Source organism: Aquimarina rubra, from assembly GCF_042684305.1.
Classification (GTDB): Bacteria; Bacteroidota; Bacteroidia; order Flavobacteriales; family Flavobacteriaceae; genus Aquimarina; species Aquimarina rubra.
In genome coordinates this window covers 2,071,006-2,128,676 of record NZ_JBHULE010000019.1, presented here as the reverse complement: position 1 = coordinate 2,128,676, position 57,671 = coordinate 2,071,006, and the positions used below count along the sequence as shown (strand labels likewise).

The 57,671-nt window shown below is 34.9% G+C and carries 55 protein-coding genes and 1 tRNA gene (1 of these 56 running past the window's edge); 30 read left to right on the top strand and 26 right to left on the bottom strand.

Annotation, left to right across the window (positions count from 1 at the left end):
* The 9 genes from ACFSR1_RS17975 to ACFSR1_RS17935 form a co-directional block, all read left to right on the top strand.
* A protein-coding gene (locus ACFSR1_RS17975; protein ID WP_378294398.1) for a helicase HerA-like domain-containing protein crosses the window boundary here: on the top strand, positions 1-1,199 show its 3' portion. 337 nt of this gene lie to the left of the window's left edge; 1,199 of the gene's 1,536 nt are visible here — the last part of the coding sequence; its start codon lies off the left edge, out of view; it ends in the stop codon at positions 1,197-1,199.
* Positions 1,200-1,243: 44 nt separating this feature from the next.
* Positions 1,244-1,810, top strand: a complete 567-nt coding sequence (locus ACFSR1_RS17970; RefSeq protein ID WP_378294397.1) for a hypothetical protein — start codon at positions 1,244-1,246, stop codon at positions 1,808-1,810.
* Between the two features lie 17 nt (positions 1,811-1,827).
* A complete protein-coding gene (locus ACFSR1_RS17965; RefSeq protein ID WP_378294396.1) occupies positions 1,828-2,196 on the top strand; it encodes a cupin domain-containing protein in 369 nt (122 codons plus the stop codon).
* Positions 2,193-3,032 (top strand): alpha/beta hydrolase, encoded by an 840-nt coding sequence (locus ACFSR1_RS17960; protein ID WP_378294395.1) that lies wholly within the window; start codon positions 2,193-2,195, stop codon positions 3,030-3,032. Before ACFSR1_RS17965 ends, ACFSR1_RS17960 begins: the two co-directional genes overlap by 4 nt.
* A gap of 22 nt (positions 3,033-3,054) precedes the next feature.
* Positions 3,055-3,924: a 23S rRNA pseudouridine(2604) synthase RluF gene (gene rluF / locus ACFSR1_RS17955; protein WP_378294394.1), complete on the top strand. Its 870-nt coding sequence runs from the start codon at positions 3,055-3,057 to the stop codon at positions 3,922-3,924.
* Positions 3,925-4,018: 94 nt separating this feature from the next.
* Positions 4,019-4,975, top strand: coding sequence for a YybH family protein (locus tag ACFSR1_RS17950; RefSeq protein ID WP_378294393.1), 957 nt, complete (start codon positions 4,019-4,021; stop codon positions 4,973-4,975).
* Positions 4,976-5,020: 45 nt separating this feature from the next.
* Positions 5,021-5,446 carry a VOC family protein gene (locus tag ACFSR1_RS17945; protein ID WP_378294392.1) on the top strand — a complete coding sequence of 142 codons (426 nt, stop codon included), beginning with the start codon at positions 5,021-5,023 and terminating at the stop codon, positions 5,444-5,446.
* 153 nt (positions 5,447-5,599) lie between these two features.
* Positions 5,600-6,538 (top strand): sterol desaturase family protein, encoded by a 939-nt coding sequence (locus ACFSR1_RS17940; RefSeq protein WP_378294391.1) that lies wholly within the window; start codon positions 5,600-5,602, stop codon positions 6,536-6,538.
* Between the two features lie 28 nt (positions 6,539-6,566).
* The gene (locus ACFSR1_RS17935; protein ID WP_378294390.1) at positions 6,567-7,931 is read left to right on the top strand and encodes an aldehyde dehydrogenase; all 1,365 of its coding nucleotides are present in this window, start codon (positions 6,567-6,569) and stop codon (positions 7,929-7,931) included.
* Between the two features lie 6 nt (positions 7,932-7,937).
* Here the strand turns inward: ACFSR1_RS17935 and ACFSR1_RS17930 are convergent, their stop codons facing one another.
* The 5 genes from ACFSR1_RS17930 to ACFSR1_RS17910 all read right to left on the bottom strand — a co-directional run bounded on the left by ACFSR1_RS17930 (position 7,938) and on the right by ACFSR1_RS17910 (position 14,291).
* The gene (locus tag ACFSR1_RS17930; RefSeq protein WP_378294389.1) at positions 7,938-10,595 is read right to left on the bottom strand and encodes a hypothetical protein; all 2,658 of its coding nucleotides are present in this window, start codon (positions 10,593-10,595) and stop codon (positions 7,938-7,940) included.
* 37 nt (positions 10,596-10,632) lie between these two features.
* Positions 10,633-11,475: a GLPGLI family protein gene (locus ACFSR1_RS17925; protein ID WP_378294388.1), complete on the bottom strand. Its 843-nt coding sequence runs from the start codon at positions 11,473-11,475 to the stop codon at positions 10,633-10,635.
* Between the two features lie 65 nt (positions 11,476-11,540).
* A complete protein-coding gene (locus ACFSR1_RS17920; RefSeq protein ID WP_378294387.1) occupies positions 11,541-11,753 on the bottom strand; it encodes a hypothetical protein in 213 nt (70 codons plus the stop codon).
* A 213-nt stretch (positions 11,754-11,966) separates the two neighbouring features.
* Positions 11,967-13,340, bottom strand: a complete 1,374-nt coding sequence (locus ACFSR1_RS17915) for an FAD-dependent oxidoreductase (protein ID WP_378294386.1) — start codon at positions 13,338-13,340, stop codon at positions 11,967-11,969.
* Positions 13,341-13,490: 150 nt separating this feature from the next.
* Entirely contained in the window at positions 13,491-14,291 is an 801-nt protein-coding gene (locus ACFSR1_RS17910) for a class I SAM-dependent methyltransferase (RefSeq protein ID WP_378294385.1), read from the bottom strand.
* A gap of 190 nt (positions 14,292-14,481) precedes the next feature.
* On the opposite strand from ACFSR1_RS17910, the gene ACFSR1_RS17905 reads away from it, so the two are divergent.
* The 10 genes from ACFSR1_RS17905 (at position 14,482) to ACFSR1_RS17860 (ending at position 22,305) form a co-directional block, all read left to right on the top strand.
* On the top strand, positions 14,482-15,870 hold the full coding sequence (locus ACFSR1_RS17905; protein WP_378294384.1) for an ATP-binding protein: 1,389 nt from the start codon (positions 14,482-14,484) through the stop codon (positions 15,868-15,870).
* 7 nt (positions 15,871-15,877) lie between these two features.
* Positions 15,878-16,714, top strand: coding sequence for an aldo/keto reductase (locus tag ACFSR1_RS17900; protein ID WP_378294383.1), 837 nt, complete (start codon positions 15,878-15,880; stop codon positions 16,712-16,714).
* A 20-nt stretch (positions 16,715-16,734) separates the two neighbouring features.
* Complete coding sequence (locus ACFSR1_RS17895) at positions 16,735-18,399, top strand: FAD-dependent oxidoreductase (RefSeq protein WP_378294382.1); 1,665 nt, start codon at positions 16,735-16,737, stop codon at positions 18,397-18,399.
* Position 18,400: 1 nt separating this feature from the next.
* Positions 18,401-18,697, top strand: coding sequence for a UBP-type zinc finger domain-containing protein (locus tag ACFSR1_RS17890; protein WP_378294381.1), 297 nt, complete (start codon positions 18,401-18,403; stop codon positions 18,695-18,697).
* 394 nt (positions 18,698-19,091) lie between these two features.
* A complete protein-coding gene (locus ACFSR1_RS17885) occupies positions 19,092-19,565 on the top strand; it encodes a hypothetical protein (RefSeq protein ID WP_378294380.1) in 474 nt (157 codons plus the stop codon).
* A gap of 28 nt (positions 19,566-19,593) precedes the next feature.
* Positions 19,594-19,965 (top strand): DoxX family membrane protein, encoded by a 372-nt coding sequence (locus tag ACFSR1_RS17880; protein WP_378294379.1) that lies wholly within the window; start codon positions 19,594-19,596, stop codon positions 19,963-19,965.
* A 151-nt stretch (positions 19,966-20,116) separates the two neighbouring features.
* Positions 20,117-20,278 (top strand): hypothetical protein, encoded by a 162-nt coding sequence (locus tag ACFSR1_RS17875; RefSeq protein ID WP_378294378.1) that lies wholly within the window; start codon positions 20,117-20,119, stop codon positions 20,276-20,278.
* A gap of 153 nt (positions 20,279-20,431) precedes the next feature.
* Positions 20,432-20,980 carry a carboxymuconolactone decarboxylase family protein gene (locus tag ACFSR1_RS17870; protein ID WP_378294377.1) on the top strand — a complete coding sequence of 183 codons (549 nt, stop codon included), beginning with the start codon at positions 20,432-20,434 and terminating at the stop codon, positions 20,978-20,980.
* 121 nt (positions 20,981-21,101) lie between these two features.
* Positions 21,102-21,470, top strand: a complete 369-nt coding sequence (locus tag ACFSR1_RS17865; RefSeq protein WP_378294376.1) for a cupredoxin domain-containing protein — start codon at positions 21,102-21,104, stop codon at positions 21,468-21,470.
* 118 nt (positions 21,471-21,588) lie between these two features.
* Positions 21,589-22,305, top strand: coding sequence for a hypothetical protein (locus tag ACFSR1_RS17860; protein WP_378294375.1), 717 nt, complete (start codon positions 21,589-21,591; stop codon positions 22,303-22,305).
* A gap of 16 nt (positions 22,306-22,321) precedes the next feature.
* Here the strand turns inward: ACFSR1_RS17860 and ACFSR1_RS17855 are convergent, their stop codons facing one another.
* A complete protein-coding gene (locus ACFSR1_RS17855; RefSeq protein WP_378294374.1) occupies positions 22,322-23,485 on the bottom strand; it encodes an MFS transporter in 1,164 nt (387 codons plus the stop codon).
* A 138-nt stretch (positions 23,486-23,623) separates the two neighbouring features.
* Between ACFSR1_RS17855 and ACFSR1_RS17850 the strand changes: the two genes are divergently transcribed.
* Complete coding sequence (locus ACFSR1_RS17850) at positions 23,624-24,472, top strand: AraC family transcriptional regulator (RefSeq protein ID WP_378294373.1); 849 nt, start codon at positions 23,624-23,626, stop codon at positions 24,470-24,472.
* Between the two features lie 4 nt (positions 24,473-24,476).
* Here the strand turns inward: ACFSR1_RS17850 and kynU are convergent, their stop codons facing one another.
* The gene (gene kynU, locus ACFSR1_RS17845) at positions 24,477-25,763 is read right to left on the bottom strand and encodes a kynureninase (RefSeq protein ID WP_378294372.1); all 1,287 of its coding nucleotides are present in this window, start codon (positions 25,761-25,763) and stop codon (positions 24,477-24,479) included.
* 201 nt (positions 25,764-25,964) lie between these two features.
* Here kynU and ACFSR1_RS17840 point away from each other — a divergent pair, with 201 nt between their 5' ends.
* Both ACFSR1_RS17840 and ACFSR1_RS17835 read left to right on the top strand, forming a co-directional pair.
* A complete protein-coding gene (locus tag ACFSR1_RS17840; RefSeq protein WP_378294371.1) occupies positions 25,965-26,114 on the top strand; it encodes a hypothetical protein in 150 nt (49 codons plus the stop codon).
* A 269-nt stretch (positions 26,115-26,383) separates the two neighbouring features.
* Positions 26,384-27,025, top strand: a complete 642-nt coding sequence (locus ACFSR1_RS17835; RefSeq protein ID WP_378294370.1) for an O-methyltransferase — start codon at positions 26,384-26,386, stop codon at positions 27,023-27,025.
* Between the two features lie 73 nt (positions 27,026-27,098).
* Here ACFSR1_RS17835 and ACFSR1_RS17830 read toward each other — a convergent pair whose 3' ends face one another.
* The 6 genes from ACFSR1_RS17830 to ACFSR1_RS17805 all read right to left on the bottom strand — a co-directional run bounded on the left by ACFSR1_RS17830 (position 27,099) and on the right by ACFSR1_RS17805 (position 33,961).
* A complete protein-coding gene (locus ACFSR1_RS17830) occupies positions 27,099-28,592 on the bottom strand; it encodes a S8 family peptidase (RefSeq protein ID WP_378294369.1) in 1,494 nt (497 codons plus the stop codon).
* Between the two features lie 333 nt (positions 28,593-28,925).
* Positions 28,926-29,219 (bottom strand): Sec-independent protein translocase subunit TatA/TatB, encoded by a 294-nt coding sequence (locus ACFSR1_RS17825; protein ID WP_378294368.1) that lies wholly within the window; start codon positions 29,217-29,219, stop codon positions 28,926-28,928.
* A 90-nt stretch (positions 29,220-29,309) separates the two neighbouring features.
* Positions 29,310-31,616, bottom strand: a complete 2,307-nt coding sequence (locus tag ACFSR1_RS17820; protein WP_378294367.1) for a M1 family metallopeptidase — start codon at positions 31,614-31,616, stop codon at positions 29,310-29,312.
* 61 nt (positions 31,617-31,677) lie between these two features.
* On the bottom strand, positions 31,678-32,184 hold the full coding sequence (locus tag ACFSR1_RS17815) for a DUF6702 family protein (RefSeq protein ID WP_378294366.1): 507 nt from the start codon (positions 32,182-32,184) through the stop codon (positions 31,678-31,680).
* Positions 32,185-32,271: 87 nt separating this feature from the next.
* Positions 32,272-33,030 carry a hypothetical protein gene (locus tag ACFSR1_RS17810; RefSeq protein ID WP_378294365.1) on the bottom strand — a complete coding sequence of 253 codons (759 nt, stop codon included), beginning with the start codon at positions 33,028-33,030 and terminating at the stop codon, positions 32,272-32,274.
* Positions 33,031-33,172: 142 nt separating this feature from the next.
* Entirely contained in the window at positions 33,173-33,961 is a 789-nt protein-coding gene (locus ACFSR1_RS17805; RefSeq protein WP_378294364.1) for a carboxypeptidase-like regulatory domain-containing protein, read from the bottom strand.
* Positions 33,962-34,070: 109 nt separating this feature from the next.
* On the opposite strand from ACFSR1_RS17805, the gene pepE reads away from it, so the two are divergent.
* From pepE to ACFSR1_RS17785, 4 genes are all read left to right on the top strand, one after another.
* Positions 34,071-34,778: a dipeptidase PepE gene (pepE, locus tag ACFSR1_RS17800; RefSeq protein WP_378294363.1), complete on the top strand. Its 708-nt coding sequence runs from the start codon at positions 34,071-34,073 to the stop codon at positions 34,776-34,778.
* Positions 34,779-34,785: 7 nt separating this feature from the next.
* Entirely contained in the window at positions 34,786-35,700 is a 915-nt protein-coding gene (locus tag ACFSR1_RS17795) for a glutaminase (RefSeq protein ID WP_378294362.1), read from the top strand.
* Positions 35,701-35,764: 64 nt separating this feature from the next.
* Complete coding sequence (locus tag ACFSR1_RS17790; protein WP_378294361.1) at positions 35,765-38,098, top strand: tetratricopeptide repeat protein; 2,334 nt, start codon at positions 35,765-35,767, stop codon at positions 38,096-38,098.
* Positions 38,099-38,104: 6 nt separating this feature from the next.
* On the top strand, positions 38,105-38,524 hold the full coding sequence (locus tag ACFSR1_RS17785; RefSeq protein ID WP_378294360.1) for a tetratricopeptide repeat protein: 420 nt from the start codon (positions 38,105-38,107) through the stop codon (positions 38,522-38,524).
* Here ACFSR1_RS17785 and ACFSR1_RS17780 read toward each other — a convergent pair.
* The 13 genes from ACFSR1_RS17780 to ACFSR1_RS17720 all read right to left on the bottom strand — a co-directional run bounded on the left by ACFSR1_RS17780 (position 38,521) and on the right by ACFSR1_RS17720 (position 50,849).
* Positions 38,521-40,758: a hypothetical protein gene (locus ACFSR1_RS17780; protein WP_378294359.1), complete on the bottom strand. Its 2,238-nt coding sequence runs from the start codon at positions 40,756-40,758 to the stop codon at positions 38,521-38,523. The two genes, ACFSR1_RS17785 and ACFSR1_RS17780, sit on opposite strands and share 4 nt — an antisense overlap.
* Positions 40,758-41,894, bottom strand: coding sequence for a dTDP-4-amino-4,6-dideoxygalactose transaminase (rffA, locus tag ACFSR1_RS17775; RefSeq protein ID WP_378183130.1), 1,137 nt, complete (start codon positions 41,892-41,894; stop codon positions 40,758-40,760). Before rffA ends, ACFSR1_RS17780 begins: the two co-directional genes overlap by 1 nt.
* A 7-nt stretch (positions 41,895-41,901) precedes the next feature.
* Positions 41,902-43,650, bottom strand: a complete 1,749-nt coding sequence (locus ACFSR1_RS17770; protein WP_378294358.1) for a hypothetical protein — start codon at positions 43,648-43,650, stop codon at positions 41,902-41,904.
* Between the two features lie 13 nt (positions 43,651-43,663).
* Positions 43,664-44,299: an acetyltransferase gene (locus ACFSR1_RS17765; RefSeq protein WP_378294357.1), complete on the bottom strand. Its 636-nt coding sequence runs from the start codon at positions 44,297-44,299 to the stop codon at positions 43,664-43,666.
* Complete coding sequence (locus tag ACFSR1_RS17760; RefSeq protein ID WP_378294356.1) at positions 44,292-44,939, bottom strand: HAD family hydrolase; 648 nt, start codon at positions 44,937-44,939, stop codon at positions 44,292-44,294. Before ACFSR1_RS17760 ends, ACFSR1_RS17765 begins: the two co-directional genes overlap by 8 nt.
* 1 nt (position 44,940) lies before the next feature.
* On the bottom strand, positions 44,941-45,924 hold the full coding sequence (locus ACFSR1_RS17755; protein ID WP_378294355.1) for an ATP-grasp domain-containing protein: 984 nt from the start codon (positions 45,922-45,924) through the stop codon (positions 44,941-44,943).
* The gene (locus ACFSR1_RS17750; RefSeq protein WP_378294354.1) at positions 45,903-46,751 is read right to left on the bottom strand and encodes an NAD-dependent epimerase/dehydratase family protein; all 849 of its coding nucleotides are present in this window, start codon (positions 46,749-46,751) and stop codon (positions 45,903-45,905) included. The genes ACFSR1_RS17755 and ACFSR1_RS17750 overlap by 22 nt, the downstream gene beginning before the upstream one ends.
* Before the next feature lie 6 nt (positions 46,752-46,757).
* Complete coding sequence (locus tag ACFSR1_RS17745) at positions 46,758-47,690, bottom strand: glycosyltransferase family 2 protein (protein WP_378183112.1); 933 nt, start codon at positions 47,688-47,690, stop codon at positions 46,758-46,760.
* 108 nt (positions 47,691-47,798) lie between these two features.
* Positions 47,799-48,641 carry a GNAT family N-acetyltransferase gene (locus tag ACFSR1_RS17740; protein WP_378183109.1) on the bottom strand — a complete coding sequence of 281 codons (843 nt, stop codon included), beginning with the start codon at positions 48,639-48,641 and terminating at the stop codon, positions 47,799-47,801.
* A gap of 86 nt (positions 48,642-48,727) precedes the next feature.
* Positions 48,728-49,564, bottom strand: coding sequence for a polysaccharide deacetylase family protein (locus ACFSR1_RS17735; RefSeq protein ID WP_378294353.1), 837 nt, complete (start codon positions 49,562-49,564; stop codon positions 48,728-48,730).
* An 11-nt stretch (positions 49,565-49,575) separates the two neighbouring features.
* Positions 49,576-49,917 (bottom strand): DUF2304 domain-containing protein, encoded by a 342-nt coding sequence (locus ACFSR1_RS17730; protein WP_378294352.1) that lies wholly within the window; start codon positions 49,915-49,917, stop codon positions 49,576-49,578.
* 37 nt (positions 49,918-49,954) lie between these two features.
* Positions 49,955-50,668: a glycosyltransferase family 2 protein gene (locus ACFSR1_RS17725; protein ID WP_378294351.1), complete on the bottom strand. Its 714-nt coding sequence runs from the start codon at positions 50,666-50,668 to the stop codon at positions 49,955-49,957.
* A gap of 108 nt (positions 50,669-50,776) precedes the next feature.
* Positions 50,777-50,849, bottom strand: a tRNA-Gly gene (locus ACFSR1_RS17720).
* Positions 50,850-51,738: 889 nt separating this feature from the next.
* On the opposite strand from ACFSR1_RS17720, the gene ACFSR1_RS17715 reads away from it, so the two are divergent.
* Genes ACFSR1_RS17715 through ACFSR1_RS17700 form a run of 4 tightly spaced genes read left to right on the top strand, consistent with a single transcriptional unit; the run spans position 51,739 to position 57,630 of the window.
* On the top strand, positions 51,739-52,053 hold the full coding sequence (locus ACFSR1_RS17715) for a hypothetical protein (protein WP_378294350.1): 315 nt from the start codon (positions 51,739-51,741) through the stop codon (positions 52,051-52,053).
* Positions 52,054-52,098: 45 nt separating this feature from the next.
* Positions 52,099-53,967: a hypothetical protein gene (locus tag ACFSR1_RS17710; protein ID WP_378294349.1), complete on the top strand. Its 1,869-nt coding sequence runs from the start codon at positions 52,099-52,101 to the stop codon at positions 53,965-53,967.
* A gap of 48 nt (positions 53,968-54,015) precedes the next feature.
* Positions 54,016-57,387: a hypothetical protein gene (locus tag ACFSR1_RS17705; protein ID WP_378294348.1), complete on the top strand. Its 3,372-nt coding sequence runs from the start codon at positions 54,016-54,018 to the stop codon at positions 57,385-57,387.
* A gap of 3 nt (positions 57,388-57,390) precedes the next feature.
* Positions 57,391-57,630, top strand: coding sequence for a hypothetical protein (locus ACFSR1_RS17700; RefSeq protein ID WP_378294347.1), 240 nt, complete (start codon positions 57,391-57,393; stop codon positions 57,628-57,630).
* Positions 57,631-57,671 lie beyond the last annotated feature (41 nt).

Genomic DNA, 57,671 nt, shown 5'->3' with positions numbered 1-57,671 from the left:
CAAAAGATTTTCCTGTAGAAGTTCTTTCTTTATCAGAACAAGATGGAGTTCGTTTGAGAGCCACTGTTAGTGAATTTGGTCCGGTTTTATTTTCCAGAATATTAGATGTTACCGAAACACAAGCAGGTATTATTGCTATTATATTTAAATACTGTGATGATAACAAACTCCCTTTATTAGATTTAAAAGATCTGAAAAAAGTACTACAGTTTGCCACACGCGAAGGAAAAGAAGAACTAGAAAAAGATTATGGCAGAATATCTACGGCATCTACGGGAGCAATACTGCGCAAAATAGTGGAGCTAGAACAGCAAGGTGCAGATTTATTTTTTGGAGAAAGATCGTTTGATGTTCAGGATTTATGTAGAGTAGATGATGATGGTAGAGGATATATTAATATCATCCGATTAACTGACATTCAGGATAAACCAAAACTATTCTCTACATTTATGCTTAGTCTTCTGGCAGAAGTCTATAGTACATTTCCAGAACAAGGAGATAGTGGCAGACCTGAACTGATTATTTTCTTAGATGAAGCACATTTGATATTTAAGCAAGCTTCTAATGCCTTGATGGATCAAATAGAAAGCATTGTAAAACTAATACGTTCTAAAGGTGTAGGATTATACTTTGTTACTCAAAATCCTACTGATGTGCCTGATGGTGTATTAGGTCAATTAGGACTCAAAGTTCAGCATGCACTAAGAGCATTTACAGCAAAAGATCGTAAGGCTATTAAACTTACCGCAGAAAACTATCCGATTTCTGAGTATTATGATACTAAAGAAGTACTAACCTCGTTAGGAATTGGAGAAGCTTTGGTATCTGCTCTTGATGAAAAAGGTCGACCAACTCCGCTTGCTGCAACTATGCTAAGAGCACCGATGAGCAGAATGGATATTCTTTCAGAAAGTGAATTAAAAGATTTATTAAAGAAATCTAAGCTTTCCAAAAAATATAATGAAGATATTGATAGGGAAAGTGCTTATGAGATTCTTAATGAAAAAATAGAAAAAGCGGAAGCAGAAGAAGCTAAAGCTGCTGCCAAAAAGGAGCGAGAAAAACTGGATCGAAAATCATCAAGTTCACGTTCTGGAAGCAGAAGGTCCAGCACAACAGAAAAAGCTGTTATCAAGGTACTCACCAGTGCTACTTTTATCAGGGGAGCATTAGGAGTATTGAATAAATTATTGCGCTAAACACACAAGAATCTTTGTTTAATCTTGGGAATAATTAACTAGTTATGTTTAAAAAAATTAGCTCTATTTTACTTATCTGTTTAAGTATAGTAAGTTGTCAGAAAGATAAAAAACAAGATCCTTTCGAGATTTCTTATAATAGAATTGGAAACTTAACGAATACTGTCAAAGTAAATCAACTAGATTCAATTTATGCAAATGATTCTATTGTAAAACTTTCCAAAACAAATCAATTCGTAAATATGTCCAATGCAATTGAGGTCTATGAAAAAGGTGGTGCAAAACTACTAAGCTTAGAACCTAAAGTAGAAAATGATCCGACATCGGTGATTGAAAGCGTTCAGATTATTGATCCTAGATTTAAAACTGTTTCTGGATTATCTGTTGACGGAGTTTTTAAGGATATCAAAGACAATTACAACATCTCCAAGATTAATAATATGTTAAGTGCTGCAGTTATCTTTGTGGATAGTATACAAGCCTCCATAACGATTGACAAAAAAGAATTACCAAGTGAACTAAAATTCAATACTGATACAAAAATTGAAGCTTCACAAATACCGGATTCTGCAAAAATTAAGCATTTAATCATCAATTGGGATGACAATTAAACTGTGACAATTGTCTTATGCGTAAAAAATATCAAATTCAGAAATCACCTTTTGTAGTACCGACAACAGATGGAAAATTAATCGAAGAACATTTCGGAAAAGCAACCGATGGTAATTCTGAAATTAGCATTGCTCATATGATCGCTCCACCGGGTTGGAGCGAACCTTTTCAAACACCTGAATTTGATGAATACACCTATATAATTAAAGGAAAAAAACAATTTATTATTGAAGGTGAAAAGGTAATTCTAGAATCCGGACAATCTATTAAAATAGAAAAAAACACCAGAATCCAGTATTCTAATCCCTTCGAATCAGCTTGTGAGTATTTAGCAATATGTCTCCCGGCCTTTTCGATAGAATCTGTGCATAGAGAAGAGTCATGAAGGAGACCTTAAAAAAGTACATACCGATTTTGATCGGAAAACAACTTTTATTTCTGTTTTTTTTCAATAAAAAAAAGGCATTACATAAGGCTTTTATTTTGTTCTGCACACCGCTTAAAGGAAAAGTATTACCAGATCAGGAATATTTTCTGGAAGAGGCAGAAGATGAAGTGATTTCTGTAAACGGAAGCTACCTACAAACCTATCGATGGGCTAATATGGGAGAAACCATTTTGATGGTACACGGCTGGGAAAGCAATAGTCATCGATGGAAAACACTCATAGAAAAACTACATCAACAAAACTATAATATCATTGCGTTTGATGCTCCTGCTCACGGTAATTCTTCCGGAAAAAGACTCAATGTGCCCTTATACGCTGAATGCCTTCAAAAAATGGTAGAATTATACAGGCCTAATTATATTATAGGTCATTCGGTTGGAGGGATGACCACCATATTCCATCAATTTAAGTTTCCAAACCCTGAAATAGCAAAGTTAATAGTCCTTGCCCCTCCAACCGAGTTATCTGTAATTATGGAAAATTATCAAAAAACCCTTAAACTATCTGATAAGTTCATGATAGCCTTAAGTGAGTATTTTAAGGATCAATTCGGTTTTCATTTTGAAGAATTTTCAGTGGCTGAATTTGCTAAAAGCTTAACACATCCCGGATTATTAATTCATGATAAACATGATGACATTGCTCCGTATTCTGGAGCAGAGAAAATTCATAAAAACTGGTCTGATGTAAAATTTGTTACCACCGAAGATTTTGGACATTCTTTATTTTTTGACGAAGTGGATGATATGATCATTCATTTTTTGAAAGAATAAATTTTATGATCACCTTTGCATAGTGGAAAACTCTAATCTTACAAGACTCAATAAATTCCTTAGTGAAGTTGGATACTGCTCTCGCCGTGAAGCAGATAAATTAATTGACCAAGGTCGTGTTACTATAAACAACAAAGTTCCAGAAATGGGAACAAAAGTGGCTCCCGGAGATGAAGTGCGGATAGATGGAGAATTAATAAGCAAACCCAAAGAAAAGCATGTATACCTTGCTTTTCATAAACCCGTAGGTATCGTTTGTACCACAGCGCAAAACGAAAAGGATAATATTATTGACTTCATCAATTACCCAAAACGTATTTTCCCTGTCGGTCGTTTGGATAAACCAAGTGAAGGTCTGATATTACTTACCAGTGATGGTGATATCGTTAATAAAATACTTAGAGCTAGAAATAATCACGAAAAAGAATATATAGTTACCGTAAATAAACTAATTAGTCCTCAGTTTATAAAAAGAATGAGCAATGGTATTCCGATTTTGGATACGGTCACTCGCAAATGTGAGGTTGAGCAAATCAACAAATATGATTTTAGGATTGTACTTACTCAAGGTTTGAATAGGCAGATCCGTAGAATGTGTGAATACCTGGGATATGAAGTTACAAGACTGAAACGAATTCGGATCATGAATATTAACCTGGATACTCCGGTGGGTGCTTGGCGCTACTTAACAGAAAAAGAGTTACAGATTATTAATTCTGATGTGGGAGACTCTAGCAAAACGGAAGAAGCTTCTGTCCTTAAAGATCAAAAAACAAGAGGTCAAGAAAATAATTCTAGACGCTTCAAATCTAAAAATCAACGAGGATCAGATTCTAAAAATAAAAATTCTTCACCTTCGGGAAAAAGAAAACGAAGTGATCGAAAACGTTAAGATGCGCTGTTAATTATATCCTAATTCTTAATTCGTTTTATTTATAAATATTTCAAAAAAGGTAAATTACCTTACGAATCAATTCATCCAACCAATGAAGACATTACTAGTAAGTTTACTGATCTTATCTTCTATTATCACAAACGCTCAAAGTGAATACGAGCCCTCTGAAGCGTACCCTTTTGGAAGGCCCAACCCAGACGCTCCTAAAGAAATAAAAGATTTTCATCCTTTGATCGGAATATGTGATTGTAGTTCTCAGACTAGAAATCAAGATCAAACCTGGGCAGAGCCAAATAAGATGACCTGGGAATTTAAATACATAATGAATGGAATGGGAGTTCAGGATCAAACACTGAAGGAAGATGGCAAACATTCGGGAAGTATAAGACAATTTATCGCAGATAGTAGCCGATGGTTTGTTCATTATTATTCTAATACCTCACCTACTCCTGTACTTTCTTCTTGGGAAGGCAATAAAAAAGAAGATAAAATTATTTTGTATCGTGAGCAAAAAGCGCCAAATGGCACGGATGGCTTTTATAAAATTAATTTTTATGATATTAATGAAGATGGTTTTAAATGGCTTGGAGAATGGGTAAATACCAATGAAACATTTTCCTTCCCAACTTGGAAAATAGAATGTACAAAACGTAAGGACACCAAAGAACTATCTGATAAGCAGCAAATTGAAACTGTTGCAAAATCTTTTTCTACTGCATATCTAAAGCAAGATTACGAAGCAATTGCTCAGATTTATACAAAAGACGCTAAAATATTTCCTAACAATAGTGCTATTATTTCAGGATATGAAGCCATTAAAAAACGCTGGTCAAGCTCATCAGGTTATACCCCGATAGAACATCAAATCATACCTGAAGAAATTGTTATTCTTGGCGATACAGCTCACGATTATGGATACTATCAAGGCAAAAACAAAAATGATGACGGAACTGAAGTAAGTTATAAAGGAAAATATGTAGTTGTTTGGAAAAAAACCAACGGAAACTGGAAGATGTATTTAGACATCTGGAATCGGGTAAAAGAATGAAGTAAACTAACAAATTTTTAATTTAACTTGAAATAATCTTTTTCTATGGACGTACTTTCTCCTTTTCATCTAGCAATCCCAGTCAATGATTTAGAGCTGGCTAGAGATTTTTACAATAACACATTAGTATTAGAAGAAGGTCGTAGTAGCGATCACTGGGTAGACTTTAACTTTTTTGGACACCAATTAGTGATTCATTACAAACCAAAATCCGAAACTGAAACCAACCATCACAATAATGTAGATGGTAAAGAAGTTCCTGTACCTCATTTCGGAATAATTTTAGAATGGGATACCTGGCAAAAATTAGCCAATATGCTTTCAGAAAAAAAAGTGAAATTTGTTATCGAACCTTATATAAGATTTCAAGGAGAAGTTGGAGAGCAAGCAACCATGTTTTTTTATGATCCATGTGGCAATGCTCTTGAATTTAAATCTTTTAAAGATATGAGTCAGATTTTTGCCAAATAAAATTTATAAGAGCTTATAACTTTCCTTACTAACAGCGATTTGAATAAACAATCGTTAAAAACACGCCTTTTTTTATTTAAATCACTAGAATGTTAAAGTTTTACTACAAATTCTTATTATATTCTGCCCTAATTAGATTACAACAAAAAAAGAATGGATTTTATAGAGCCCCTAAAATACGGTGTACCGTGTTTTTTAGCACTGATTTTAGTTGAATTAACCTACAGTAAGACTCACGATCATAAAGATTTGTACAACTGGAAAGACTTTGGAGCTAGTCTAACTATGGGTATTGGGTCTGCAATCTTAGGACCTTTGATAAAAACGGTTTTTTCTATTATACTTTTTCATTTTGTATATAACCTTTTCAATCCTGAAATTGATGGTGTAAGAACTAATATTATGGGTTGGGAGTCATTTGGATTTGCTTGGTACGTTTGGCTACTATGCCAACTTGCCGATGATTTTACGTATTATTGGTTTCATAGACAAAATCATATGGTGAGAGCATTGTGGGCAGCGCATATTGTGCACCATTCTTCTGATAATTTTAATCTAGGAACAGCCGTTCGTAACGGTTGGTTTACACTTTTATACAAACCATTGTTCTACATGTGGATGCCTGCAATTGGTTTTGATCCCAATATGGTAATTGTATGTTTGGGTATTGAAGCTTTATGGCAATTTCAATTGCACTCTCAATATATACCTAAAATGGGGATTATAGAAAAGATTTTCAACACTCACACTATGCATCAGGTTCATCACGCTAAGAATGTCGAGTATATGGATAAAAACCACGGAGGATTCTTAAATATTTTTGATAAGATATTCGGAACCTGGAAAGAGCTAGACGATGATATTGAAGTACAATATGGCGTAACACACGCTCCTAATTCATATAATCCCTGGGTCATTCTCACCCATGAATATAAAGACATTTGGAACGACACCAAAAAATCTAAAAATTGGTATCATAAGTTTATGTATATTTTTGGACCTCCTGGCTGGAGTCACGATGGCAGCACACTTACTGTAAAACAAATGCAGAAAGAACTTGAATTAAAAAAACGTATAAGCGCACAGGCATAATTCGTTTTTTATATCTATATTTCTTGCTATGAATTATCAGGAAATTATACATAAACAAAAAGCTTTTTTTAATACCAATGCAACTAAAGATATATCGTTTAGAATCAAAGAGCTTAAACGCTTAAAAAACGTTATACAAAAAAATGAGGAGCTACTTTACGAAGCTATTTATAGTGATTTCAAAAAATCTAAATACGAAACTTACACCACAGAATTAGCAATAATCTATCACGAGATTGATATTGCCTTGGTGAAAATTAAAAAGTGGACCAAACGAAAACGCGTATCTACAGGTTTAGCAAATCTTCCCGGTAAGAGTTATATCATTCCGGAACCTTTAGGAACAGTATTGGTAATGGGTGCCTGGAATTATCCTTACCAGCTATCTTTAGCTCCGGCAATTGCAGCAATTGCAGCCGGATGTACCGTCGTAATCAAACCAAGTGAGATTCCTTCTAATTCTTCGGCAGCAATGACCAAAATTATTAGTGAAAATTTTAATCCTGAGTTTTTAAAAATAATCGAAGGCGGTGTTGAAGAAACTACAGCATTACTAAAACATAAATTTGATAAAATATTCTTTACCGGAAGCATACAAGTAGGAAAAATTATCTATCAGGCAGCCGCAAAACACCTTACTCCCGTTACTTTAGAGCTAGGAGGAAAAAGTCCTACAATTATTACCAAAGATGTTAATATTGACATGACCGCTAAACGCTTGGTTTGGGCAAAATTCATCAATACAGGTCAGACTTGTATCGCACCGGATTATGTGATGGTAGAATCCTCGATACAAAGTGAGTTTTTAGAAGCCATCAAAAAACATATCAAAAGTGCGGATTATCAAATCGAAAATCAAAATTATACGCAGATCATCAATCAAAAAAACTTTGAAAGACTTCTAAATCTGATTGAAAAAGACAAAGTATATTTTGGTGGTGATAGTGATGCGGATAAAAGAATCATATCGCCAACTGTGATGACAGATGTTTCTTTTTCAGATAAAGTGATGCAAGAAGAAATTTTCGGTCCAATTCTACCTGTATTATCTTTTGACAATATTGATAATGCTATCTCGGATATCAAAACCTTATCAAAACCGTTATCCTGTTATGTTTTTACAAAAAATAAAACCATAAAAAATAAAATTCTTAATGAAATTTCATTTGGTGGTGGAGCTGTAAATGATGCAGTTATGCATTTTATGGAACAAAATCTACCATTTGGGGGTGTTGGTGACAGTGGTATTGGTAATTACCATGGAAAAGCAGGATTCGAAGCCTTTTCTCATTACAAAAGTATTTTACAAAAAACATTTTGGATAGAGTTGAATCTTAAATATTCACCTTACACAAGTTCAAAGTTGAAATGGCTGAAGAGGCTTATTGGGTGATATGCTTCAAAAATTAAAATCTACCGATAAAAGAAAATAACGTGGAATCAAGTTACTTTCATAAACTGTGGTTGAAAAGTCTGAGTTCTCAATTTGCTCAAAAACACGATTATCTAATAAATTCTTTCCAATAAAACGTCCAGAAATCCACTTTACGTTTTTTGGTTTATATTTTACACTAAAATCTAAAAAAGAAAAATCTTCTACTCTTTTTAAATCAGGTTTAAAATAATCAAAGGTAAAAGTGCATAACCAGCCTTTTGCAGGCCTTATGATTGTTCGTAATGAATTCTTAATAGCCTTATTAGCATTAGAATTTTGCCCATCTATAGAGAAGTTTGTTGAAGTGTATGTGAAAAAATTTTCAAAATTTACAGGAATTCTGAAAGCCGTCTTAGCAAATATTTCTCCGGTAAGGTTGGTAAATTCACCATTTCTTATCTCTGATTGATTAACTACATTCTTAAACTCTGATATGGTATACTGAGAAGATAACTTTAGTGTCGTTTGCATAAACCTAAGGTACCTTTCTACTGATCCATTCATAAACCAACTGTCTAAATTTACTGGAGATTGAAAATAACTAAGGCTTGTAAAATTTGGATTGATCTCTACATTAGACAGAAAAGAATTTTCTTTTGTCACATATCCCGCCACTGCTGTTAATTCTATGTTATGATATAAATCATCTAACCTATATCCTACATTATAATTTTGACTCTTTTGAAGCTCAAGAGACCTTTGGTTCATTATAATTGTCCTATTATCAATCAAAACTCCATTAGAAAACAAATAATTTTCTTCTGGAGTATTTTGTTCATAACTCCCAGAAAAATTGAATTTAGAAACTCTATTGACTGAATAAGTAATATTAAGTGATGGTTCTATAACAAAAGCTTCTTTACTTTGGTTTACCACGCTACTAAAATTATCTTTGATTCTTTGATCTACATATCTAAAAAATATAGATGGCTCTATTTTAAAAGCGTCATTTTCATATGCCACTGATAGCAGGGAAAAATAATTGCTTTTTTGATACACAAAATTGTTTTCAAAATCTTGAAGCTTTACATCATTTTCGAATAAAAAAGATTGATATTGATATTCTTCAACATCTAATCCTGCTGTCAATGCATATTTAACAATTCCCTTCCTTCCTAATAAAACCAATTTATTATTAAAAGTTTCCTTTCTAAACTCACTAAATTGATCATACTCATTTACCACATTCTCTTCAGAAAAGAAATTACCAACAGTATTAAAATTCTGCGGGATATTGTTAGTAGCATAGGATGATATATATTGAATAGCATTGGTGTTATTTAGTTTATGTGTATACTGTAAATAATTATTCAACAAAAAATCTTCAGATCTTAAGCTTGTAATAGAGGGACTATCTTGATTTCTGATGAAATTATTAAATATTTCCTGATCATTTTTATTAAGAGAAACCTTTAATTCTAGTAAAGACTTTTTTGTGGTATTGATGGTAAATTCCAAATCTAATCCTTTTGCGTCCGGTTTTTGTGTAATCTGATTGATATCGGTATAACTAAAATTATCAGTGTTTGTAAAAAAAGAATTCTGGAACTTCTCTTCCTTAAACACTTCATCTTGCAAATAATTCATATTTGCTTTTACTTTTGCATTTTTAGACAACTTAAATAAGATATTGTAACTCCCTTCATAGGCGTCATCTATTTTGGAACGTTTTACCCCTAAAACATTCTGTATAGGGCTTACATTAATTATCTGTTTACTAAATATATTACTCTGATGGGTTTCATTAGTTGCTAATATATTACCGGCAGCAGTATCAAACAAAGAATAATTTCCTGTGTTGCTATAAGAAAGTGTTCCAAAAGATTTAAGTTTAGATGAGACACCTATTAAGGTTGCACCCATATCGGCATAGGATTTATCGCTATAGCCATAACCCACATCTGCTGTTCCTGAATAATCGGCTCGGTTCTTCTTCAATTTAAGATTTAAAGCAACCTCATTTGAATTTTCAATGTCTTTGAGTAATGGGTTTTTAGAATAATTTTCGATTGCCTCAATCTGATCTACCATATCAATTGATATATTCTTGGTGCCAATCGTATATTTACTACCAAACAAATCATCCCCATCAAGATTCACTGCTGAGACTTCTTTTCCTTTATAGCTTATTTTGCCATTAGGAGCTACTTCTACACCGGGTAATTTGTTAAGAACATCTTCTACCTTACGTTCTGTACCATCTTTGTACTTCTCAACATTAAAAACAACGGTATCTTTTTTTATGTTAAATTTTTTACGCTCTGATATAATAACTTCTTCTAATTGTGTAGTTTTTGGATATAAAATTATTTCAAAAGTATATGTTTTATTTACATCTGGATTCACAATACTATCTACAACTTTTTCATAGTTTAACGCATTAATCTCCAGATATACAATTTTATCATACTCTTTTTTAAAGGTATGATTCATAGTACCATTTATATCCGCGATAAAAAACTCGGATATAGTAGGGGCATTTCTATCCTTTTTCAATAAAACACTTGCATTGGAAATCACCTCTCCAGAATACCCCTTTATCGTACCTTTAATTCCTTGTGCACTTGCAGCAAAAGAAGTTAGCAGGATTAAAATGAACCAATTATCAATTTTTAACTTCACTATTTTAAACCCTCTCTTTATTTACTTTAGAAATGTACTATTCTTCATAAAAATCGATTTTTCCTAACTCTTTGATGAGCCCATCTGGAATATCAATAATTTTTCGTACCCAATGATATTGCCCCATTGAAAATGAAAATGAAATCGTTCCTCCCTGCTGCTTTTGCATTTCCGCGATAGCTTGTGCTTTTTTAATTTTTAATTCAAGGACATATTTTTTCATAAATTTTTCATAATCCGGATATTCTTTAACTTTGGTATATATAAAAAAATCTTTGATTTTTTTAATCATTTCATCGTTAATTTCTTTTTTCAAACTTATAAGATTTAGGGAAAAATTACCTTTTTTTTCTTGTACTTCAACGATCAAACCAGGCAAGCCATCCAGATTAAATGGCCCTTTACTAATTGGTATTTCTGGTGTAAACCATACTAAATATTCTCTACCATGAAAATTCAACAATGCTTCTTGACAATTATAGTTTTTAATTTTTTTAGAATTTCCCGTTAATTCCCAGTTCATTAAATTTTGATCATACTTATAAGTTGCTCCTCCGCTTAGCTCTGGCCAGGGAATTCTCACATAACAATCCGTGGGATTGGAATACATAATTGTGGATATAGCATCATTTGTCACAATATGTAAAAACTCTCCGTTTTCGTCATACTTAACACCCGCTTCTCTTTCGTCCAGTATTTTAAAAACACTCTCATCCCCTTTTACAATTAGTACGCTTTCTAAATTAGTATCAAAGGAATCTTTATATTCGTATAATGCCGAATAAGTATTGTTTTGACCGAAAGTAACAATAGAAACTAAGAAAAAAAGTGATGTAAATCTAATAGAACGAAGATTGTGTATATTTTTTTTATTACTCATATAATATAATTTTAAAGAGAGAGTAAACCTATTGAATTTTTTATTCAACAGGTTTACTTCTAAAATTAAATACTAGCGATTATTGCAGCCACACGTGCCCAGCCACAAGCTTTATCTCTATCATTACCTTCTACGCATTGAGTAGCAGTTGCTCCATTGTAAGAAGCAGTACAACAGGTTTGGATGAAGTCTTCTTCATCATTGTCCAAATCAACTGACCTTGTGTTAAAACTCATCATAGTTCCAGCTATGAATAGCCCTAAAAATACTTTTTTCATGTTTAAAAAGTTTTAAAAATTAATAAAATGATTTAAAATTATCCAATGGGATAACATAGGTAAGTGTCTTCAGGTTATAATATGTTACCATTTAAAACTGAATAATTTTTAATTAATTTAAAACTGGATGAATAAAAGTTCACTCTTTTGAGTTAAAGAGTAAAATATTAGAGAATAATTTTTAGAAACTGAGAATATATTAAAAAATCAGACTTATTGGATAATGCTTTTGGCATTGATTTGATAAGCTTCTAAACGATCAATAATGTGTTGATCTACCTCATCAGTGTCCCAAATACTTTCGATGTTATCAAGCTGCATAATTTCGTTCATAATTTTTGCTTGTTGATCACCAATTTCCAAAGCCTCTGCATACGGTCTATGCGTAAAGGTTACTCGTGTATATAAAGGAATCCACTTATCAGGATATTTTTCTGAGAATCTTTTTTCAATTTTTTTCCTTAGAAGAAAATCAGGATCTGCAGTTTTACTGCTCATTTCCATAAAGTTGCGATAGGAAAGTTCTGCAATTGCATCTGCACTGGGTTTTCTAGTTTCCTGATATTTTTCAAAAATTTCCTGCCAGTTCTCCCCTTTGTATTGCTCAATGATATCATCAAGTATTGAAATATCTTCAAAACCAGCATTGATCCCTTGCCCGTAAAACGGTACAATTGCATGAGCAGAGTCTCCAACCAACGCCACTTTGTCCCAATACGTCCACGGATAACATTTCATTGTCACCAAGGCACTCGTAGGATTATTTTTAAAGTCTTTAAGTAGCGTAGGCATAAATTCCATCGTATCCGGAAAATATTTCTTCCAGAATTCTATAACTTCATCCTCTTTAGTTAAACTCTCAAAAGAATTTTCACCTTCATGCGGCATGAACAAAGTACAGGTAAAACTTCCGTCCAGATTTGGCAATGCGATCAGCATAAACTTTCCTCTGGGCCATATATGAAGTGAGTTTTTATCTAGTCTGTGCGTACCATCTTCATTAGCAGGTATACCTAGCTCCTTATATCCGGCGTCGAGAAAATCCTGAGAGTAATCAAACCTACTTCTCCTTTGCATTTTATGCCTAACTCTTGAAAAAGCACCATCACAACCAAAAATCATATCATACTGATATTCCTTCCACGCCCCTTTTTCTGTTTCTCCTGTGTATATTTTTGCTTCAGGTAAGTTTACATCCCATACTTTTTCATTAAATCTAAACACTACTCCCGATTCTTCTGCCAGAGTAATCATTTTACGATTTAATACACCTCTAGAAATAGAATAGATTGCTTCTCCTTCTTTACCGTAGTATTGGTAATATTCAGGCTGACCGTTAACGTGCATCGACCTTTTATTCATTGGAATTGCGAGCTTTCTTATCTCATCTCCTATTCCTACTCTATCTAATGCTTTCCATCCACGTACAGACATTGCCAGATTTATAGAGCGTCCGCTAAACTCCACCTTTCTAATATCAGGCCTTCTATCAAACACAGTAACCTGATGGTTTCGTTTTTTTAGATAAATTGCTAATAGTGAACCTGCTAAGCCACTCCCTACGATAGCTATGTTTTTTGCTTGCATACTTTTTAGTGATTCCAGTTTGTCAAAGTATGAAAAGGAACTACTTGAAAAGATCCGAGTTTTAATGTCCTTGACAAACCAGCTCTATATATCAGAGCTTATGCAAACATTAAAACCTTTAACAAATGTAAAAAAATTATCAAAGAATTGTTACTTAAATGCTTTAATAGCGAATAGTAATGGAAATAATTTATCAGAACTTTCAAACATTCCGTTTTCATTTTTAACCAAATCCGGGAAAATATCATAGGGGGATTCATCATACTCCCGCAGATATTCAATGGTTAATCCAGCTTCAGACAACGCCGAAACGACTTCGCCCAATCCATGATTCCACCCATATTCTCTACTGATCATTTTAGAGTTTGTATCCGCATACGTTCCTTGGTACTCTTCATAGATTGCTTCTTTCTGATGGTATCCATATTTAATCTTAGGTGTTCCCTCTAGATAATCAAACATCCATACTATAGGATGAAATTCTACCATATAAAATGTTCCTCCGGTTTTTAACCTTTCTGCAATCATTTTTCCCCAAGGTTTTAAATCAGGTAACCATCCAATAACTCCATAACTGGTAAAAACAATATCAAACTGATCTTTTACATAATCAGAAGTATCTAAAACATTACAACAGAAAAATTCAGCATCAAGCTTTAGTTCTGAATTTAGTTGTTTTGCCAATTCAATTCCTTTTTCAGAAAGATCTACTCCGGTACATTTTGCCCCCATTCTACTCCAACTTAATGTATCCTGTCCAAAATGACACTGTAGATGTAATAGCGTTTTTCCTTGAACATTACCCAAAGCATCTAACTCAAACTTCATTAATGAACTCCCTCCTTCTTTAAAAGATTCCAGATCATAAAAATCACTAGAAGAATGAACTTCTACTTTCTCGTCCCAAGTTGCTTTATTAGTTATAAAATACTTCTGAAACTCAACAGACATTTCCTTTTTGTTTAAATAGATTGCTAAATATAACAAATCGTCATAACAATACGCCAACCACTATATCTCGATTCATAGATCTAAAAAAATGAATAATTACGTTCGTCTGATTTAAATTTTATAAAAACCTTATGATTTCTTGCCTTTACAGGTATTGCAAAGGGTCTTTTTATTACCTAATTTTAAACTAATGAAAGTTACCACACAAAACCTTCAACAAATTCCAGAGTTTGTACAAGTTCCGAATGATCAATTACAATGGCTGATTGACAAATCTCATATCAAAGTTTTAAAACAAGGGGCATATCTTTTTCAGAAAGGTGATCCCATTGATAAGCTTTTTATTGTTCTCCAAGGGAAGATTGAAATCAAAGTTGAACAAAATGGCAACTACAAACATGTAGCATTAATGGATACAAATGAAATCGGTGGATTACTTCCTTTTTCAAGAGCTAGTTCAGCCTTAGGCTTCGGAGAAGTACTGGAAAACAGTGATGTTTTAGTCCTCGAAAAATCCTGTTTCAAAGAAATGATCTCCAATCACTACGAACTTACAGAAAGCTTAGTCCATAAAATGACTACGAGAGTTAGAGAATTTACAAAAGACAATGTACAGGCTGAAAAAATGATGTCTCTAGGAAAATTATCTGCGGGACTAGCTCATGAACTTAACAATCCTGCTTCGGCAATGGTGCGAAGTGCAAAAGCTTTGAAAGAGCATTTGGCGAATGTTCCTGAAAAATTTAAGAGAGTAGTTTCTATCCAAGCCACAGAGAAGGAAATAGATATTATTAATGATATTCTTTTTGAAAAATTAAATAACCGGCCCGAAAACAATATGAAACTCACGGAGCGTAATGAAAAAGAAGATGAATTAGAAGAATGGCTAGAAGATCACAATGTAGATAATGCATACGAATTGACAGAAACTTTGTTAGATTTTTGCATAGGTATTCCTGCAATGGAAGAAATTCACAAAGCTACAGGTCAGAAAAATTTTCCTCACGCAATCGAATGGATTGAAAATGTGTTGACCACAGAGAAAATGGTAGATGAAATCGGTGAAGCATCCGATAGGATATCCAGTTTGGTGAGTTCCATTAAAAGTTATACGCATATGGATCGCGCTCCAGAAAAAGTATCCACAGATATTCACATAGGTTTAAAAAGCACACTGACTATGCTTAACCATAAACTGAAAAAGAAAAATATATCTCTGGAAAAAGATTTTCAAGCGAATCTCTCTGAACCTTTAATTTTTGTGAGTGAAATAAACCAAGTCTGGACCAACTTAATAGACAATGCTGTTGATGCGATGAGTCATTCGGGAGTTTTAAAAATAAAAACTTCTGAAGATCAGAAATTTGTAAAAGTCGAAATTATTGATGATGGAGATGGAATTCCGGAAGAACATTTAGACCATATTTTTGATCCATTTTTCACCACAAAAGCCATAGGAGAAGGAACAGGTATGGGATTAGAAGTAGTCCAAAGAATTATTAATCAACACGCAGGCAAGATAACAGTAAAGTCAAAAAAAGGAGAAACAAGATTTACTGTGTATTTACCTATAAGTTAATAAATCAATGAAAAAAATAACTGATATAAAGGGTAGCTTCAAATTGCATAATGGTGTAAACATGCCATATTTTGGACTTGGAGTATACTTATCTAAAAATGATCATGAAGTAGTAGATGCTGTGCAATGGGCTTTGGATGCAGGATATCGCCATATTGATACGGCAAGTATTTATAAAAATGAAGAAGGTGTTGGTAAAGCAATACGCAGAAGCAGTATACCAAGAAAAGATATTTTTGTGGTAAGTAAAGTCTGGAATTCTGATCAAGGATATGAATCAACGCTTAAAGCTTTTGATGAAAGCCTCAATAGACTAGAACTCGATTACCTGGATTTATACCTAATTCACTGGCCCGTAACAGGAAAGTATATTGAAACTTGGAAAGCTCTCGAAAAACTGTATAAAGAAAAAAGAATAAGAGCAATAGGAGTTAGTAACTTCATGCAGCACCATCTGGAAAATCTAATGAATAATTCAGAAATAAAACCAATGGTCAATCAAATGGAGTTTCATCCACATTTGGTTCAGCAAGATCTTATTGATTTCTGTAATCAAAATGAAATTCAATATGAAGCATGGTCTCCAATGATGCAAGGAAAGATTTTTGAACTATCGATTCTAGATGATCTAGCAAAAAAGTATCATAAAACAGTAGCTCAAATAGTTTTGAGGTGGAATTTACAAAAGGGTGTCATTACCATCCCTAAATCAGCAAAACAGCATCGAATCATTTCTAATGCTGATCTTTTTGACTTTGAGCTATCTAAAGAAGATGTCAATTATATAGATTCTCTGGACAAAAATGAGAGAACCGGACCTGATCCTGATAATTTCAATTTTTAGTCAGTTTTAAATTAAAAAAAATGAAAAAACCCATCATATTTGCTCTTGACGACGATCCGCAGGTATTACGCGCTGTGACCCGAGATTTAAAATCTGAATATCGAAAAGAGTATAGAATAATGAGTACAGAATCTGCTATGGATGCTCTTGAAGCCTTAGAAGATTTAAAAAAGAAAAACGAAACCATCGCCTTGTTTTTGGTAGATCAGAGAATGCCGGAAATGCTAGGAGTAGAATTTCTTAAAAAGGCGATTACTTTTTTTCCTGATGCAAAGAAAGTGTTGCTTACCGCCTATTCAGATACGGATGCAGCAATCAAAGCTATTAACGATGTACAACTGGATTATTACTTAACAAAACCCTGGAATCCACCAGAGGAAAAATTATATCCAACATTAAATGATTTATTAGATACGTGGCAGGTAAATTATCAGCCGGAATTTGATGGAATTAAAGTAATTGGTTACCAGTATTCTCCAAAATCACATGATATTAAAGATTTTTTATCCGGAAATCTATTCCCATTTCAATGGTTAGATGCAGAAATCAGCGATAAAGCAAAAGAAATTATTGAATTACATAAACTGAAGCCAACTGACCTTCCTGTAATTTCACTACAAGATGGTAGTTGTTATAAAAATCCTGACATCATAGAACTTGCTACTGCACTTGGTTTAAATGCGCATCCACAAGATAATTTATATGATGTAGTAATCATTGGTGCTGGTCCATCAGGATTGGCTGCAGCAGTTTATGGAGGATCAGAAGGACTGAAAACTTTATTAATTGAGAAACATGCACCAGGTGGTCAGGCAGGAACCAGTTCCAGAATAGAAAATTATCTTGGATTTCCAAATGGATTAAGTGGTCAGGAATTAACGCATCGGGCAATAACACAAGCCAAACGATTCGGAATAGAATTCTTATCCCCACAAGAAGTTACTTCGATAACAGAAAAGGATGGATACAAAAGCATCTCCCTTGGTAATGGAGAATGTATCAGTGCAAAAAGCGTTGTCATTACCACGGGTGTAAATTATAGAAAACTTGAAGCAGAAGGTATAGAAAATTATACGGGCGCAGGTATTTATTATGGTTCTTCTATGACCGAAGCGCAAGCGTGCGTTAATAAAGAAGTATACATCGTAGGTGGAGGAAATTCAGCTGGACAATCCGCGGTTTATCTTTCTAAGTTTGCTAAAAACGTATACATCGCAGTTCGTAAAAAAGATCTAACTAGTAGCATGTCTAGTTATCTTATTGATCAGATCGATGCGATTGACAATATTACATTACTAGGTCAGACTAATATTACTAAAGCTATCGGAGAAAATGAGAGGCTTACTTCTTTAGAATTAATAAACGGTATTACTTCAGATACCAGAATAGTCGAAGCGGATGCCTTATTCATCTTTATTGGTGCAAAACCATATACAGATTGGATTGCTTTAGATATTATCAAAAACGAAAGAGGTTTTATTGAAACGGGCAGAGATTTGAATCGGTACGAAAACTTCAAAAAGATTTGGAAAAAAGATCGGGAACCTTTCTTATTAGAAACCTGTAGCCCAGGCATCTTTGCCTCTGGCGATGTTAGAGCCGGAGCGATGAACAGAGTAGCATCTGCAGTAGGTGAAGGTGCTATGGCTATCAAATTTGTACATGAATACTTAGCCGAAACCTAATATGAAATTTAGAACTAAAATTTGTGACCATCTGGAAAATTTAGATACACAAAACATCAAAAAGAGTACTAGTTATGAATGTGCACAATGTATTAAAACGGGAGACAGCTGGGTTCATCTAAGAACTTGTCAGGAATGTGGGGTTACATTATGTTGCGACTCTTCTCCTAATAAACATGCAAATAAGCATTTTACAGATTATAACCATCCGGTAATCATATCAGCAGAACCTAATGAAAGCTGGGCTTGGTGTTACGAACACAAATCTTTTATCGAATACAAAGTACATAAATCTTAGTTAGAAATTCTATTTTAAAACATAGCAAAGTTTGTAATCCAAACAATTAGATTTTCTATAACATATTTTGTAATTGCTAATCATTACTTTTGTGGGGAATTTACAAACCAAATGTTAATCGAAGTCAGCAGTATAGATATATCAAGATCAGTTGCTTTTTTTTTAAATACTCCTAAATTTGTAAGTTCTAAGAACTAATAACGACAAAAAGTTATAACAAAATTGTTTTATTTTTCTCTGATTAAGCATTAGAAATATCTTACACTTTAAGCAGAAAGGAATAATTGACAATAAAGAAGGAAAAACAGACCTTCTATCCCAGTTATTTTCGCCCCAACTTTGAAGTATCAAAAATGATTATTAACACGAAACTATTTTCGAAAAAGATACGGGTATGAGAACTTTATATAATAACATCAGAATAATACTAATAATAGTTTTTTTAATGACCGCTTTCTACGGTCATACACAGGAGAAACTATATAAAACACAGTTAGAAACTGTATACCTTCAAAACACTAAAGAAGTGGTCTATAAAAACACTTTTAGCAACTATAACAATGATTTAATTGCTTCAAAAAAAATTAATTTCAAAAAAGAAATAAAAATTTCAATGGGAAAAAACAATACTTTACTCTTTGTTTCCAATAAAAATAATATAGAAATAGTTACAGCTTCTTACCTGAAAATCATACGAAAAGCTGCAAACAGAAGTAGAAACCCAGAAGCTTTTCAGGCTTTTTTAACAAACAATTTACCGCAATTAGGTCGTCAATTTACGATAGATAACAATCTTAACGAATTGTATTTTATTTCAAGAAAGGATACCTTTAATGGGAAAATAGACGCTTTACCCAGTGTTCTATGAAAACTAACACAAACTCTAACATATTAAAATGAAGAATGTCTTACCCCTGGTATTAAGAATTGCTGTAGCAATTATCTTAATACAAACCCTTAGATTTAAATTTACCGCACATCCGGATAGCGTTTATATCTTTTCTAAAGTTGGATTAGAGCCATATGGCAGAATAGCGATCGGAGTCGCAGAACTAATTGCCGGCGTTTTATTATTAATTCCAAAAACTGTTTGGATAGGAGCTACAATGACCCTTGGAGTTATTGGTGGAGCTATTTTTATGCACCTTACAAAATTAGGAATAGAAATTAATAACGATGGTGGAATCCTTTTCATCACTGCCGTAATAACCTTTATACTTAGCGGTATTATTCTATGGTTAAAACGAAAAGAAATTAAATTTTTCTAATAAGAAAGTAACATATCTAATAATTGAAACCTCCTATTATGGAGGTTTTTTTTATGCCCGGGAAAAATTGACAAGTCTTCGGGAAAAACTAACATTCTAATAGCCTTCATATAGTGCCATCTTTGTACTGTTAATTTAAAACACTATAAAAATGACAGTACATAATAAATCAATATTCAATCTAATAGAAATTTTTCGTCAGGGAAAAAGACAAATTGTAAACAGCCTAAATGCTAAAGCACATTGTGATCAAAGAAGTCATCACGATTTTTATTGTGACGCCGAAAGACCTTTTATAAATACTGAAAAATAAAGGAAGGGAAAAATTGACAAGTACTTGGGAAAAACCAACATTTTAAAATGAAGATTGCCATTGCATCTTTGCCTTATCAAATTAAAAGACACTTAAAACAAACTATAAATCCATCCTAAAAAAGAAATTTAGGATATCATAAAAACAGAAATCATGACAATATTTAATGTACCAACAAGAGAAGAAGTAAATACAACAAATCAAGGAATTTTTGACAACTTGACTAATGCACTAGGTTTTGTTCCTAACTTGTTTGCTACCTACGCACATAGCGAAACTGCTTTAGAAAACTATTTAACCTTATCCAATGCCAAAACCTCATTAAGAGCTAAAGAAAAAGAAGTTGTAAACTTAGCTGTAAGCCAGGTAAACAATTGTATTTACTGTTTATCAGCACACACTGCTATCGGAAAAATGAATGGTTTCACAGATGAACAAATATTAGAATTAAGAGCTGGTTACGCTTCTTTTGATACTAAATTGGATGCTTTAGCAAAATTAGCCAAAAATATTACTGAAAATAGAGGTCGTGCAGATCAGGATGTAGTAGAAAAATTCTTTGCTGCCGGATATGACAAAGGAAATCTAATTGACACTATTGTATTAGTAGGAGATAAAACAATCTCTAACTATATCCATAGCACTACACAAGTTCCAGTTGATTTTCCAGTAGCACAACCGCTAGAAACTGCACTAGCCTAAACTAAATAACCACTAATAAATAACCACTTGCAAATTCTGGAAAGAAAGTATTAATAATCAAAAAATCTTTCTTCTCAGAAAAACCAAAAAAACATTTTAAATAATAATAAATATCAAAATCATGAAAAAGTTAATCACATTATTCACATTTATTTTTGCAATTACAGTAAGCTCAACTGCTCAAGAAGTTAAAACAGTTTCTTTAGAACAAACTAAAGGAGAATTTACTCAAAAACAGCTTACACTTTCAGAAGGAAGTTATGTTTTTAATATCTCGAACAATAACTCAGGAACAGATGTAGGTTTTGTATTAGTACCAGCAGGAAAAGATGCTTCGGATCCTAAAAATCATATTCAGGAAGCCTATGTAACTAAAGTTGTTGCAGAAGGAAAAACAGAAAGCTCTAAAAAAGTAAGCTTACAAAAAGGTGAGTACAATTACTTTTGTCCTTTAAATAAAACTCCACAATACAAATTGATTGTAGAGTAATTACCCGAAAATAACCTGGATATCATATAGAATACTAGTATATCTAAACCCTAAAACCTTGTTAATTCAATTTAGCAAGGTTTTAGTTTTCTATATTTTAGCCAAAAACTAACTCAAGATGAAAAATATCATACTATTATCCATATTCTCTTTGTTCATCATAGCTTGTAATCAAAAAACTAAAAAGGAATATAAGTATGAAAATGATACAGAAGAAGTAACGGATTCAGAAACAGTGAAAAGTAAAATCCCAACAACCGCCGAAGCTATTGCAAATGCCAATGGTTTTGAGAATTGGGACAAAGTAAAAGAAATAAAGTTCACTTTTAATGTAGATCGCGATAGTAGTCATTATGAACGTACCTGGAGTTGGAAACCTAAAAAAAGTGAAGTAACCCTAACTACTGCAGAGGATACAATCTCTTATAAGAGAACAAGTATTGACAGCACCTCTTTAAAAGCTGATCAAGGCTTTATTAATGATAAATATTGGTTATTAGCGCCCTTTAATCTGGTTTGGGATCAAGACAGTTTTACTTCGGAGCATCAGGTAAAAGCAGTTGCTCCTATTAGTAATAAAGAAATGCAAAAATTCACTATCGTTTATAATAACGAAGGAGGCTATACTCCTGGAGATGCGTATGATTTTTATTTTGAAGGTGATTTTAAGATTAAAGAATGGGTGTTCCGAGAAAAAAATAAAAAAGAACCTTCTTTAATTACTTCCTGGGAGGATTACGAAAACTTCAACGGAATAAAAATAGCCAAAACCCATAAGCGTAATGAAGGTAACTGGAAACTTCATTTCACCAATATTGAAGTTATTACAGAATAATTCAATGCTTATTCCATTATTTAGACACTCTTTTCGAAATTAAAAAAGTAACTGTTAACGCAATTATCGTAGCTACCAATAAAGCTGTAAAACTAAGTTTTAAACTATCTATTTTGGACAATAGTCCTAGAAATGGGGGGCTTATTAAAAACCCAAGATAACCAAATCCCGCTACAAAAGATATACCCTCAGCAGAAGAAACACCGTTTGCTCTTCCTGCTAATCTAAACAGCTCTGGGATAATTACTGAAAACCCCAGACCAACTAATCCAAAACCAATTATTGTTATCATCAATGCAGAGCTCAGTACTGCAAAAAAACCAAAAACACTAATTAAACAGCCTCCGATGATTATTGCCAAAGATCCAAAATGTTTGCTTACTGCATCCCCAAAAAAACGCCCCAATGTCATCATCACAGAAAAAGCGACAAAACCAAATCCAGAAATTTTTTCTGAAGAGATCATTACAATATCTTGCATATAAAGTTTACTCCAATGTTCTATTGCTCCCTCACTACCCATGATTAAAAATGCAATGATCGTAAGCCCTAAAAGTGGCTTTATAAGTTTTAGTTCGAAAAACTTTTTTGAACCTTCTTCTTTTTTTCCTTTTATAGTTATATACTCCTTACAAACTAAGATGTTTGTTACAATCACAAACAGTGTAGCGCACAGCATATGCATTAATGGTATATCGAAATATGTAATTAAAAAGCTCCCAATACCAGCACCAATAACTCCACCTAAGCTAAAAAAACCGTGAGATGCTGACATAATATGAACATCATCTTCTTGTTCAATATCCGATACCAGAGCATTCATTGCGATATCTGTTAAACAGGCAGATAAGCCAACTGCAAATAAGACTATACATAATAACAAATAACTTGGAGCTACTATGGGCATAAGAAATAATAGAGAAAATAGTATGATCCCTAAAATTGTTACTTTACCAACTCCAAGTTTTTCTATGATCAAAGAAGATAAAGGGATCATTGCTAATGTACCTAATGCAAAACAAAAAAGTGCAACACCTAGTTGTGCATCATCAATTAACAATTTTGCCTTTACTTTAGGTATGTATAACACCCAAGTACCTGTCATGATATTAAGTGAAGCAAAAACCCAAGCCGGTCCAAAGTATCGTAATTTTGTAATAATTAGGTATAAAGAATTCAAGGTGCGTTATTTAACATATTTACTATACACCAAAATTAACTACAAAAAACACCTTCATATTAACACAAAATATTCTAATACTAAAGTGATTTATTCATAATAATAAAATTAATCATATAAAAATGATAATTTTGTTATATGAAGCCTTCATATGAACAGATTTATCTGGAACAATCCAAATCCCTAAAAATAGAAAGTTATACTAAAGATTCGCTTTGCAATGAGGTGAATTGGCATCTGCATCCAGAATATGAAATAGTTTTTATAAAAAACGGCAATGGAATTGTTCAGGTAGAATCAAATATTGAAAAATATCGAGATGGATTACTGATTTTTCTCGGACCAAATATGCCTCATATGCCGTTTGGCAATAAAGATTTCGAAGATAACGTAGAAGTTGTTATTCAATTTAATGAAAGCTTTATCAAAGAAAAATTAAAACATTTTCCAGAGTTCTATAGTATACTGGAATTCATTCAAAAATCACCAAAAGGTTGTATTTTCCCTGAAGAAACTAAAGAAAAACTGTCCGATTCTTTTTTAAAACTTTCAAACCAGAATAACATAGAGAAATTATTAAACTTTATGTATATACTACATCATCTCTCTATTTCTAATTATAAAAGGCCTATTGTAAAGTCTAACTATCTTGAAATTGACAAAACAGCTTTACCTAGGATATCAAAGGTTTTTGATTATGTAAATAGAAACTATGCTCAAAAAATTGAATCAAAAACCATTGCTAAACAATTAGGATTGACTACGAATTCATTTTGTAGAATGTTCAAATCGGCTACAAATAGGAGCTTTATTAGTTTTCTAAATGAATTCAGAATTAAAAAGGCTCAGGAACATTTTGAGAATAAAAGCACTTCAATATCAGAAGTTTTATACCAATGCGGATTCAATGACCCATCTTATTTCTGCAAACAATTTAGAAAACACACCGGTGTTTCACCATCTACTTATATAAAGGAGCTAGGGTAGTATGTTATTTGGAGTTCTTGTCTAAAATTCCTTGTTTCAAAATCTGACCAAACTCATACATATCCTCATAGGAACAATAAAAAGGTGCAGGCGCTAATCTGATTACATTAGGTTCTCTCCAATCTGTAATTACTCCATTTTTCATTAAATAATCAAACAACTTCCTGCCTTCTCCGTGAAGAAAAACAGATAGTTGTGTCCCCCTTTCTTCTTGACTCGATGGAGTGATAATCTCAAAAGTACTGTCTACCTCAGCATCAATTTCTTTTAGTACAAACTCTAGATATGCAACAATTATATTTCGCTTTTTTATCAAAGCTTCCATTCCCACTTCATCAAATAATTCTAATGATGCCAGGTACGGTGCTAAAGACAAAATCGGAGCATTACTTAATTGCCACGCATCGGCATTAGGCATGGGTTCGAACTCCGGCTTCATTAAAAATCTGGATTCTCTTTTTGTTCCCCACCATCCTTCGAAGCGAGGGATGTTTGTTTTATCATGAAATCGCTCATGAATAAAACATCCCGAAGCATTTCCCGGACCGCTATTCATATATTTATAACTACACCAGGATGCGAAATCCACATCCCAATCATGCAGATTCAATTCAATATTACCAGCTCCGTGTGCAAGATCCCAACCTACAAAAGCCCCAATATCATGTCCGGCTTTGGTGATGGTTTTCATGTCAAAAACCTGACCAGTGTAATAATTGACTCCACCTATTAAGATTAAAGCACACTCCTCTCCTACTGATTGGATCGTAGACAATATATCTTCTATCCTAAAATTATGTTCATCTTTCCGTTTTTTGATTTCTACAATAGCATCATTCGGGTCATATCCGTGAAATCGAACCTGACTCTGCAACATATATTGATCACTGGGAAAAGCTTTTTCTTCGCAAATGATTTTATATCGTTTTCCCTTGGGTCTATAGAAAGAAACCATTAATAAGTGAAGATTCACTGTAAGCGTATTCATCACAGTAATTTCTGAAGGTTTAGCTCCTACTATTTTGCTTAATGGCTTGGCCATACGCTCGTGATAATCCCACCAAGGTTTATCTGCATAAAAATGTCCTTCTACAGCAAGTTCTGCCCAATCCTTCATTACTTCATCTACATACTTCTTAGTGTTTTTAGGTTGAAGTCCTAAGGAATTTCCCGTAAAATATATCACTTGTTTGTTATTCACTTTAGGAAAAAGAAACTGATCTCTATAAGATTTTAAAGGATCTTGCTCGTCTAATTTCTTAGCAAATTCTCTACTATTCTCGAATTGCATTTTTGAGTTTTGATTCAAAAATACAGATTACAGTCGAGATTATATAATCTTTTAAAATTGCTTCTAAAATAGTGGGGAAATTACCCTGATTTTAGTATCTTACTAGCGTACAAAAACCAATAGATACAAAAACAAACAGACATATATCCTGCGTGTCTTTAAATGTTCAGGTATACAATATCATCTTAAACTCATATTCTAATGAAAAAATTAAAAAAATTAGACGGTGTAAAAACAATTAGTAAAGAAGTTCAAAAAAACGTTAACGGTGGACATTGCCCTCCTTGCGGACCAGGCGAATGTGGCCAAATTATTTTTCCGGGACCGGACTGGTTTTGTGCACCTTGCTAATTCATTTTTAAAAACAAAAGTTAAAACATTCTATAGAAAGTAAAAATTGCAGTAGTTTATTTAAATCACTGCAATTTTTTTAATAAAACGTTTGCCTCTTTAAAATTGTAGTTTTACTTATCTTTTACAATAAATTCTAAAACAGAAATTGCATCTTCTTTTTTGTTTTATTTTAGACATATCAAAGCTTCATACCAATATCCTTCGGATCGATCAACAGCATCAGATTGTATTAATTAAAATACTAGATTTGCAAAAAAGCAACACTTATGCACTTCATACCAGAAGCACTAGACACTTACGTAGTAAACCATACCGAAAAAGAACCGGAATTACTACAACAGCTGACTAGAGAAACCTATCAAAAGATATTACAACCACGTATGCTTAGCGGTCCTTATCAAGGTCGTGTTTTGAGCATGCTTTCTAAATTAATTAATCCCAAAAATATTCTGGAAATAGGTACCTATACAGGTTATTCGGCTTTATGCCTGGCAGAAGGAATGCAGAAAGCTGGTGTCCTACATACCATTGATATCAATGAGGAGTTAGAAGATTTTCAGCGCAAATATTTTGATCTTTCTCCATATGGTCGTCAAATATATCAGCATGTTGGTGATGCAACTGAGATCATACCAAATATGGATATAAAATTTGACTTAGTTTTTATTGATGCAGACAAACCGAATTATTCTAAATACTTCGAGTTAATTATTCATAAAATGAATCCGGGTGGTATTATTTTATCTGATAATGTTCTTTGGAGTGGAAAAGTAATTGAAGAAGTTGCAGAAGATGATATTTCCACTAAAGCACTTTTAGCATATAACAAACTATTGGCAGAAGATAATCGAGTTGAAACCGTTTTATTGCCTATTAGAGATGGTTTAACGATTAGCCGAGTATTATAAAAAAAAGTGGAATCTATTCGATTTAGATTCCACTTCTAACATATATTAGTAACTACAATTGCTAATTCATTTACTATTGTACAGCTTTAAGCGCATCGATATTACCATAACCAAATTTACTGTTACGGTTAGGATAAAATTCTCCTGCTCTTTTTAATTTATCCAACACTTGCGCTCTGGACATATTTGGATTACGAGACCATACTAATGCTGCAATACCTGCTGTCATAGCTGTTGCTACAGAAGATCCACCAACGTAAGATTGAGCACCATTGTTAAAACCTAGAACAGGTACTGTTCTACTGGTATTACTAGCTCTTTGCATAATGATGGTAAAGTCAATTTTACTACCATCGTGGCAAATATCACATCGATTGTATCCATTATCTTTTAATCCTGTTACCGCAACAGTTTCGCTCATACTAGCAGGAAATATAACACCATACCAGTTTGTGAATGTGGTAGAAGTTCCACCGGCAGCCATAATCATTTTTCCTTTACCATATGCATATTTTACAGCATCCTTTACATTACCGATAGACCAAGGATATCCAATAGACATCGAGATTATTTTTACATCACTTCTATTTCCTAATGCTTTTAATGCATTACTTACTCCTTTTCGCTCGTGATAATCGTTTAAAACTACGTCTTCTGTTCCTCTATAAGCAACCAAATTCGCATTATAAGCTACTCCAACCGGCATAAAATCATTATTACGCGGAGATGCTAAGGCTGATGCCATCTGAGTTCCGTGACCACATCTATCATTTGGTCCATCTACATTATTGGACCACCACCAAGGAGAATCTATAAATGTTCCATAACGTTGTACAGATCTACCATTAGAAGCACCATCATTAAATCCGCTTCCTAAAAGATTTTGATTTGCAGATATTCCTGTATCTATAAGTCCTACTGTAATACCAGCTCCGGTGCTAAGACTCCACGCATCATCTATATTATGCTTTTTGAAGTTCCAGGGTAATCTTGCATTAGGAGAGATCACGCTATAATCTCCACTATTAATAGATTGGCCGCTTTGACTACATCCGGCTGATTTTTGTTGTACTTCTTCTTGCAGATAAAACCCATATCCATTTGGTTCCAGATATCTAATATTATCCATTGCCTTTAACTCTATAATTGTCTCCATGTTCGTTACCCGAACATCTAAAACATTTAATAATCCGTCTTCTGCTACTTGAAATCCAGAACGTGTAACTCCTTCACTATCCTGAATCGTACTATATATATTTTCAATAATAGTATTTAATCGTGAGGATCGTTGAGTCCCATCAATAAAGCTTTCTCCTTTTTCACCAAAACCGATAGTTAGTACTTCACCTCCATGCATCACAGCACTATATAACATCTGTGCAGAAGCATCATTGGTCCAATCTAAATCTCCCTTTTGCTTCAGTTGTGTTTCTATAAAAGAATTGATTTCTTCAATAGAAAGAATTTTTTGGGATTCTGAGTTTTCGTCGATAATGTCGGTTGAGTCTTCTTGAGAACATGACAGGACAAGGAACAGCCCTAAAATCAGAGGAATAATTTTTTTCATTTTAGTATAAGATTAATGAGTTTGTGTGTTATTGATTTTTTTAAGAGGGTTGTTTTCTTAAAAACATCAAATAATTATCATTTAGTTAATTTCAGCACTAATTTATTAAATAAAATCTAAATATTAACACATTATTTTGAAGAAATCTTAAAAAAATTAACGTTACTATGCTTGCATAAGACCATAAAATAGTGTCAAATGCTAATGTTTATAAGGGTTTTACAGAAAAAGACTACAGAATAAAATTAACTTAAAAAAAGGTAAGTTTGTTTACAGAATACACAAATAACTAGTGCTTATTTTATAGAAATGATAAAATTTACTAGGTAGGAATTAGAATTTACGTTTTACAGGACCCGTAATTTCCTCGATATCATCTTTTACCTGATTTATTTCTTTTTTGATATCTGTAGTAATAGAAGAGGGTATATCGGTATCAATCCCATGCTTTTCTGCACTCTTGGTTATTTCTGATTTGATATCATTTGTAGCATCTTTTACGATACGCATTCCTTTACCCAGACCTCTAGCGATTTCAGGTATTTTATCTGCACCAAAAACCATAACCAATATAAAAACTATAAAGGCGATTTCGGTTCCGCTGATGAATAATGGCAATGCTATCATAATGATGCAAATATAACTACAATAATGTACAGAAAAAAGCCGTTCGCAATCACGAACGGCTTTTACTTATGATTTAAGGTTTTTTTTAACTTATTGACCTTTTACTTTGTTTTTAAATTTATCGAACTTACCAAGCTTTTTATTCTGAGGCCAGCTATTATTAGAGGTATCTATATCCGCCGTTTCCTGATTAGGATCAACCACAATCTTAGAAATTGCTTTTTCTGATGCGATTGCTCTTTTTACAGCATCATCATTCTTTCTCCAGATTTCTGCCGGATATGTTACTGTTTCAGAAGTCCCATCTTCGTAGGTATACTCTACTATCAGTGGCATTACTAATCCTCCTGGTTTTTCGAATGTTACTTCATAGAAATATTTTGGTTCTTTAAGAACTTCTCTTTCTTCCACCGAAAAATTATCAATTAAATATTCTTTCAAGGTTTTAGCATCCTCAATGATATTACCATTCTTCTTGATGGTTTCATATTCTTCGCTACCTTCTTCTACCATAAATACTAAAGGACCAAAATCTTCAATCTTAGCTCCTCTTGCTGCAGCAAAATCTTTAGCTCTCTGATTTGGCTCTTTAGAAACTACATATTTCTTAACATCTTTTACCCCGATATCTGTATAATCCGTAGTATAAAACCATCCTCTCCAGAACCAATCTAAATCTACAGCAGAGGCATCTTCCATAGTTCTAAAGAAATCTTCTGGTGTTGGATGTTTAAACATCCATCTCTGAGAATATGTTCTGAATGAATAATCAAACAAATCTCTACCCATTATTGTTTCTCTAAGTATATTTAATCCGGTAGCAGGTTTAGAATAGGCATTAGAACCAAATTGATAGATATTATTAGATTGTGACATAATTGGAGAAATAAAACTTTGATCTCCACTCATGTAAGGAACAATTTTAGCTGCAGGACCTCTTCTTGAAGGGTATTTTTTTAGCGGAGCTATTGCATCGGGATACCACTCTCCAAAATCTTGCTCGGCTACGTACTGCACAAAAGTATTAAGCCCTTCATCCATCCAAGTCCACTGACGCTCATCACTATTAACAATCATAGGGAAAAAATTGTGTCCTACTTCGTGTATAATTACACTCATCATTCCAAATTTAGTGCGGTCGCTAAACTTCCCTTCTTTGTCTGGTCTTCCGTAGTTCCAGCAAATCATAGGATATTCCATACCTTGATTCTTAGCATGAACAGAAATAGCCTTATGATAAGGATAATCAAAAGTCATTCTACTATAAGATTTTAAAGTACTAGCCACTGCTTTTGTAGACCAGTCTTCCCATAGTGGATTTCCTTCTTTAGGATACATAGAAACAGCCATTACATCTTTTCCTCCAATTTTAACAGCCATCATATCCCAGATAAATCTTCTGGAAGTCGCAAATCCAAAGTCTCTTACATTTTTAGCACTAAGCTTCCAAGTCTTTTTACTTTCGGCAAATGTTTTCTCTTTAGCTTCAGCTTCTTTTTGAGTTACTATAACTACCGGCTCATCGTATGACTTTTTTGCTTTCTCATAACGATTCATCATCTCCTTAGTAAATACTTCTTTTCTATTTAACAGCACTCCTGTAGCATCCAATATATGATCCGAAGGAACTGTAATATTCACATCAAAATCTCCGAACGGAAGTGCAAACTCACCTCTACCCCAAAACTGATGATTTTGCCAACCTTCTACATCATTATATACCGCCATTCTTGGATAGAACTGCGCAATTACATATGCTCTGTTTCCATCTTCAAACTCTTCATACCCGGATCTACCTCTACCGTTAACGTGATCATTAATATTATACCACCAATCAATAGAGAATACAAATTTTGCTCCAGATGCTAAATGCTTTGGCATCTCTACTCGCATCATTGTACCGTTTATAGTATACTGTAAAGGTTTACCTACTGCATCCTTCACTGCGGTTATATTAAATCCACCATCAAAAGGCTCTCCTAAATATTTTCCTACAAATTGATTTGGCGCATCCGCTGCATTTACTCCTCCAGGTTGAATTAATGGAGTTTTTGACTTTCTGGATCGCATATTCTGATCTAGTTGCACCCATAAAAACTCTAAATTATCAGGAGAGTTGTTTGTGTAAGTGATTGTTTCTTTACCAGTAAGCTTTTTGTTTTTATCATCAAGCTCTATATCCATTTTATAGTCTGCCTGTTGCTGATAATAAGCCGATCCAGGCGCTCCAGAAGCAGTTCTGTACATATTAGGAGTAGCGAACTCATCATACATCTGCTTAAACTTGTTTTGATTGGTATGCCCTAGCTCACGAGTTTTTTCGGTATTATCTTTGTCCTGTGCATACAATCCAGAAACAAGGAATGTAACTGAAAGAATAAAAAGTATTTTTTTCATTAGAGTGTAATTGTGTTAAGTAATAAATTGCAAAATAGTTGTTTTTTAAAAGTTTAGTCATTTATTCACTAAACTTTAACATGCCCTTATCCCTTTCTTTTTGTAAGATGAGACTTTTACGTTTTTTCCCTTTTTTTACGTGAATAATGTTTTGTTGTTCTTCAAAGAAATCCATTAAAGCTTGGTTGGTGACCGTTATTGTTTCTAGAGAAGGTACATTTTCTACTTCGAGATAACACAAAACAAGATCGTTATCGTATTCTTTACCAATAAAATTAAAAGCAACTTGCTGACCATTTACAGTAATACTTAATTTCTGGCTTAAATATTTGCTTAAGTACTGATCTACTTTGGCTTCTTCTTTTTCTGAAATCAACTCTATGGTTTCGTCATATCGTTGTCTCAGTACTTCTTCTATATCATCAATAAATATTCTGGAGATTATCTGTAATGACTTTTGCTCCTCGTTATATTCTATTTGAGTTACACTCACATAAAACTTATGTAGGGTACTAAAGGAACTTAGAACAACCAGAAGTATTGGTAAAATTAAAAGTGATTTCTTCATCTATTAAAATATAAAAGCTCGTAAATGTACTATTTTGACATAAAATATTATGCCAAAAGCATCCTATTCTACAAAATTGTCATATTGCTAATCAATTTCTTTGTACTTTTTATAAAGTTTTGCTTTTTCCTGAAAGAATTCCAGCAATGATAGCCTTTTTGTGTTTTCCAATAAGTTTTCAAAGTACTTATCTTCTGCGCAGTAATACATAAAATCAGAGATAAGGTTTTCTGGTAATCCCAAATCTTTTGTAAAAAAAGTCAAACTAAATGAGGCTTCTCCTTTTTGAATCAGCCTATCTAAATCTTGAAGTGCTTTTATTCGTTTTAATTTTTTTAATGTTCCATTTAAGTAATTGATGGGTCGATCAATAATACCTGATTTTGCAGTATAAATTTTTCTTTCTATTTGTGTTGGCTGTTTTATATCCCTAAATGGTAAGCCTAAACTTTTATTATTTACAAAAGGTTTAATTTCTATATACTTCGTGTCTTTATCTATATTTCCAGAAAGGCTGACGGTACTTATATTAACCTGGTCAAGTTTTTGAATAACCGGATGTAATTGTATCTCAAAATCATCATTATTTAGATCATTCTCAGAAACTATTATAGAAATCACCTCATATTGAACAGATGAAAAAATAATAGAATCATTTACTTCTGAAGGGATTTCGAAATAACCGATTTGGTCATTAGTAGCACCTATTTTCTTGGTGTAGTTTACAATATTAATCGCAAAACCTTCTAAAGAATCAGCAATGATCCTTCCTTTTAATCGTTGTGATTGCCCAGAAACATTACTTAAACCGAAAAGAAAAAATATAATTGGTAGCCCTCTAGTCATAGACTGAATTAGTTTTATGACTAAAATCCAAAGGAGAGTTAAACCATTAGCATTTTAATAAACGATCTTTAAACTTCGTCATATCATTATATGGAAAAAGACGAAAGTCGATCTCAGGTGTTGCGAAAAAATATCCACAGTATTATTGTCGTTGCTTATAAGCTTTGCTTTGAGAAACCAGGAATTCTATCAAATTCAACTCATTCCCTTCTTCTAAATATGATTTATTGAGCCCATTCTCTTCTGCAAAAAATATAAAATCATTAATCTGATCTATTTCCAGCGCTAGATTTGTTTTAAAAAATTCGTCATTATATATATTTCTCACCTTAACATCTATATCCGCAGAAGTCTTATCCTTGCTTTTATCCTTATTTTGAAATACAACTTTAAAAAGATTGACGAAATTTAGTCCATAAATCATCCTGTCTTCCAGAAACACTTTGTTTTCTAATTCAGAAAGTTCATCAGGTGTCCAATCGTAATCCGTGTCATTAATTCTGTCTGAAGTAAGTTTAGCCACTTCATCAATTCCACTTTCAGAGACATCAATTTTTTTTACATCAATAGAAACGTTTCCTAATAAATCATAAGGTGTAACGATTACTTCTTCCAGAAGATTTACCGATTCATTTAAAAAAATATTCAACCTTCTATTATCCAATACCCCTTTATCAATCAATACCACAAATTTTTGATATTGCATGGCTATTACTTCCAGCTTATCGTTGGTGCCGACGCTTATTCTAAAATTACCTTGACTATCTGTAATAGTACCCTTTTTGGTTGTAAGATTATATACTACCACACCTTCTACATCATCACCTATTGGTGCACTAATGCGACCATCAATCATAACTCTGGAGGTAATCTGTGCAAAAGAAAAACTAAGTGCGCAGCATATAAAAAGTAAGGATAATTTCATTTTCATAGTAAGCCGGATTAAATTTGTTTTTATTGAAGATACTACATTTTTTCAATATGCTGAGAAGATTTCTTTATAAGAAAACGTTAAACTACCTTTACTAAAAAACAACCTTATGCAAAACTGTATAATCGCCAGCACTTCCACTATTCACGGTAGCGGTCCTTTAGAATACTTATTTGAGGCTTTAATTGAGCTTTATACAGACACTAATGAAATACTTTTTATTCCTTATGCCCGTCCAGGAGGAATTTCATTAGATGAATATACTATCGGAGTTAATAATATCTTTAAGAAAATCAATAAAAGAGTACTAGGTATTCATATGTTTTCTGATATCACAGAGGCATTTAAAAACACACAGGGAATTTTTACAGGTGGAGGAAACACCTTTCTTTTAGTAGATCAATTGTATCGTAACAAAGTTCTGCAACCCCTTAAAAACGCAATAGAATTAGGCACACCTTATTTAGGCACCAGTGCCGGAAGCAATATATGTGGCCTGACTATGCAAACCACTAATGATATGCCGATAGTTCAACCACCTAGCTATAAAACTTTAGGGATTATGCCCTTTAATATCAATGCGCATTATCTGGATCCTGATCCCAATTCTACGCATAAAGGTGAGACCCGAGAAACACGCATTAAGGAGTTTCATACAATAAATCCACAACCTGTAGTTGGACTCAGAGAAGGAAGTTGGTTGAGAATCCATCAGGACGATATTATATTAAAAGGTACTTTATCTGCTAGGATTTTTGAACAAAACAAAAATCCATACGAAATAGTATCAGGAAGCTCTCTATCTCAATTAAATTAAACGATATATGGAATACCAGAAAATCCTCGATACAATCAAAGCCGAAACATTAAACAAAACAAGTACCGGAAAAGTAGCTACTTATATTCCGGAGTTGGCAAAGATTGATCCTAACAAATTAGGGATGCACTTATACTGTATTAACTCAGGTCATTATGGTTTTGGTGATGAGAATGAACGTTTTTCTATACAAAGTATTTCTAAAGTATTCTCTTTGACTCTAGCCATGTCGGTATTAAATGATGAATTATTTGACAGAGTAGATGTAGAACCATCCGGAGATCCATTTAATTCTTTAATTCAATTAGAATATGAACATGGTATTCCCAGAAACCCTTTAATCAATGCAGGTGCTTTGGTTATTGCTGATGTATTGGTTTCCATATTAGAAAATCCCAAACAAAAATTCTTAGAATTTATTCACAAAATTACTGGCAATACCTCCATTACTATTAACCCAAAAGTTTTTGAATCTGAAAAAAAATATAGTTATCGAAATGCTTCTTTATTAAATCTAATGAAGTCTTTTGGCAATATAAAAAATGATATAGAAACTATTTTAGATCTATATATTTATCAATGTTCTGTAGAAATGTCTTGTAAAGAATTGGCAACTGCTTTTATGATATATGCAAACTCAGGAAAAACCTTATCAGATGATGTTCAAATAATTTCTTCAAGAAAAGTAAAACGTATTAATGCTATTATGCAGACTTGCGGTTTTTATGATGAAGCAGGAGAATTTAGCTTCAGAGTAGGTTTACCAGGAAAAAGTGGTGTTGGTGGCGGAATAGCAGCTATTCACCCTGGTTATTATGCAGTAACTGCATGGAGTCCTCCTCTTAATCCAAAAGGAAATTCTGAGTTAGGCATGTATGCCTTAGAAAGATTAACTACTTTGACAGGGTTTTCTATATTTTAGAGAGTAAAATTTGACTCTGGTCACAAAAGCTTTAAATTTACATTAGTAGCAATATAAATACTCAATGAATCAAATACCAAAAAAGAAAACGCTGTATTTCCTAATTATAATGGTTATCGTAACAACAATTACTTACCTTAATCATTTTGATAATGCATTTCATTTTGATGATATGCACACCATTGTCGAAAACCCAAATATCAGAAGTCTAAAAAATATTCCGAGTTTCTTTACAGACGGAACCACCATAAGTTCATTACCCCAGAATCAAGCTTATAGACCGGTACTTACTACTTCATTGGCAATTGATTATTGGTTAGGTAATGGATACGATTTGTTTTACTTTCATTTGAGTTCTTTTATTCTATTTTTAATTCAAGGAGTACTTCTCTTCTTTTTCGCTTTTAGAATTCTCAATATATCCAATAAAGACAAGTTCAATTTCTATATTGCTGGTGCGATTACAGTTTGGTATATGATTCATCCCGCAATGGCAGAAACTATTAATTACATCATTGCACGTTCAGACTTGCAATCTACTTTTTTTGTAATACTTGCATTTGTTCTCTATCAATATTCAAAAACTTGTAAAAAATATTATTTGTATTTGATCCCTGTAATAATTGGTGCGTTATCGAAACCCACTGCAATAATGTTTGCTCCATTATTTGTGATCTACGTTGGATTTTTTGAAGAAGAGATTAGCTTTAGACACATTATCGAATTCTCTAAAAAATCGAAGTTACTTAGAGTTATAAAAGTTTCCTCACCCTCTATTATAGTTTGTGCAGCGCTCTATATTTTTCAGGGTTATATGACTCCAAACTCTTTTAGCACTGGTTCATCAGAAACCTTTAGATATCTAATTACACAACCTTATGTAATTTTCTATTATTTTGGAAGTCTCTTTTTACCAATACATCTAAGTGCTGATACCGATTGGACATTACTGGAAAATATATGGTCTTTTAAGTTTTTCTTTGGCATATTTTTCCTAATAATTCTAATCGTAATCGCAATTTTAACTTTCAAAAAGAAAAGCTACTATCCAATCACATTTGGAATATTGTGGTTTTTTATTGCACTGGCACCTACATCGAGTTTCATTCCATTAGCAGAAGTAATGAATGACCATAGAATGTTTTTTCCATATATTGGATTAACTCTAGCTGTAGGGTATTCTATCTGGCTTTTAATCGAAAACCTTAAAAAAAGATATAAATTTGATATTAAATATGCTGTTGTTATCATTTCCACTTTACTCATATTATATGGTTTTGGGACATACCAAAGAAATATTGTTTGGCACGACGAAGAAAGTCTTTGGAAGGATGTGACCATAAAAAGCCCGAAAAATGGAAGAGGATTAATGAACTATGGATTGACAAAAATGGCAAAGGGTGAATACCAAATTGCGGAAGAATACTTCATAAAAGCATTAAAGTATACACCCAATTATCATACGCTTCATATAAACCTTGGTATACTGAATAACGCTAAAGGCAATAAAAAGGAGGCTGAAAAATATTTCGAAAACTCTATAAAATATGGCCCAGGATTTCATAGTTCATGGTTCTATTACGGACGTTATTTTAGCGAAAACCAAAGAAACAAAGAGGCAATAAGCAAGTTAAATAGGTCATTGGAGATATCACCAAATCATATACCAACCAGACTACTATTGATGGAAAATTATTTAGAGCTGGAAAATTGGAATGAACTGAATAAACTTGCACAGAATACATTATTAATTGATAAAGACAATCAAAAAGCGCAATCATTTCTATTGGCTAGTGTACAAAAAATAGGCAAACTAGATCTGGAAGAACTCGAAATACTAAAAAACCCAACCCCTGAAAAATATCTAGACCTAAGTTTAAAATATTATCAAAACGGTCTTTATCAAAAATGTATACTTGCCGCAGAAAAAGCATTAAAGCTAAACAAAGACTTTGCAGCAGCATATAACAATATTTGTATCGCACAAAATCTTTTAGGCAATTTTGACAAGGCAGTTTTAGCTTGTGATCGGGCAATAGAATTAAATCCAAATTTTCAATTAGCAAAAAACAATCTACAAGATGTATTATCTAGAAAAAGTAAAATTGATGAACTTACCAAATCTTTAGAAGCTAATCCTAGTGAAGCCAACTATCTCAACATAACATTAGCATATTATAACTACGGACTTTTTAACAAATGTATAATTTTTGCTAAAGAAGGAATAACAAAACACCCTACGTCAGATAACCTATACAATAATCTATGTGCCTCATTCAATGCAATTAAGCAATGGAAAAAAGCAATAGATGCAGGTAAGAAAGGTTTGGGGATAAATCCAAAAAACACCCTTCTTAGGAATAACTATAATTATGCCCTAAGCAATAGCAAACAATAAAAACCCATGGATTTAAAATTAACTAAAAAACAAAAATTAGCTTTAGAACTTCTTCTCTTCTTAATAACTCCCTTAGTCTTTTTTATTTTCACCGTGATTAAAAATAAATCTGAACTTCAAGAATCTGAAAGCAACTCCATCATTCAAGAACAAATAGCTGCACAAGAGACTGATTTAATTAACCAGGGACTAAACTATATAAATAATGGGCAGTATCAATTAAGTATAGAAACGAACTTAAAAATTCTTAAAATTAATCCAAGAAATAAATTTGCTTTAAATAATATAGGATTTGCTTATGCGAACTTAAAGAATTGGGATCGGGGCATTATATACTGCAAGAAAGCTCTCGATATAGACCCAAGTTTTCAACTGGCAAAAAACAATCTCAATTGGATGCTCCAAGAAAAGGATAACCAACCCTAAAAGCCTTCTTTAGTTAATTGCTCTTTTGACCATCTCAAATTATTTTTTGCTAATTGAAAATCAGGACTAAGTTCCAAAGCTTTTTTACAAGCATTGATAGCATCTTGGTATTTTTTCAAAGCATTATATGCTGAACAAATGTTATTGTAAGCAACTACATTATCTTTATCAATCTTTAGCAATTCCTCACTAACTCTTATACAATCATCATAGTCACCTAATTGATAATATTTAAGACTCAAGGCAATATATTGATCAACAGATAAAGGCTTATCATTAGGTTGTAGAATACTATCTTCTGAAAATTTTAAATTATTCTTAGCTAGTTGAAAATCTGGATTTAATTCCAAAGCTTTTTCACAGGCTTTTACGGCTCTCTCAAACATACTAAGCGCATTATATGAAGAACAGATATTATTATAGGCTATACTGCTATTAGGATTCAAATCAATTGCTTTTTTAGATGCTTTAATACAATTAACATAATCTTCTTTATTATAATAAAGCAAACTTAGTTGGATGAAACCTTTGGAATCTGGTTTTTGCTTCAGTTGTTCTTGCAGTTTTTTAATATCATCGGGTTTAAAATTATTTTTTACAATAGCACATATGGGTACTTCATCAACATTAATTGAATATACTGAGTTTTCAGGAGGCCAGTTTCTTAAAAGGTTTTTATTATACTTAGCCTCTGATAACAGGACTATAGAATAATCCCAATAAGAAGATTTTTCCGGAGCAATAACGTGATTCAAGTTGGAAGTTTTACCTAAAAAATATGATGCTTTAAGTTGATCACCGTAATATAACCTTACTCTGGCAGGTTTCTTATCATCCGATTCGGCGTTATTCTTTAACCATTCGACAGCCGGTTTGACAGCTACACCCCAATAGTCAATTTCATATTTGCCAAAAGCTCCTTGTATCCCACCAATGATTGGATTATAGTATAAAGAATGAACAGGGTGATTGGTCATTAAAAACTTTAATGGTTGCAATAACAAAAACAACAACAAGATGTAAACAACTCGCCTGCCCAATTTATTATTTTGGAGTATTATTAGCTTGTTATATGCCAGAGAAATCATAACAATTAATGGGGGTGTTAGAAACAAAAACTGACGTGCATTGTCATAATAATTTGGTTTTCCCACAAGAATTAGAAAGAGAGGAAATAAGCCTGTAAACAAAACAACTGAGTATTGCAAAGTTTTAAACTTTTCTGTCTTATAATAGATCACAGGAATTAAAAACAACCCTAAAAAAAGGTGTAACGGGAGTTGTAGATATAATAGGTACTTGATTGGGTAATACCAAGGCATTTCAAAACTACTCTTCCATTCTCCTTCAAATAATTGTATAGCCTCAAATCCCTTAAAATCCTTTGCTGCGATGAATAGTTCAACCAGCCCTGTAAATGGATTAGTTTGTAAATATGGCCATAATATACCTGTACATAAATATCCCAATAATCCTATAATGGTAATTTTTAAAAATAACAAAAGGGATTTCTTAATAACCGACTTAGTTAACTTATTTTGATAGTTTTTTATCAACCACCAAAAGAAAACCGCCACCATAATTTGCCCAATAAATACAAGCCCAAGTAGCCTGATATTTATTAGTATAGAAATATTTATTATTAAGTACAAAGATCTTTTAGGAGTGACTTCTGGAAGTTCTTTTAACAACTTAATAAGGTGATAAACACAAATAATATAGAAAGTTGCAAATGGAATATCCTTTGGATTACACATTGACTGACCGAACAAAAGTGGTGAAAGCAATACAAACACCAATGCAAAAAAACCTGTTTTCCATCCACCAAGTTCTTTACCCAGTAACCCACAGAAGAAAAACAATAAAACCCCAAATAAGGCACTTAAAAAATTTCTGAATTCATAAACCCCTGTAATCGGCTGATACTGATATAAAAAATTTGCAACTAGATCAAAAAAACCTCCAAAGCCATTCATTCCTCGCACCTTATTTTGCTCGTCGATAGATATGTCAAGAAGATTACCATGCTCATCAAGCGGACTTAATGCAGCGGTATTGTCTTTACCTTTAAAATAATCCAAAATCCTTTCCCCATGTTCCTGATGCACTTTAGCATCTTCAATAATACCATAATCAAAACTTAAAATTGGCATTAGGAATACCAGTAGCAAGCTCAAAACAATAAAAGCTGTTTTGTACTTGGTTCTAAGAATGGATGCTAATTTGAGATTCATTATGAATTAATTTTACTGAAGAATCTTTTTATCAATTCGACTATTCGGTCTTGATGTGTCATATCTAGTTCGTAATATAGAGGAAGCCTTACTAAACGATCAGCAAAGTGATCGCAATGAGGAAGTTCTTGCGATCCACTATTCTGACCGTAAAAAGGACTCTTATGCAAAGACAAATAATGGAAAACACAATGAATATCGTATCCTTTTAAAAACGCGATAAACTGTGTTCTTTCTTCAATATCTTTACATACCAGATAAAATAGATGACCATTTACAGATGCATCTTCTGGGATATACGGGAGTTGTAAAAAGTTATTCTCTTCTAATTGCGCCAAGCCTTTCTGATAATTAAACCATAACATTTTTCTTCTGGTTTGAATTTTTGCTAAGTTTTCTAACTGCGCATACAAAAAAGCAGCTGTAACATCTGATGGAAGAAAAGATGAACCTATATCTACCCAAGAATATTTATCTACCTCTCCTCTAAAAAAAGCAGAACGATTAGTTCCCTTTTCCCAAATAATTTCTGCTCGTTTATCAAAACGTTCATCATTTACAACCAGCATTCCTCCTTCCCCTGAAATGATATTTTTTGTTTCGTGAAACGAAAAAGCTGCCAAATGCCCAATACTACCTAACGGTTTTCCTTTATAGTAAGAGTCAATGGCTTGCGCAGCATCTTCAATAACATAAACATTGTGTTTATTGGCAAGATCCATGATCTTATCCATATCGCAAGCCACTCCTGCATAATGAACCACAACAATAGCTTTTGTTTTTTGTGTAATTAACTTTTCAAGATGATTTGCATCTATATTTGGATTATTAGTATAACTATCTCCAAAAATGATTTTAGCTCCTCTTAAAACAAATGCATTTGCCGTGGACACAAATGTATATGATGGCATAATTACTTCATCTCCCGGTTGTATATCCACCAGTATCGCCGCCATCTCCAGAGCATCTGTACAAGAAGAGGTTAACAGACAATTGCGAAAACCTATTTGTTCTTTAAAATAGGTATGACATTTTTCTGTATAATAGCCATTTCCTGAAATTTTACCACGAGCAACTGCATCTTTAATATAATAAAGCTCGTCTCCAGTCATATAGGGTTTATTAAAAGGGATCATATTCGATTTATTTATTATGGCCATCTGAACTCCAAAAAAAATGTGCTTTTTTATCCTTCCATTTCAATTCACCAACTTTTTCCCAGGGTGAATTTATATTTTTTTCAAGCAAATCTCTTTCCCATTGAAAAGATAAAGCTACTTTTTTTCTAACAATTTCAAACTTTTGAATTTTGGATAAATCCATATCATTGCGATGCATCCAAAAAGAAGTATAGTCTATCATACCCTTTCTAAGTGAGTATGCATTTTCTTTTACATAAGGCATATTTACTCTAAAAATCCAATATGCGTAACTACCTCCAGAAACATACCTATCAGCCATTCCTCTCTCATCTAATATTGGAAGTAATTCCCCTTCATATTTTATAGTGTAAACATTGTTATATCCTATTAAATGAGAATCCACAAAAACATCATGATGCGTAATTCCAAAATATTGCTTTGAAATCTTGTGAACCGCTGCATCAAATTTGCCAGACCCAAAAAAATTATGATTTACCTGAATTTGAAGAAAGAAAGCCAAAATCATAACTAATACGAAAAACTTATCCCGTATTTCATGATAAGGAACCCCTTTAAAATCAACAAGTTCTATAGTGCTCTTGTCTTCTGAAATCTGATCTAAGGAGCCAATAAATGTATTTTTGAATAAAACAACTCTGGACAACCACAGAATAGGATAGCACAGAGGTGACGATTTACAGATTATTGGAAGTAATGCATTTCCGGTGTATATTTTTTGATCAGAATCAGCTAAAATTAAATCACTTTGAAACACTACATCGTCACTTGCAGAAAAACTTTCTTTGCTCTCAACTCTAATTGCTTTGAAAATATCAAGACATTGAATAAGAGTAACAAGTTTAGCTATAGACAAGTTTCTTTTATCATAAAACAAAGTTAGTTTCGGTTGTTTGTTAATTATTTTTTTCCATAATAACCCCCAAAAGGTAACTGGCACCATAATCAAATAAATGGCGACATAGCCCATCGCAAAGTACGGAATAGGAAACTCCATAGCTATTCCTAAATGTAAACCTAAACCTATAAGTAGAAGAAAAACTCTGTATCTCTTATGCCAGAATAAAAAAATGAACATAAACTCAAATAACATAGTTAAGTAGGATAAAAACTTAACTAGAAACTCTTGATTCAAAAACCACTGATTCTCAGAAATAGTTATGTGTGGTATCGACGAAGGCAACCATACTCCCAGGCCTTTAAGCCACATGGGTGAATATATTTTATAGGTAAAAGCCGAGTCAAAATAAAACAGACCTATCCCCACAAATGCAGGTAATAAATAATTTATTTTTGCCACCTTTTCTATTTTATAATTAATTCCTTTTTCAATACACCGAAACTTCATTCGAAGAAAATCTATTGATAACACCTTCTGAATGGGTAGAAATATTAGCAAAAAATTTACTCCGGTATATGTATAAAACATATGATATTCATATGTAGTCATACTGGAAATAAATACTATGGTGAACACATAGTTCAGTATAGCTGAAATTCTTGTGTAATATCCAACAACCAAAAAAGAAATAATGACCATCCACAACAAAAACAATAATGTGGTATCAGGGAAGTTAACATCTAGGTATGGTATTTTATCAAAATAAAGCTGACGGTAATTAAAAATATTGAGGATTTCTAATAGAAAATTAATTCCATAGCCAATTCGGAATATCCCTAACCCAATAGGTGATATTTTTTTAAATAAAAATTGATATAAAAGTCTTAACATACATTATTCATTTTTATTTTTTATTCAATTTGGCTGGCACCCCGACATAGGTACCTTTTTCAGTGATATCTCTTACTACAACCGCCCCCGCGCCTATTTTCACATTCTGCCCAATGGTAATATTATCGATTACGGTACAATTAATTCCCAAGATTACCTGTTCACCCACTATAATAAAACCAGCTAGAGCCACTCTTGGTGATAAGAAACAATGCGAAGCTATACTGGTATCATGGGCGATTGTGCAACCAATATTCAACAAGACATTATTCTTAATTACAACATGAGCATCAATAGCAGAATTTGGGTATACAATGACACCCTCACCAATTATTGCAGTTGGATCTACCCAACAAGAGGAATGTATAATTCTGGCAAATGGAATTTTGTCTTTATAAATATCATAAAAATTAGCACGTGCCTCCATATGCTTGTATCCAATACCAATCATTAAATGTGTAATTTTTTTTTGAGAAAAACTCTTTAATATATCCTGTGTCCTTCCCAACACGGGCCAGCCGTTGATATTTGAGTCGCTGGTAAAATCGTCAAAAAAAACAACCTGTTCAAAGTGCTTATCTGTTATTGCATAATGAGCGATTTGTTGACCCAAATGTCCAGCACCAATGATTCCTAAAACACTATTCATAGATATAATTTAAAACTTCATTAAGTGAATCTATTCTGTATGTTGATGACGGAAAAATGCAGTCTCTGTCGATTAAAAGTGAATTCATGCCTAGTTTTATTGACGGCTCTATATCTAATTTAATAGAATCTCCAATATAAAGTATTTTATTAGCATCAACATTAATATGCTCTAATGTCTTTTGATAAAAATCTACACTAGGTTTAGCCACTCCTAATTCTTCAGACACTAAAATATCCCTAAAAAAAGGATCAAAAAAATGATCTATTTTTTCTTTCAATGTATTATTAAAATTGGATATAATTCCCTTAGGAATTTCTATTTTTTGTAGTATATCGGTATCAGAAAACTTTTCCCAAGGCAAATAAGAGCAACGTTCAAATAATTTTTTCAACAAATCATGGGTTGGAATTACTCCCAATAAATACAGTAATTCAGTATTAAAATAATCATAAAACTTCCTGTTTGTCCTATCAGGAAAATGAATAACCTCAGACAACAGTTTATGTTTTCTCTTAAATTCGATACTTTCTATGAAGTATCCTTCCTTTTCGAGTACCTTTAAAAAGGTACTGTAAAAAGTAGGCTTATGCAAAAGTGTTCCTGCAACATCAAAGAGAATGTATTCGTATTTACTCATTTTAGTATATAAAGTGTTTAAAAGAATTATCATTAAGGTCTTCAAAAGACGTTGCTTCTGGATAAATAATATCCATCAAGATTCTTATAGCTACAGCTTTAGGGTTTTTGATGTTAACATCATCAGGAGATATATCATATAAATACTCTTGCACTGCATATTTTACATCTTGAAAACCTAAATTATGTCTTATCGAATTTGTACCTGAAATCCTGCAATTTATTTCAAAAGGATACACCTGCGAAGTACTATCTATTATACTTTGAATATTGAAACTTCCTATAACACCTTTGAGCTTGACGATTTCTTCTGCTATTTCTTTTAATTTATCATCATATGAATTATTCAATATTATTTTAGAGGTTGTTCCATTTTCTAATGTTCTTTCCATAGAACAAACACCATGAATTTCTTGTTTTTTATTTACATAGACCGCGGTAGTAACTTCTTTGCCATTATACAATTTCTGTATCATATAATCATCCCCCAATCTAGAAATATTTTTTGGGTTTATTATAATACCTCTGGATCCTCTACCTTTCCTAGGTTTTGCTATAACTTCTTTTTCAGAGTTATCGTACTCTTTCGGCAACCAGGATTTAGCAAAAGGAATATCATGCTTATCAAAAAGCTTCCAAGTTAAATACTTATCTAAAAATTGTTTTGAAATTTCTGGATCTGAAGCCAATATAAAAGTATCTAACTTACCCTTACACAAACCCAAATAATAGATCTCGTAGTCTGTAGATGGAATAATCATATCCACCTTCTGTTCCTTTACAATTTTTGATATTTCAGTTAGATAATTCTCTTCATATGCATACGGAACCTGATAAGTTTTATCACATAAATGATTCCCCGCAGTAAATGATGAAATATCGCACCCAATTAGTTTTATAGAGAAATCCAAATTTTTGATATTACGTAAAATACCTTGTCCTACATTACCTCCTATACCCGTTACTAATATTGTTTTTGTATCCATAGAGCGGTTTGTCTTAATTGTTCTTTAAAGATATTAGTTCTATTGATACCTAATATTTTGTTAGTACTTGAATCGTCATAAAAAAAGCTTCTACTAGCATCTTCCTTTTTATAAACAATACTTACATCAGGGAGAAAATCTTTAATCATAGTTGCCACTTCATAATTAGAATATGACCTGTTTCCTACTGCTAATAGTGGAATATCCGTTTTTTTTTGCATAGCTTTTTCTAAAATCTCTGCTACATCTTTTACATATACATAATTCTGCATTCTACTTCCATCTCCGTATAAACATATTTCTTTCTTACTTATAGCACTAATAATAATCTCCGGTAAAAAAGTCCCCCGATTCATTCCTTCACCAAATAGGGATGAAATTCTAACATTTATTCCTCCTTCTTTATGGTTTTTCACGATTAATTCTCCCCATAATTTCGATATACCATAGCTGTTTTTTGGGTTTACTGCAGATTCCTCGGTAATAATTTTTCCAGAATTTTCATATAAAGCTACTGAGGAAGCATGAACAATTTTAGCATTTTGAAAGGTTTCAGAAATATTCTTCAACAAGTAGATATTTACCGAATAAATTTTATTTATCTCTGTTAAACTTTCTTCAAAACTAATATGAGATGCTATATAAAAAATATAATCAACAACAGGCTTCTGTTCTAAAAATTCATTAATACTTATTTGCCGGAATTTATTAGAGAGTCTATAGCTTCTTTGATGATAAACCTGAATAATATCATCATATCTGGAACTTAATTCAACTAATAAAGCTTGAGCTAAAAAGCTATTGCTCCCAACTATTGCTATTTTCATTTTTGCTTAAATATTAGTAGTATCTTTAATTGAAAAAAGTGGTCGAGATTTTGACTCCCTATAAATGCGCCCTATATATAGAGCCAAAAGTCCTATAAAGAAAAGCTGTATTCCCAATGATAAAATTAGGAAACCAAAAATTGATGGCCAGCCAGGTTGGAAATCTACAAAAAACAACTTCACTATCAATATTACAAACAAAGCTAGTGTTCCTATTAAGGCTAAAAAAATACCAAATCTAACCGCTAACTTTAACGGAAGTTCTGAAAAGTCAAAAATAGCATCAAAGGCAAGATTCATTTTTCTTTTAAAATTGAATTTACTCACCCCTGCAAATCGCTCACGTTGCTCTATTTCTATAACCGATTGATTCATTCCTATATGCATAAATATACCTTCAATGAAACGGTTTTGCTCTTTATACATCAAAAACCTCTCTGCAAAGTCTCTATTAAAAATTCTCATTACCGCTAATCCTCTTGGTAAATCTAATCCAGTGTATTTATCTAGTACGGACCAGAATATTTTTGAAAAAAATCTATTTTTCAGACTGTCTTTTTTTTGTTTTCTTACTCCAAAAACCAAGTCATATCCTTTTTCTATTTCAACAATAAAATTCTTAATTTCTTTGGGAGGGTCTTGTAGATCAGGATCCATATAAATCAAGTACTCACCTTTAGAATAATTAATGCCTGCAGTCACCGCAGCCTGTTTACCGTGATTATATGATAATTCTAACAGTTTAATATTATCATTTTCCTTAGCTTCATCTTTTATTAAATTAACGGTATTATCAGTACTCCCGTCATCTATGAAGATAACTTCGTAGTTAATCTTTAAAATATCCAGCTCCTCAACAACTTCTTTAATAAATTGATTAATCACCTCTTCTTCAAAATATACAGGTACTACTAAGGACAATTTGATATCTCTACTCATAATTATTATTAGAACTTAACCGTCTATTTGTAAATTAGTTTTCATCAGATTTTTAAAAAGCTTTCAGACTTTTTTTTATAAATTAAATTAATTAGTAACTCAATAAAATCAATAAGCATCAAAATCCAGTGCACTAAACCTAACTTCAGAAGATTTAAACTTTCTATTCTTACTACTAAGATCCTTAAAAATTAAATTTAAAGGAGAAGGTCTAAATCTTGAAGGAATATCAAAATAAAAGGATTTCTTCCAGTCTATATTATGATTAATACCAATCCAGAGTCTAATAGGTCTAAAACCTAATGGATGATTCTTATTAGGAACAAACTGTTTTTCTCCAAAATCTCTAAGTACAGCTTGAATAAAGAGATTATCAGTCCTCACCGACACTCTTCCTTTTTTCACGTGATAAGGTAATTCAGGATTTGATAAGCGCCAATGTAAAGAAGCTTCATCCCAAATTCTCTCAAAAATGAAAGTGTCATTCGCATCTTTATATGCAACCTTACCTAAACCAAGTTTAGCTTCCAAACTTCCAGCTAGCTGAAAATCTAATTTTTTCAAAAAACCTGGAGTACTCTGAGCATTAGCAACTCCAACCACAAAACTATAACCTTCATCAATCGCGAGGTCGTAACTTTTTTGAGCTAGAGTCGTAAACAATCCCTTCCCTCTATGATTAGGGTGAGTTGCTGTATTAAGCGAAAGCAACCCTTTTTCTTCTTTACCATCTATACAAGCTTTTAAAGGCATTAAAGCATAATGAGCTGCTAATTGATCCCCTAAATATGCATTGTAACCGATCATAGGACCAATGGGATTATCGGCATATTGCCAGCGAACAAATTCCTTGGTAAATTTTTTTGTATTTGGAAAAGTCCCCTGAAGAACATTACTTATTTCCTCAATTGAATTATCATCTGTTTGGATAGGTTTAAAAGTATAATTCATTTATATCCTATATAATCTTAATTTTTTAAATTTATTAATAATAAATCTAAATGTCTTGCATCTATGAATTTTTGATTCAAAAAATATCAATCATTTTTCTCTAAAAGCTCTACAAAACTTTTATATGTAATAATCTTTGGTTGAAAAACATCCATTATTTTGTGCAATCTTGGAAAAACTCCCTTTCGGTTACAATACAAAAGTTGATTATAAATTCTATTATTATCAATTCCCGGATGCATAAATCTTTCTTGATCAGTATCAATATCATAAGGATGAAAATAACTGGTAACAGCTCTGCCCTCTTTAAAATGTTGGCTAAAACTTTTCTTAATCATAAAAAAAGGTAAAAATCTAAAATAAACACCTCCTGAAAATGGGACCTTAAAAAAAGAACTTTTTCGCAAGCTCATAGGTATTTCCCAAAGATCTTCTCCCATTTTCTTAGGTTTTTCACCAAAATTCTCCCACCCATATAGAGGATTCTTAGCAGGAAGTATGGAACTGGAATAAACAAAATTCATATCGGCAAGTACGTCATATGCCCAAGAAGTTTCTTTGGTGATAGAAAATATAGGTGCTCTGTAGCCTATTACTTCATTGGCTCCTGCCTTCAATAAGTTTTCTACATTACGAAAAACATCATCTCTAAACTCACTTTCTGTTTGATTTGTTACCGGAATATGTTGATTTGAATGACAGGCTATTTCATGTCCTTCATCTACAATCATTTTAATAAGATCAGGATAGTGTTTAGGAATATTCCCAACAGTAAAAAAAGTAGCCTTCGCCTTATATTGATTTAAAAAAGTTAAATATGCTTCTACCAATGCCTCAACACTTGCCTTATATTGCAATCCGTTTTTTATTCCAAAGCGAACATCCTCTAGATCAATACTAAATAAAAACAAATTGTTTTTCATCAATGATCATTTTAACTTTTAGACTCAATTTGTTGTTTCAATAATGCTATCTCTTGCGCTAACTTTTTATTCTGATCTTGAAGTTTAGAAACGACTACACTTAAGTACAAAAGATAAATAAATATAACAAATACACTAGTAGTAAAAACAAAGTTTGGAGGCTCATAAATTCCAAGCAATCCCGAAACAAAATCCAATCCCTTTCGCCAAAATGAAAAAAGGATCAAAAAAAATGTGCATACTATCCATACCACCGAATATTCTTCCCTTAGCTTACCTTTAATAATCAATCGAATGACAAAAAACGTAAATAATAAGCTAGCTATAATGGCCAAAACCTGAATCTTCTCCATCAATTCTTTTTTTAGTTAAAAAATAGAAGTTTAATTCCTACTTTCTCCGAAATTTAATTCTTATAAATGTATAAAAAATAGCTAAGGTAACTTTGATCATATAATAAATTGATGAAACAAAATTGATGGAAGAAACACCTCCTTGCCGTTGTTTCATAACAACTGGCACCTCTACCATCCTAAGATTATTAAGAGAAAATAAAACTATTGATTCGGGTTCAGGATATTCATCAGGGTAATAGTCATATACGATTTTTAAAGCTTTTCTATTTATCATTCTAAAACCTGACGTACAATCAGTTATCTTAACATTTAGAATTACCTTATTTAATAGCATAAAGTATTTAATTCCTAATCTACGTAATTTCGTTGATTGGAAACCTTCATTCTCAATAAAACGAGAACCAATAACTACATCAAATTGACTGTGAATTACTAAAAACAATTTTTCAATTTGATCTGAAGGGTGCTGCCCATCGCCATCTACCTGAATTGCGTAATCGTAATTATTTTCATAAGCATAAATAAAACCCGTTTGAACAGCCCCTCCTATGCCCAAATTAATAGGTAAGTCTAAAGGAATACACGGTAAAGCGTGAATAATTTCGGAAGTATTATCATTAGAAGAATCATTAACTACAATTGCATCTATAACAAATTTTGAACTTTGTATTTTTCTAATAGACCTTACAACTTTGGCAATGCTTTTTTCTTCATTATAGGCAGGTATAATAGCTGCAATCCGAATCACTGGTAATATGCTTATGTTTAATTACAAATATAGAACAACTAATTAATAACAGAGCTTTTTATTAACATATTAAAAAAAGCCTTCTCAAGTATTGATAAGGCTTTTTTGAGCGGGAGACCGGGTTCGAACCGGCGACATTCAGCTTGGAAGGCTGACGCTCTACCAACTGAGCTACTCCCGCATTTACGAAGGTAAATGTATTGGAATTCTTTAAAAATCAAAACTAAATATAAAATTATTTTTTAAAGGATTAATTTATCTTAAAACCAACTAAAATCAATTATAAACAATTATTACAATTGATTTACAACAGTTTGATCAAAGAATAAAATTGACAAAAAAATGTATTTTATCGAAAATAAATGCGGTTTATCGAATAAAAAAAGTATTTTTGCTTTTAAGAAAATATTAATATATTAGCATTTTGTCTATTTTTACCTAGAAAAATAGTTAATTTGTTTAAACAAAGTAAATTACGTAAAAACCCCAATCAAAAGGAGGTAAAACTCTTTTAAAAGGAAATTTCCTACTGCCTATGAAGGTAAAATTACTTCTTTTCATATGTATTTTATTGCCAATTACCTGTATCTATACTCAGGTGAAAATTGGCGATAACCCCAACCAAATAGATGCTTCTTCTATATTGGAATTAGAAAGTGTTGACAAAGCTTTTGTTTTAACACGGGTTAGTACTGCCCAAATGAATTCAATTACTCCATTAAATGGAGCTCTGATCTATAATACTGACGACAATTGTATTTTTCAATATAACGACGATAGTTGGACAAGCCTCTGTACTGGCAACGATAATCAGACATTAACGTTCAATCCCATTACTAATATATTGACTCTTGAAAATGGTGGTTTTGTTGATTTAACATCTCTCATTAATGATCCAGATCCAGATCCTACTAACGAAATACAGATATTAAGCCAAATTGGAAATACAATATCCTTATCAAATGGAGGAGGAAGTGTTACTGAAACAATATCCACACTACTTGATAACGGTGACGGTACTTTTACTTATACCGCGGAAGATGGCACAGTAACGAACATAGGAACCGTTGGTGCTACAGGTGCAACCGGAGCAACAGGTAACACTGGAGCAACAGGAGCCACAGGAAGCACAGGTGCAACCGGAGCCACAGGAAGTAGTGGTGCTACTGGTAATACAGGAGCTACAGGTAACACTGGCGCAACTGGAGCAACAGGAAATACTGGAGCAACAGGAGCCACAGGTAGCACAGGAGCAACTGGAAGCACTGGAGCTACAGGAAATACAGGTGCAACCGGAGCTACAGGTAACACAGGAGCAACTGGTGCGGCAGGAAATACAGGTGCAACCGGAGCAACAGGAAACACGGGAGCAACTGGTGCTATAGGAAGTACAGGAGCTACGGGAGCAACCGGTAACACAGGAGCAACTGGTGCTACAGGAAGTACAGGTGCCACCGGAGCAACCGGTAACACAGGTGCAACTGGTGCTACAGGTAACACGGGAGCAACTGGTGCGACAGGAAATACAGGTGCTACTGGTAATACAGGCGCAACCGGAGCCACAGGTAACACTGGAGCAACAGGAGCTACAGGAAATACAGGAGCTACAGGTAACACAGGCGCAACTGGTGCGACAGGAAATACAGGAGCAACTGGAAGCACAGGTGCAACCGGAGCTACAGGAGCTACAGGAGCTACAGGAGCCACAGGTAGTACAGGAGCAACTGGTGCTACAGGAAATACAGGTGCAACCGGAGCGACAGGTAACACGGGAGCAACGGGTGCAACAGGAAATACAGGAGCAACCGGAGCTACAGGTAACACGGGAGCAACAGGAACTACAGGAAATACAGGTGCAACTGGAAGCACAGGTGCAACCGGAGCTACAGGAGCCACAGGTAGTACAGGTGCTACTGGTAATACAGGCGCAACCGGAGCTACAGGAAACACAGGTGCAACGGGTGCGACAGGAAATACAGGTGCAACCGGAGCTACAGGAAGCACAGGTGCAACAGGCGCTACAGGAAGCACTGGAGCTACGGGAGCTACGGGAGCAACAGGAAGCACGGGTGCTACGGGTAGTACCGGAGCTACAGGAAGTACAGGTGCAACTGGTGCGACAGGAAATACAGGTGCAACCGGAGCCACAGGTAACACTGGAGCAACAGGCGCTACAGGAAATACAGGAGCTACAGGTAACACAGGCGCAACTGGTGCGACAGGAAATACAGGAGCAACAGGAGCAACAGGTGCAACAGGAAACACAGGTGCAACGGGTGCGACAGGAAACACTGGCGCAACGGGTGCGACAGGTAATACTGGCGCAACGGGTGCTACAGGAAGTACAGGTGCAACTGGAGCAACAGGTAACACTGGAGCAACAGGAGCAACAGGCGCTACGGGAGCCACAGGTAACACTGGAGCAACAGGAAGCACAGGAGCAACTGGTGCGACAGGAAATACAGGAGCAACCGGAGCCACAGGAAATACAGGTGCTACAGGTGCTACTGGTAATACAGGAGCAACTGGTGCTACAGGAAATACAGGTGCAACCGGAGCCACAGGAAATACAGGAGCAACTGGTGCTACAGGAAGCACGGGTGCAACGGGAAGCACAGGTGCAACAGGAGCTACGGGAACTACAGGAAACACTGGAGCAACAGGTAGCACAGGAGCAACTGGTGAGACAGGAAGTACGGGAGCAACAGGAAGCACAGGAAATACAGGAGCAACTGGTGCTACAGGAAATACAGGTGCAACCGGAGCTACAGGTAACACAGGAGCAACTGGTGCGACAGGAAATACAGGAGCAACCGGAGCTACAGGTAACACAGGCGCAACCGGAGCGACAGGTAACACGGGAGCAACTGGTGCGACAGGAAATACAGGTGCAACCGGAGCCACAGGAAACACTGGAGCAACAGGCGCTACAGGAAGCACGGGTGCAACAGGAAGTACGGGAGCAACAGGAAGCACTGGAGCCACAGGAAACACTGGAGCCACAGGAAATACTGGTGCGACAGGAAATACAGGAGCAACTGGTGCTACAGGAAACACTGGAGCAACAGGCGCTACAGGAAATACAGGTGCAACCGGAGCCACAGGAAATACAGGAGCAACCGGAGCCACAGGAAATACAGGAGCAACTGGTGCGACAGGAAATACAGGAGCAACTGGTAATACAGGCGCAACTGGAAGCACAGGTGCAACCGGAGCTACAGGAGCCACAGGTAGTACAGGAGCAACTGGTGCTACAGGAAGTACAGGTGCAACCGGAGCAACAGGTAACACTGGAGTAACAGGAGCAACTGGAAGCACAGGAGCAACAGGCGCTACGGGAAGCACGGGTGCAACGGGAAGCACAGGTTCAACAGGAAACACTGGAGCCACAGGTAGCACAGGAGCAACTGGTGCGACAGGAAATACAGGTGCAACCGGAGCAACAGGTAACACTGGAGCAACAGGCGCTACAGGAAATACAGGAGCTACAGGTAACACAGGCGCCACTGGTGCGACAGGAAATACAGGAGCAACTGGTAATACAGGCGCAACCGGAGCCACAGGTAACACTGGAGCAACAGGAGCAACTGGAAGCACAGGAGCAACAGGCGCTACGGGAAGCACTGGAGCCACAGGTAGCACAGGAGCAACTGGTGCGACAGGAAATACAGGTGCAACCGGAGCAACAGGTAACACTGGAGCAACAGGCGCTACAGGAAATACAGGAGCTACAGGTAACACAGGCGCAACTGGTGCGACAGGAAATACAGGAGCAACTGGTAATACAGGCGCAACCGGAGCCACAGGTAACACTGGAGCAACAGGAGCAACTGGAAGCACAGGAGCAACAGGCGCTACGGGAAGCACTGGAGCCACAGGTAGCACAGGAGCAACTGGTGCGACAGGAAGCACTGGAGCTACAGGAAATACAGGTGCAACCGGAGCTACAGGTAACACTGGAGCAACAGGCGCTACAGGAAATACAGGAGCTACAGGTAACACAGGCGCAACTGGTGCGACAGGAAATACAGGAGCAACTGGAAGCACAGGTGCAACCGGAGCTACAGGAGCCACAGGTAGTACAGGAGCAACTGGTGCTACAGGAAGTACAGGTGCAACTGGAGCAACAGGTAACACTGGAGCAACAGGAGCAACAGGCGCTACGGGAAGCACGGGTGCAACGGGAAGCACAGGTTCAACAGGAAACACTGGAGCCACAGGAGCAACTGGTGCGACAGGAAATACAGGTGCAACCGGAGCAACAGGTAACATTGGAGCAACAGGCGCTACAGGAAATACAGGAGCTACAGGTAACACAGGCGCAACTGGAAGCACAGGAAATACAGGTGCAACTGGTAATACAGGCGCAACCGGAGCCACAGGTAACACTGGAGCAACAGGCGCTACGGGAAGCACGGGTGCAACGGGAAGCACAGGTTCAACAGGAAACACTGGAGCCACAGGTAGCACAGGAGCAACTGGTGCGACAGGAAATACAGGTGCAACCGGAGCCACAGGAAGTACAGGTGCTACTGGTAATACAGGCGCAACCGGAGCCACAGGTAACACTGGAGCAACAGGCGCTACAGGAAGCACTGGAGCTACAGGTAACACAGGCGCAACTGGTGCGACAGGAAATACAGGAGCAACTGGTAATACAGGAAACACAGGTGCAACGGGTGCGACAGGAAACACTGGCGCAACGGGTGCGACAGGTGATACTGGCGCAACCGGAGCTACAGGTAGTACAGGAGCAACTGGTGCGACAGGAAATACAGGTGCAACCGGAGCAACAGGTAACACTGGAGCAACTGGTAATACAGGAAACACAGGTGCAACGGGTGCGACAGGAAACACTGGCGCAACTGGCGCGACAGGAAACACAGGCGCAACCGGAGCTACAGGTAGTACAGGAGCAACTGGTGCGACAGGAAATACAGGTGCAACCGGAGCAACAGGTAACACTGGTGCGACAGGAAATACAGGAGCAACTGGTAATACAGGCGCAACCGGAGCCACAGGTAACACTGGAGCAACTGGAAGCACAGGAGCAACAGGCGCTACGGGAAGCACTGGAGCCACAGGTAGCACAGGGGCAACTGGTGCGACAGGAAGCACTGGAGCTACAGGAAATACAGGTGCAACCGGAGCCACAGGAAACACTGGAGCAACAGGCGCTACAGGAAGCACGGGTGCAACAGGAAGCACAGGAGCAACTGGTGCTACAGGTAATACAGGCGCAACAGGTTCAACAGGAGCTACGGGAGCCACAGGTAACACTGGAGCCACAGGTAACACTGGAGCCACAGGTAACACTGGAGCAACAGGAAGCACAGGAGCAACTGGTGCTACAGGTAATACAGGAGCAACTGGTGCGACAGGAAATACAGGAGCAACCGGAGCCACAGGAAATACAGGAGCAACTGGTTCCACAGGAAGTACAGGTGCTACTGGTGCTACTGGTAATACAGGAGCAACTGGTGCTACAGGAGCTACAGGAGCTACAGGTAACACAGGCGCAACTGGTGCGACAGGAAATACAGGAGCAACTGGTAATACAGGAAACACAGGTGCAACGGGTGCGACAGGAAACACTGGCGCAACTGGTGCTACAGGGAACACTGGCGCAACTGGCGCGACAGGAAACACAGGCGCAACCGGAGCTACAGGTAGTACAGGAGCAACTGGTGCGACAGGAAATACAGGTGCAACCGGAGCAACAGGTAACACTGGAGCAACAGGCGCTACAGGAAATACAGGAGCTACAGGTAACACAGGCGCAACTGGTGCGACAGGAAATACAGGAGCAACTGGAAGCACAGGTGCAACCGGAGCTACAGGAGCCACAGGTAGTACAGGAGCAACTGGTGCTACAGGAAGTACAGGTGCAACTGGAGCAACAGGTAACACTGGAGCAACAGGAGCAACAGGCGCTACGGGAGCCACAGGTAACACTGGAGCAACAGGAAGCACAGGAGCAACTGGTGCGACAGGAAATACAGGAGCAACCGGAGCCACAGGAAATACAGGAGCAACTGGAGCGACAGGAAATACAGGTGCAACCGGAGCTACAGGTAACACAGGATCAACTGGTGCTACTGGTAATACAGGAGCAACCGGAGCTACAGGTAACACAGGCGCAACCGGAGCGACAGGTAACACGGGAGCAACTGGTGCGACAGGAAATACAGGAGCAACCGGAGCCACAGGAAATACAGGAGCAACTGGTGCTACAGGAAACACTGGAGCAACAGGCGCTACAGGAAGCACTGGAGCAACAGGAAGCACAGGTGCAACAGGAGCCACAGGTAGCACAGGAGCAACTGGTGCTACAGGAAGTACGGGAGCAACAGGAAGCACAGGAAACACTGGAGCAACAGGAAGCACAGGTGCAACAGGAGCTACGGGAAATACAGGAAACACTGGAGCCACAGGTAGCACAGGAGCAACTGGTGCGACAGGAAGTACGGGAGCAACAGGAAGCACAGGAAACACTGGAGCAACAGGAAGCACTGGAGCAACAGGCGCTACAGGAAATACAGGCGCAACTGGTGCTACAGGTAATACAGGCGCAACAGGAAGCACTGGAGCCACAGGCGCTACAGGAAGCACGGGTGCAACGGGAAGCACAGGTGCAACGGGTGCGACAGGAAACACAGGTGCAACTGGTGTTACAGGAAGTACAGGTGCAACCGGAGCTACAGGTAACACGGGAGTAACTGGTGCTACAGGAAGTACAGGAGCAACCGGAGCTACAGGAAGTACAGGTGCAACAGGTGCAACGGGTGCCACTGGAGCAACAGGAAGCACAGGAAACACTGGAGCAACAGGAAGCACTGGAGCCACAGGAAACACTGGAGCCACAGGAAATACTGGTGCTACAGGTAACACAGGCGCAACCGGAGCGACAGGTAACACGGGAGCAACTGGTGCGACAGGAAATACAGGAGCTACGGGTGTAACAGGAAGCACAGGTGCAACAGGAAACACCGGAGCCACAGGA

Bases quoted from the DNA above. Each gene is read 5' to 3' on its own strand.
- ACFSR1_RS17740 (WP_378183109.1), bottom strand. From the start codon at position 48,641: ATGAATTATACTTTTAAACCTATCCAAACAGATGATAATTCAATTGAG.
- ACFSR1_RS17895 (WP_378294382.1), top strand. From the start codon at position 16,735: ATGAAAAAACCCATCATATTTGCTCTTGACGACGATCCGCAGGTATTA.
- ACFSR1_RS17750 (WP_378294354.1), bottom strand. From the start codon at position 46,751: ATGAAAATAGCAATAGTTGGGAGCAATAGCTTTTTAGCTCAAGCTTTA.
- ACFSR1_RS17960 (WP_378294395.1), top strand. From the start codon at position 2,193: ATGAAGGAGACCTTAAAAAAGTACATACCGATTTTGATCGGAAAACAA.
- ACFSR1_RS17970 (WP_378294397.1), top strand. From the start codon at position 1,244: ATGTTTAAAAAAATTAGCTCTATTTTACTTATCTGTTTAAGTATAGTA.
- ACFSR1_RS17780 (WP_378294359.1), bottom strand. From the start codon at position 40,758: ATGAATCTCAAATTAGCATCCATTCTTAGAACCAAGTACAAAACAGCT.
- ACFSR1_RS17835 (WP_378294370.1), top strand. From the start codon at position 26,384: ATGCACTTCATACCAGAAGCACTAGACACTTACGTAGTAAACCATACC.
- ACFSR1_RS17745 (WP_378183112.1), bottom strand. From the start codon at position 47,690: ATGAGTAGAGATATCAAATTGTCCTTAGTAGTACCTGTATATTTTGAA.
- pepE (WP_378294363.1), top strand. From the start codon at position 34,071: ATGCAAAACTGTATAATCGCCAGCACTTCCACTATTCACGGTAGCGGT.
- ACFSR1_RS17770 (WP_378294358.1), bottom strand. From the start codon at position 43,650: ATGTTAAGACTTTTATATCAATTTTTATTTAAAAAAATATCACCTATT.
- ACFSR1_RS17870 (WP_378294377.1), top strand. From the start codon at position 20,432: ATGACAATATTTAATGTACCAACAAGAGAAGAAGTAAATACAACAAAT.
- ACFSR1_RS17830 (WP_378294369.1), bottom strand. From the start codon at position 28,592: ATGAAAAAAATTATTCCTCTGATTTTAGGGCTGTTCCTTGTCCTGTCA.
- ACFSR1_RS17790 (WP_378294361.1), top strand. From the start codon at position 35,765: ATGAATCAAATACCAAAAAAGAAAACGCTGTATTTCCTAATTATAATG.
- ACFSR1_RS17760 (WP_378294356.1), bottom strand. From the start codon at position 44,939: ATGAGTAAATACGAATACATTCTCTTTGATGTTGCAGGAACACTTTTG.
- ACFSR1_RS17850 (WP_378294373.1), top strand. From the start codon at position 23,624: ATGAAGCCTTCATATGAACAGATTTATCTGGAACAATCCAAATCCCTA.
- ACFSR1_RS17730 (WP_378294352.1), bottom strand. From the start codon at position 49,917: ATGGAGAAGATTCAGGTTTTGGCCATTATAGCTAGCTTATTATTTACG.
- rffA (WP_378183130.1), bottom strand. From the start codon at position 41,894: ATGATCCCTTTTAATAAACCCTATATGACTGGAGACGAGCTTTATTAT.
- ACFSR1_RS17795 (WP_378294362.1), top strand. From the start codon at position 34,786: ATGGAATACCAGAAAATCCTCGATACAATCAAAGCCGAAACATTAAAC.
- ACFSR1_RS17945 (WP_378294392.1), top strand. From the start codon at position 5,021: ATGGACGTACTTTCTCCTTTTCATCTAGCAATCCCAGTCAATGATTTA.
- ACFSR1_RS17915 (WP_378294386.1), bottom strand. From the start codon at position 13,340: ATGCAAGCAAAAAACATAGCTATCGTAGGGAGTGGCTTAGCAGGTTCA.
- ACFSR1_RS17965 (WP_378294396.1), top strand. From the start codon at position 1,828: ATGCGTAAAAAATATCAAATTCAGAAATCACCTTTTGTAGTACCGACA.
- ACFSR1_RS17825 (WP_378294368.1), bottom strand. From the start codon at position 29,219: ATGATAGCATTGCCATTATTCATCAGCGGAACCGAAATCGCCTTTATA.
- ACFSR1_RS17815 (WP_378294366.1), bottom strand. From the start codon at position 32,184: ATGAAGAAATCACTTTTAATTTTACCAATACTTCTGGTTGTTCTAAGT.
- ACFSR1_RS17950 (WP_378294393.1), top strand. From the start codon at position 4,019: ATGAAGACATTACTAGTAAGTTTACTGATCTTATCTTCTATTATCACA.
- ACFSR1_RS17925 (WP_378294388.1), bottom strand. From the start codon at position 11,475: ATGAGTAATAAAAAAAATATACACAATCTTCGTTCTATTAGATTTACA.
- ACFSR1_RS17865 (WP_378294376.1), top strand. From the start codon at position 21,102: ATGAAAAAGTTAATCACATTATTCACATTTATTTTTGCAATTACAGTA.
- ACFSR1_RS17935 (WP_378294390.1), top strand. From the start codon at position 6,567: ATGAATTATCAGGAAATTATACATAAACAAAAAGCTTTTTTTAATACC.
- ACFSR1_RS17900 (WP_378294383.1), top strand. From the start codon at position 15,878: ATGAAAAAAATAACTGATATAAAGGGTAGCTTCAAATTGCATAATGGT.
- ACFSR1_RS17820 (WP_378294367.1), bottom strand. From the start codon at position 31,616: ATGAAAAAAATACTTTTTATTCTTTCAGTTACATTCCTTGTTTCTGGA.
- ACFSR1_RS17910 (WP_378294385.1), bottom strand. From the start codon at position 14,291: ATGTCTGTTGAGTTTCAGAAGTATTTTATAACTAATAAAGCAACTTGG.
- ACFSR1_RS17875 (WP_378294378.1), top strand. From the start codon at position 20,117: ATGACAGTACATAATAAATCAATATTCAATCTAATAGAAATTTTTCGT.
- ACFSR1_RS17860 (WP_378294375.1), top strand. From the start codon at position 21,589: ATGAAAAATATCATACTATTATCCATATTCTCTTTGTTCATCATAGCT.
- ACFSR1_RS17840 (WP_378294371.1), top strand. From the start codon at position 25,965: ATGAAAAAATTAAAAAAATTAGACGGTGTAAAAACAATTAGTAAAGAA.
- kynU (WP_378294372.1), bottom strand. From the start codon at position 25,763: ATGCAATTCGAGAATAGTAGAGAATTTGCTAAGAAATTAGACGAGCAA.
- ACFSR1_RS17940 (WP_378294391.1), top strand. From the start codon at position 5,600: ATGGATTTTATAGAGCCCCTAAAATACGGTGTACCGTGTTTTTTAGCA.
- ACFSR1_RS17810 (WP_378294365.1), bottom strand. From the start codon at position 33,030: ATGACTAGAGGGCTACCAATTATATTTTTTCTTTTCGGTTTAAGTAAT.
- ACFSR1_RS17785 (WP_378294360.1), top strand. From the start codon at position 38,105: ATGGATTTAAAATTAACTAAAAAACAAAAATTAGCTTTAGAACTTCTT.
- ACFSR1_RS17920 (WP_378294387.1), bottom strand. From the start codon at position 11,753: ATGAAAAAAGTATTTTTAGGGCTATTCATAGCTGGAACTATGATGAGT.
- ACFSR1_RS17890 (WP_378294381.1), top strand. From the start codon at position 18,401: ATGAAATTTAGAACTAAAATTTGTGACCATCTGGAAAATTTAGATACA.
- ACFSR1_RS17755 (WP_378294355.1), bottom strand. From the start codon at position 45,924: ATGGATACAAAAACAATATTAGTAACGGGTATAGGAGGTAATGTAGGA.
- ACFSR1_RS17805 (WP_378294364.1), bottom strand. From the start codon at position 33,961: ATGAAAATGAAATTATCCTTACTTTTTATATGCTGCGCACTTAGTTTT.
- ACFSR1_RS17880 (WP_378294379.1), top strand. From the start codon at position 19,594: ATGAAGAATGTCTTACCCCTGGTATTAAGAATTGCTGTAGCAATTATC.
- ACFSR1_RS17765 (WP_378294357.1), bottom strand. From the start codon at position 44,299: ATGAATAGTGTTTTAGGAATCATTGGTGCTGGACATTTGGGTCAACAA.
- ACFSR1_RS17885 (WP_378294380.1), top strand. From the start codon at position 19,092: ATGAGAACTTTATATAATAACATCAGAATAATACTAATAATAGTTTTT.
- ACFSR1_RS17735 (WP_378294353.1), bottom strand. From the start codon at position 49,564: ATGAAAAACAATTTGTTTTTATTTAGTATTGATCTAGAGGATGTTCGC.
- ACFSR1_RS17905 (WP_378294384.1), top strand. From the start codon at position 14,482: ATGAAAGTTACCACACAAAACCTTCAACAAATTCCAGAGTTTGTACAA.